The sequence below is a fragment of the Proteiniclasticum sp. genome (assembly GCF_032054185.1).
Classification (GTDB): domain Bacteria; phylum Bacillota; class Clostridia; order Clostridiales; family Clostridiaceae; genus Proteiniclasticum.
Window position 1 is genome coordinate 1 of sequence record NZ_DAMBTF010000011.1, and the last position, 57,671, is coordinate 57,671.

General features: G+C 44.2%; 56 protein-coding genes and 1 other annotated feature (1 of these 57 running past the window's edge). Of the genes, 17 read left to right on the forward strand and 39 right to left on the reverse strand.

Features of this window, described 5'->3' with window-relative positions; translation table 11 throughout:
• Window positions 1-233: 233 nt before the first annotated feature.
• Entirely contained in the window at window positions 234-479 is a 246-nt protein-coding gene (locus RTX25_RS07755) for a hypothetical protein (RefSeq protein ID WP_312652430.1), read from the forward strand.
• A 67-nt stretch (window positions 480-546) separates the two neighbouring features.
• Here RTX25_RS07755 and RTX25_RS07760 read toward each other — a convergent pair whose 3' ends face one another.
• Complete coding sequence (locus RTX25_RS07760) at window positions 547-2,292, reverse strand: phosphoenolpyruvate carboxykinase (protein WP_312652431.1); 1,746 nt, start codon at window positions 2,290-2,292, stop codon at window positions 547-549.
• A gap of 232 nt (window positions 2,293-2,524) precedes the next feature.
• Between RTX25_RS07760 and RTX25_RS07765 the strand changes: the two genes are divergently transcribed.
• On the forward strand, window positions 2,525-2,725 hold the full coding sequence (locus RTX25_RS07765; protein WP_312652433.1) for a PspC domain-containing protein: 201 nt from the start codon (window positions 2,525-2,527) through the stop codon (window positions 2,723-2,725).
• 168 nt (window positions 2,726-2,893) lie between these two features.
• Here the strand turns inward: RTX25_RS07765 and RTX25_RS07770 are convergent, their stop codons facing one another.
• From RTX25_RS07770 to mgsA, 3 genes are all read right to left on the reverse strand, one after another.
• A complete protein-coding gene (locus RTX25_RS07770; RefSeq protein WP_312652435.1) occupies window positions 2,894-4,552 on the reverse strand; it encodes a cobalamin-dependent protein in 1,659 nt (552 codons plus the stop codon).
• The gene (locus tag RTX25_RS07775; RefSeq protein ID WP_312652437.1) at window positions 4,549-5,655 is read right to left on the reverse strand and encodes an NAD/NADP octopine/nopaline dehydrogenase family protein; all 1,107 of its coding nucleotides are present in this window, start codon (window positions 5,653-5,655) and stop codon (window positions 4,549-4,551) included. The genes RTX25_RS07770 and RTX25_RS07775 overlap by 4 nt, the downstream gene beginning before the upstream one ends.
• A 316-nt stretch (window positions 5,656-5,971) precedes the next feature.
• Entirely contained in the window at window positions 5,972-6,382 is a 411-nt protein-coding gene (gene mgsA, locus RTX25_RS07780) for a methylglyoxal synthase (RefSeq protein ID WP_312652439.1), read from the reverse strand.
• Between the two features lie 201 nt (window positions 6,383-6,583).
• Between mgsA and RTX25_RS07785 the strand changes: the two genes are divergently transcribed.
• Complete coding sequence (locus RTX25_RS07785) at window positions 6,584-7,420, forward strand: aldo/keto reductase (RefSeq protein WP_312652441.1); 837 nt, start codon at window positions 6,584-6,586, stop codon at window positions 7,418-7,420.
• Window positions 7,421-7,514: 94 nt separating this feature from the next.
• On the opposite strand, the gene RTX25_RS07790 is transcribed toward RTX25_RS07785, so the two are convergent.
• Together RTX25_RS07790 and RTX25_RS07795 are read right to left on the reverse strand one after the other, a co-directional pair.
• On the reverse strand, window positions 7,515-7,904 hold the full coding sequence (locus RTX25_RS07790; protein ID WP_312652443.1) for a hypothetical protein: 390 nt from the start codon (window positions 7,902-7,904) through the stop codon (window positions 7,515-7,517).
• 60 nt (window positions 7,905-7,964) lie between these two features.
• Window positions 7,965-8,870, reverse strand: coding sequence for an ATP-binding protein (locus tag RTX25_RS07795; protein WP_312652445.1), 906 nt, complete (start codon window positions 8,868-8,870; stop codon window positions 7,965-7,967).
• A gap of 238 nt (window positions 8,871-9,108) precedes the next feature.
• On the opposite strand from RTX25_RS07795, the gene RTX25_RS07800 reads away from it, so the two are divergent.
• Complete coding sequence (locus RTX25_RS07800) at window positions 9,109-9,429, forward strand: heavy metal-binding domain-containing protein (RefSeq protein ID WP_312652447.1); 321 nt, start codon at window positions 9,109-9,111, stop codon at window positions 9,427-9,429.
• Window positions 9,430-9,567: 138 nt separating this feature from the next.
• On the opposite strand, the gene RTX25_RS07805 is transcribed toward RTX25_RS07800, so the two are convergent.
• Entirely contained in the window at window positions 9,568-10,515 is a 948-nt protein-coding gene (locus RTX25_RS07805; RefSeq protein ID WP_312652449.1) for a D-2-hydroxyacid dehydrogenase, read from the reverse strand.
• Between the two features lie 165 nt (window positions 10,516-10,680).
• Between RTX25_RS07805 and RTX25_RS07810 the strand changes: the two genes are divergently transcribed.
• The gene (locus RTX25_RS07810; protein WP_312652451.1) at window positions 10,681-11,610 is read left to right on the forward strand and encodes a DMT family transporter; all 930 of its coding nucleotides are present in this window, start codon (window positions 10,681-10,683) and stop codon (window positions 11,608-11,610) included.
• A 137-nt stretch (window positions 11,611-11,747) separates the two neighbouring features.
• Here the strand turns inward: RTX25_RS07810 and RTX25_RS07815 are convergent, their stop codons facing one another.
• The 5 genes from RTX25_RS07815 to RTX25_RS07835 form a co-directional block, all read right to left on the reverse strand.
• On the reverse strand, window positions 11,748-12,395 hold the full coding sequence (locus RTX25_RS07815; protein ID WP_312652453.1) for a class I SAM-dependent methyltransferase: 648 nt from the start codon (window positions 12,393-12,395) through the stop codon (window positions 11,748-11,750).
• A 232-nt stretch (window positions 12,396-12,627) separates the two neighbouring features.
• The gene (locus tag RTX25_RS07820) at window positions 12,628-13,581 is read right to left on the reverse strand and encodes a hypothetical protein (RefSeq protein ID WP_312652455.1); all 954 of its coding nucleotides are present in this window, start codon (window positions 13,579-13,581) and stop codon (window positions 12,628-12,630) included.
• Window positions 13,574-14,062: an RNA polymerase sigma factor gene (locus tag RTX25_RS07825; RefSeq protein WP_312652457.1), complete on the reverse strand. Its 489-nt coding sequence runs from the start codon at window positions 14,060-14,062 to the stop codon at window positions 13,574-13,576. The genes RTX25_RS07820 and RTX25_RS07825 overlap by 8 nt, the downstream gene beginning before the upstream one ends.
• Window positions 14,063-14,909: 847 nt before the next feature.
• Window positions 14,910-15,308 (reverse strand): hypothetical protein, encoded by a 399-nt coding sequence (locus tag RTX25_RS07830; RefSeq protein WP_312652459.1) that lies wholly within the window; start codon window positions 15,306-15,308, stop codon window positions 14,910-14,912.
• A gap of 570 nt (window positions 15,309-15,878) precedes the next feature.
• A complete protein-coding gene (locus RTX25_RS07835) occupies window positions 15,879-16,073 on the reverse strand; it encodes a hypothetical protein (RefSeq protein ID WP_312652461.1) in 195 nt (64 codons plus the stop codon).
• Between the two features lie 414 nt (window positions 16,074-16,487).
• Here RTX25_RS07835 and RTX25_RS07840 point away from each other — a divergent pair, with 414 nt between their 5' ends.
• The 4 genes from RTX25_RS07840 to RTX25_RS07855 all read left to right on the forward strand — a co-directional run bounded on the left by RTX25_RS07840 (window position 16,488) and on the right by RTX25_RS07855 (window position 18,850).
• Window positions 16,488-16,934 (forward strand): hypothetical protein, encoded by a 447-nt coding sequence (locus RTX25_RS07840; protein WP_312652462.1) that lies wholly within the window; start codon window positions 16,488-16,490, stop codon window positions 16,932-16,934.
• A gap of 252 nt (window positions 16,935-17,186) precedes the next feature.
• The gene (locus RTX25_RS07845) at window positions 17,187-17,549 is read left to right on the forward strand and encodes a metalloregulator ArsR/SmtB family transcription factor (protein WP_312652463.1); all 363 of its coding nucleotides are present in this window, start codon (window positions 17,187-17,189) and stop codon (window positions 17,547-17,549) included.
• Between the two features lie 19 nt (window positions 17,550-17,568).
• Complete coding sequence (locus RTX25_RS07850; RefSeq protein WP_312652465.1) at window positions 17,569-18,573, forward strand: permease; 1,005 nt, start codon at window positions 17,569-17,571, stop codon at window positions 18,571-18,573.
• 40 nt (window positions 18,574-18,613) lie between these two features.
• Window positions 18,614-18,850, forward strand: a complete 237-nt coding sequence (locus RTX25_RS07855; protein WP_312652467.1) for a thioredoxin family protein — start codon at window positions 18,614-18,616, stop codon at window positions 18,848-18,850.
• A 162-nt stretch (window positions 18,851-19,012) separates the two neighbouring features.
• Here the strand turns inward: RTX25_RS07855 and phoU are convergent, their stop codons facing one another.
• From phoU to RTX25_RS07880, 5 genes are all read right to left on the reverse strand, one after another.
• The gene (gene phoU / locus RTX25_RS07860) at window positions 19,013-19,666 is read right to left on the reverse strand and encodes a phosphate signaling complex protein PhoU (RefSeq protein WP_312652469.1); all 654 of its coding nucleotides are present in this window, start codon (window positions 19,664-19,666) and stop codon (window positions 19,013-19,015) included.
• A 13-nt stretch (window positions 19,667-19,679) separates the two neighbouring features.
• Entirely contained in the window at window positions 19,680-20,450 is a 771-nt protein-coding gene (gene pstB, locus RTX25_RS07865; protein ID WP_312652471.1) for a phosphate ABC transporter ATP-binding protein PstB, read from the reverse strand.
• A 15-nt stretch (window positions 20,451-20,465) separates the two neighbouring features.
• Window positions 20,466-21,398 carry a phosphate ABC transporter permease PstA gene (gene pstA / locus RTX25_RS07870; RefSeq protein ID WP_397428531.1) on the reverse strand — a complete coding sequence of 311 codons (933 nt, stop codon included), beginning with the start codon at window positions 21,396-21,398 and terminating at the stop codon, window positions 20,466-20,468.
• Complete coding sequence (gene pstC / locus RTX25_RS07875; protein WP_312652473.1) at window positions 21,398-22,321, reverse strand: phosphate ABC transporter permease subunit PstC; 924 nt, start codon at window positions 22,319-22,321, stop codon at window positions 21,398-21,400. Before pstC ends, pstA begins: the two co-directional genes overlap by 1 nt.
• Before the next feature lie 86 nt (window positions 22,322-22,407).
• Entirely contained in the window at window positions 22,408-23,415 is a 1,008-nt protein-coding gene (locus tag RTX25_RS07880; protein WP_312652474.1) for a PstS family phosphate ABC transporter substrate-binding protein, read from the reverse strand.
• Window positions 23,416-23,774: 359 nt separating this feature from the next.
• On the opposite strand from RTX25_RS07880, the gene RTX25_RS07885 reads away from it, so the two are divergent.
• Together RTX25_RS07885 and RTX25_RS07890 are read left to right on the forward strand one after the other, a co-directional pair.
• Window positions 23,775-24,257 (forward strand): lipocalin family protein, encoded by a 483-nt coding sequence (locus RTX25_RS07885; RefSeq protein WP_312652476.1) that lies wholly within the window; start codon window positions 23,775-23,777, stop codon window positions 24,255-24,257.
• Window positions 24,254-25,603, forward strand: a complete 1,350-nt coding sequence (locus RTX25_RS07890) for a hypothetical protein (protein ID WP_312652478.1) — start codon at window positions 24,254-24,256, stop codon at window positions 25,601-25,603. Before RTX25_RS07885 ends, RTX25_RS07890 begins: the two co-directional genes overlap by 4 nt.
• Before the next feature lie 55 nt (window positions 25,604-25,658).
• Here the strand turns inward: RTX25_RS07890 and RTX25_RS07895 are convergent, their stop codons facing one another.
• The 6 genes from RTX25_RS07895 to RTX25_RS07920 all read right to left on the reverse strand — a co-directional run bounded on the left by RTX25_RS07895 (window position 25,659) and on the right by RTX25_RS07920 (window position 33,988).
• Window positions 25,659-27,824, reverse strand: coding sequence for a catalase (locus RTX25_RS07895; RefSeq protein WP_312652479.1), 2,166 nt, complete (start codon window positions 27,822-27,824; stop codon window positions 25,659-25,661).
• A gap of 300 nt (window positions 27,825-28,124) precedes the next feature.
• Window positions 28,125-28,748, reverse strand: coding sequence for a dihydroxyacetone kinase subunit DhaL (gene dhaL / locus RTX25_RS07900; RefSeq protein ID WP_312652481.1), 624 nt, complete (start codon window positions 28,746-28,748; stop codon window positions 28,125-28,127).
• Window positions 28,749-28,773: 25 nt separating this feature from the next.
• Complete coding sequence (gene dhaK, locus RTX25_RS07905) at window positions 28,774-29,769, reverse strand: dihydroxyacetone kinase subunit DhaK (protein WP_312652483.1); 996 nt, start codon at window positions 29,767-29,769, stop codon at window positions 28,774-28,776.
• A 307-nt stretch (window positions 29,770-30,076) separates the two neighbouring features.
• Window positions 30,077-31,651 (reverse strand): DEAD/DEAH box helicase, encoded by a 1,575-nt coding sequence (locus tag RTX25_RS07910; protein WP_312652485.1) that lies wholly within the window; start codon window positions 31,649-31,651, stop codon window positions 30,077-30,079.
• Window positions 31,652-31,987: 336 nt separating this feature from the next.
• The gene (locus RTX25_RS07915) at window positions 31,988-32,506 is read right to left on the reverse strand and encodes a tryptophan transporter (RefSeq protein ID WP_312652487.1); all 519 of its coding nucleotides are present in this window, start codon (window positions 32,504-32,506) and stop codon (window positions 31,988-31,990) included.
• A gap of 119 nt (window positions 32,507-32,625) precedes the next feature.
• Window positions 32,626-32,873, reverse strand: a binding site (T-box leader).
• Between the two features lie 98 nt (window positions 32,874-32,971).
• Window positions 32,972-33,988, reverse strand: coding sequence for a polysaccharide deacetylase family protein (locus RTX25_RS07920; protein ID WP_312652489.1), 1,017 nt, complete (start codon window positions 33,986-33,988; stop codon window positions 32,972-32,974).
• Window positions 33,989-34,208: 220 nt separating this feature from the next.
• Between RTX25_RS07920 and RTX25_RS07925 the strand changes: the two genes are divergently transcribed.
• The gene (locus RTX25_RS07925) at window positions 34,209-35,213 is read left to right on the forward strand and encodes a lactonase family protein (protein ID WP_312652491.1); all 1,005 of its coding nucleotides are present in this window, start codon (window positions 34,209-34,211) and stop codon (window positions 35,211-35,213) included.
• Window positions 35,214-35,358: 145 nt separating this feature from the next.
• Here RTX25_RS07925 and RTX25_RS07930 read toward each other — a convergent pair whose 3' ends face one another.
• The 3 genes from RTX25_RS07930 to RTX25_RS07940 all read right to left on the reverse strand — a co-directional run bounded on the left by RTX25_RS07930 (window position 35,359) and on the right by RTX25_RS07940 (window position 39,008).
• Window positions 35,359-36,753 carry an NCS2 family permease gene (locus RTX25_RS07930; RefSeq protein WP_312652493.1) on the reverse strand — a complete coding sequence of 465 codons (1,395 nt, stop codon included), beginning with the start codon at window positions 36,751-36,753 and terminating at the stop codon, window positions 35,359-35,361.
• 401 nt (window positions 36,754-37,154) lie between these two features.
• Entirely contained in the window at window positions 37,155-38,603 is a 1,449-nt protein-coding gene (gene gnd, locus RTX25_RS07935) for a decarboxylating NADP(+)-dependent phosphogluconate dehydrogenase (protein ID WP_312652494.1), read from the reverse strand.
• A 201-nt stretch (window positions 38,604-38,804) separates the two neighbouring features.
• The gene (locus RTX25_RS07940) at window positions 38,805-39,008 is read right to left on the reverse strand and encodes a helix-turn-helix transcriptional regulator (protein WP_312652496.1); all 204 of its coding nucleotides are present in this window, start codon (window positions 39,006-39,008) and stop codon (window positions 38,805-38,807) included.
• A 165-nt stretch (window positions 39,009-39,173) separates the two neighbouring features.
• On the opposite strand from RTX25_RS07940, the gene RTX25_RS07945 reads away from it, so the two are divergent.
• Entirely contained in the window at window positions 39,174-39,512 is a 339-nt protein-coding gene (locus RTX25_RS07945) for a helix-turn-helix transcriptional regulator (protein WP_312652498.1), read from the forward strand.
• 116 nt (window positions 39,513-39,628) lie between these two features.
• On the opposite strand, the gene RTX25_RS07950 is transcribed toward RTX25_RS07945, so the two are convergent.
• The 11 genes from RTX25_RS07950 to hypB form a co-directional block, all read right to left on the reverse strand.
• Window positions 39,629-40,648, reverse strand: coding sequence for an aromatic acid exporter family protein (locus tag RTX25_RS07950; protein ID WP_312652500.1), 1,020 nt, complete (start codon window positions 40,646-40,648; stop codon window positions 39,629-39,631).
• A complete protein-coding gene (locus RTX25_RS07955; RefSeq protein WP_312652502.1) occupies window positions 40,645-41,097 on the reverse strand; it encodes a MarR family transcriptional regulator in 453 nt (150 codons plus the stop codon). The genes RTX25_RS07950 and RTX25_RS07955 overlap by 4 nt, the downstream gene beginning before the upstream one ends.
• Before the next feature lie 41 nt (window positions 41,098-41,138).
• Window positions 41,139-41,876 (reverse strand): dipeptide/oligopeptide/nickel ABC transporter ATP-binding protein, encoded by a 738-nt coding sequence (locus tag RTX25_RS07960; protein WP_312652504.1) that lies wholly within the window; start codon window positions 41,874-41,876, stop codon window positions 41,139-41,141.
• Complete coding sequence (locus tag RTX25_RS07965; protein WP_312652605.1) at window positions 41,873-42,841, reverse strand: ABC transporter ATP-binding protein; 969 nt, start codon at window positions 42,839-42,841, stop codon at window positions 41,873-41,875. The genes RTX25_RS07960 and RTX25_RS07965 overlap by 4 nt, the downstream gene beginning before the upstream one ends.
• 38 nt (window positions 42,842-42,879) lie before the next feature.
• Complete coding sequence (locus RTX25_RS07970) at window positions 42,880-44,439, reverse strand: ABC transporter substrate-binding protein (RefSeq protein WP_312652506.1); 1,560 nt, start codon at window positions 44,437-44,439, stop codon at window positions 42,880-42,882.
• Window positions 44,440-44,522: 83 nt separating this feature from the next.
• Window positions 44,523-45,443, reverse strand: a complete 921-nt coding sequence (locus RTX25_RS07975; protein ID WP_312652508.1) for an ABC transporter permease — start codon at window positions 45,441-45,443, stop codon at window positions 44,523-44,525.
• Window positions 45,421-46,431 carry an ABC transporter permease gene (locus tag RTX25_RS07980; protein WP_312652510.1) on the reverse strand — a complete coding sequence of 337 codons (1,011 nt, stop codon included), beginning with the start codon at window positions 46,429-46,431 and terminating at the stop codon, window positions 45,421-45,423. Before RTX25_RS07980 ends, RTX25_RS07975 begins: the two co-directional genes overlap by 23 nt.
• 128 nt (window positions 46,432-46,559) lie before the next feature.
• Entirely contained in the window at window positions 46,560-47,486 is a 927-nt protein-coding gene (locus tag RTX25_RS07985; RefSeq protein WP_312652512.1) for a DUF5692 family protein, read from the reverse strand.
• 16 nt (window positions 47,487-47,502) lie between these two features.
• On the reverse strand, window positions 47,503-47,844 hold the full coding sequence (locus tag RTX25_RS07990; RefSeq protein ID WP_312652514.1) for a hydrogenase maturation nickel metallochaperone HypA: 342 nt from the start codon (window positions 47,842-47,844) through the stop codon (window positions 47,503-47,505).
• Window positions 47,845-47,854: 10 nt separating this feature from the next.
• A complete protein-coding gene (locus RTX25_RS07995; RefSeq protein WP_312652516.1) occupies window positions 47,855-50,632 on the reverse strand; it encodes an FAD-dependent oxidoreductase in 2,778 nt (925 codons plus the stop codon).
• A complete protein-coding gene (gene hypB / locus RTX25_RS08000; RefSeq protein ID WP_312652518.1) occupies window positions 50,633-51,295 on the reverse strand; it encodes a hydrogenase nickel incorporation protein HypB in 663 nt (220 codons plus the stop codon). It lies immediately after the preceding gene.
• 261 nt (window positions 51,296-51,556) lie between these two features.
• On the opposite strand from hypB, the gene RTX25_RS08005 reads away from it, so the two are divergent.
• The 3 genes from RTX25_RS08005 to RTX25_RS08015 all read left to right on the forward strand — a co-directional run bounded on the left by RTX25_RS08005 (window position 51,557) and on the right by RTX25_RS08015 (window position 55,231).
• Entirely contained in the window at window positions 51,557-52,546 is a 990-nt protein-coding gene (locus RTX25_RS08005; protein WP_312652520.1) for a helix-turn-helix domain-containing protein, read from the forward strand.
• A gap of 11 nt (window positions 52,547-52,557) precedes the next feature.
• On the forward strand, window positions 52,558-53,757 hold the full coding sequence (locus RTX25_RS08010) for an FAD-dependent oxidoreductase (RefSeq protein ID WP_312652522.1): 1,200 nt from the start codon (window positions 52,558-52,560) through the stop codon (window positions 53,755-53,757).
• 358 nt (window positions 53,758-54,115) lie between these two features.
• Complete coding sequence (locus tag RTX25_RS08015) at window positions 54,116-55,231, forward strand: Fic family protein (protein WP_312652524.1); 1,116 nt, start codon at window positions 54,116-54,118, stop codon at window positions 55,229-55,231.
• 593 nt (window positions 55,232-55,824) lie between these two features.
• On the opposite strand, the gene RTX25_RS08020 is transcribed toward RTX25_RS08015, so the two are convergent.
• Together RTX25_RS08020 and RTX25_RS08025 are read right to left on the reverse strand one after the other, a co-directional pair.
• Window positions 55,825-56,091 carry a type II toxin-antitoxin system mRNA interferase toxin, RelE/StbE family gene (locus RTX25_RS08020; RefSeq protein ID WP_312652526.1) on the reverse strand — a complete coding sequence of 89 codons (267 nt, stop codon included), beginning with the start codon at window positions 56,089-56,091 and terminating at the stop codon, window positions 55,825-55,827.
• Window positions 56,081-56,353: an AbrB/MazE/SpoVT family DNA-binding domain-containing protein gene (locus tag RTX25_RS08025; protein WP_312652527.1), complete on the reverse strand. Its 273-nt coding sequence runs from the start codon at window positions 56,351-56,353 to the stop codon at window positions 56,081-56,083. The genes RTX25_RS08020 and RTX25_RS08025 overlap by 11 nt, the downstream gene beginning before the upstream one ends.
• Window positions 56,354-56,922: 569 nt before the next feature.
• Here RTX25_RS08025 and RTX25_RS08030 point away from each other — a divergent pair.
• Window positions 56,923-57,671: the 5' portion of a transporter substrate-binding domain-containing protein gene (locus RTX25_RS08030; RefSeq protein WP_312652529.1), read on the forward strand. 136 nt of this gene lie beyond the right edge of the window; the window shows 749 of its 885 coding nt (coding positions 1-749); it begins with the start codon at window positions 56,923-56,925; the stop codon falls past the right edge of the window.

A 57,671-nucleotide genomic window follows, 5' to 3' on the forward strand; every position in this document is an offset into this window, starting at 1 on the left:
ATATCATACGGGGTTCTATTCTCTTTTATTTTTCCTACAATAATTTTACACTAGCGTGAATTTCAGGGGAAAATAATGTATCCTGACTCCGTCATCCTCTCATTTATAGAGTTTGGAAGAGAGGAATACCATGATTTGGAACAATCCGTTAATCTCAATGAAAACCTATAGGAAAAACACTGAAGCTGTTGTATGATGATTATATATAAACGATTTCTCAAGGAGATGATGTCATGAAGGAAAAAGAAAAACAGTTCAAAGAAGGAAAATTTGACGACGCAGAATCCCATTTCGAAGCGGAAAACATGAACAAATACGACTGTCAGGACCTGAAGGATAAGAATCTTGTCATATCCGAGTTTGAAACAGAGTATGTCGATCCCATCGACGGTGAAGTGAAGAATGTAAGAAACCATCCTGATGTGGATATCGAAGAAGTGGAAAAACGCAATCCAGACAAGCTTCTACAGGACAAGTAAGAAAGAAATTTAAAAATAGAGGTATTTCCCGAAAGTCCGGGAAATACCTCTTCTGTTTTCTTCAGATTTATAGACTTGTAATTTCCTTGAAGAGCTCCATGGCAGCGTCCCTAGGACCGCTCTTTTCTTTGCCGTGGACACCCAGCTGGGTATAGATCTCTCCAACCTTAACATTTGACTGGAAAAGCGCCTTGAAGTAGATATCCAGAAGCTTGTCCGTATCCTCGCTCTTCTGAAGAGGTCCGAACGGATTTGCAAAATAGGATTCTACAAGTCCGCTTTCTGTGGTTGTACCCTTTGCCATTCTCTTTCCGGAACGGAAGACTTCCTTCGCTTCTTCGGCATCCTTGAAATATGTGACACCTGATTCGCCTTCCTCAAGCACTCTGTAGTTGTTGGCATAAAGGAAGAGATCCACTGCGTAGCCCTTGACGATTTCCTTATATGTGGCAACCGGCATAACGAGCCTTGCATTGGTCTTATCCGGATTCATGAAGATGGATCTGTCGATTTCCTTGAAGGCATATCCCTGATCCAGATCATCCAGTCTGACGAAGGCTCCGATTTCTGTACCGAATCCCATGACTTTGCCCTGCTCCAGAGTGAAGAAGCCCATATCGTCAAAGACGATGGTCATATCGCTGATATGGTCTTCGGAAAGACTTCTCAGCGCTTCAAGGGATTCCGACTTACCGGCACCTGAATCTCCGATGATGACGACATTTGCGGATTTTCCGTTCTTCATGTTGATGTTGACCATCGCTCCATGAAGCGGAAGATTTCCTCTCTTGATCATGATGAGGTTGTGCAGAGTCAGACTCATTTTCTTCATATAGCCGAAGTAGTCGATTTCTTCACTGTATGGTACAAATCCAAGCATAATGTCATTTTTCTTGTCGTCAAAGAAAACATTGCCCACATTCGGGTCACTGCTCTTGCCGCCGAAAATATAGACGATATCAGGCTTTCTTCCGACATACTCTTCTTCTCTTGCCATCTCGAAGAGGTTGGAAAGAGAGATGCCGTGAGCCATAAGATCTCTGTGGAAATAAAGGAACGCAACCAGCTTGCCGATCTTTGCGGGATAGCAGAAGAAGTGATCCTTGTTGATGTAAGCATCATCGATGGGATTGCTCTTTGCTTCCTGGAAGATTCCGTCTCTTGTATTCTTTTTAGGATAGGAAATAAACGGGGAATCCATGACGATGGAGGAAATGAACGGTACATCGCTTAAGATTTCGTAGCCTCTTGGAATCGGCCACACGGTTTCCTGAAGGATGACACCGGCATTGACACCAGCCGGAACCTGTCTGTAGACATTCGGTTCGATGCCTGATACGTTTCTCTCGATTTTTCTGTAGAGCTCGAGAATCAGATTGGTAAATTTATTGTTGGCTTCAATGAAGCTTGTCTGGGCAAGCCCTTCGGTGCTTCTTCTGTTCTGAATGACGGAATATCTTTCCATTCTACGCCAGTACGCATAGAAATCCTCAACGACAGCAGTAAACCAGTCAGGATCCTTAAGAAGACATTCATAGTCTTTACGGATCTTGATCACTTCTTCTCCGCTGAACAGTGTGAGAAGCTTCATCACTTCCACAAGCCTGTCCGTCAGTTCACTTATGGTGATTCCTTCATACAGGGCAATGAGCTTTTTGTAATTCTGTGTATTTCTTCTGGCTATGGATTCAAGATAAGTTACCGTGACTCTTCTGAATGAGTCGGACTCTAAGATCTTCTCAATAGTATCACAATACTTCGCCGAGAAATTTATCATGGCTTTACCATTACTGAGTGAAAATTCTTTCTTCATTGGATTCTCCTTTACCGTTACAGATTTTACATTTTTTAGGGTTTATTTTTGAATGTAGTAATTTATGCTATGTTATACAGTATACATCATTTAGGATAATATTTCGTTAGTTTTAAAGTGATATCACAAAAAAAAGCTCAATTTTTACCAGACTTTCATGCTCTTTTCATCGTTCTTTAATTTGCGTGAACTAGAATGAGAGCAAATCAGAAATTAGAAAGAGGTGCAGACATTGAATCAGAAAAAAGTATTGACCAAATCATCCACCAACAGATGGCTTTTCGGTGTTCTCGGCGGATTTGCCGAGTACTTCAACATTGACCCTACACTCCTTAGAGTCGGATTCCTCCTGTTCTCGCTGCTGCCTGGTCCTTCTGTGATCATCTACATCATCTGTGCTCTGATCATGCCAAGCGCGGATAACAGGCAATAACATGACCTGTCATGGCAATATTAACCCCCGATCATCCAACCTGTTATAAAACATCCTCCCATCTGTTCATCAGATGCGAGGATGTTTTTATATGCATTTTAAATTCCGAAATATCTTTAAAACGGTTTTTAAGCGAAACTCTTAAAGATGTTTATCCGACAGTTCCCGTCAGATGGTGGCCTTGCTTCTCTTTCTTGCCAGTTCACGGACTCTTCTGATCCGGTTCTCTTCATCGAGAATGGTTCCGTCATCATCTACAGTGACATGATAGCCCTCATGGATTTCTGTTCTGAAATTACCCTGTGCTACGCTGAAGCCCTTAAGACCTGGTGCATCCAGAAGTCCTTCTCTTATGGCAAGATAGACCACTTCAGGATCGGAAAGCGGATCTTCCACATCTTTAAGCTTTGCGATTTCATTCAGAAGATATCTTACTTCCGATTTCAGATATTCAAGTCTTGCTTTAAACTTCCTGTCTTCATGAAGATTTTCAAGAAGACCTCTTTCCGCAATTTCCATGGACTTGTTCACGATCCGGACGCTCTCAAGGATTTCCTTGCTGGTTGCCCTCATGACGGCTTCCGAATAGGAAACCACATGCACGATGTCGGGCTTCAGGAACGATCCGTAGAACATGGTGGAGGCAATGAGCCCCTTGGCCTTGTCCATATCTGCAGGGTAGGCAAGAAGTCCTGTCCGCACCATTCTGATGATGCTGAAGGTATCATCCTCAAGCTCGCCCATGAGATCGATCTTCGCTTGCATCTTGGCAAGATCCATCATCGGAGAGATGGATGGGGGATTCGCCAGCATGTACTGCATGACCATATCCTTTACACCGAGGCTCTTTGCAACCTTGGCTGTGATGTAGCTGATGGCGACTTCGATGACATCAGAGCAGTACCTTAGTGCCCACTGATGACTTTCATTCATCTCCACAGGAACACCCATTTCCGCATTATATTTTATGGCTTCCATATTTTCTTTTATCGCAGTCAGCAGTTCTCTTTCCGATCTTCTGTCGAGCTGGCTGTACCACGTCAGCGGTATGGCTGCCCAGGCATTGTTCACGGTATCCTTCAGGATCTTCGAGAACGGATAGACATCCCTTGTTCCGGAGTAGCATCTCATAAGAGGAAAGTTTCCGTATCTTGTTGCTTCATACATCATTCTCAGGTGATCTTCATTTCTTATGGGCACGCCGCCTGCTCCGTCTTCTCCCTTGGGCATTTCATCCTGATGGAAGTAGTACTCCTGGCAGTTCTGGTCCGGGGCAAGGGAGATGACATCAAGAAGTCTGCTCTCTGCAAGAACCTTGATGTCCCTGTAGGTATCTTCTATGGTTTCCAGTCCGATATGATGCCTGATGACAGGGAAAGGTTTCTTCCATTCGATTCTTTCTCTTAAGGTCTGTGGAGGCATGACATCTTCCACCACACCCTTTTCAATGTTTCTTAAATAGATGATGCTCTCGGCCTTCTCTTCACTTCCGTCAAACACTTTCTTGATGTAGTCGAATTTTCTCGCCGCCTTTGCCGTCTCTACCGTACCTCCGAAAATGAAGACGATGTCTTCAAAGCCGTTTTCCTTAATGATCCCTTCCAGCTCCTTCAGGAGATAGAAGGCTCCTTCTTCAGACAGTCTGTAGCTCAGTGCCACAATATGGGGTTCAAATTCGATGATCCCACCGACCAGTTCCTTCAGCGGAACGGCTGAACCCATGTACTCCACGTTATAGCCTTCACTTCTTGCCATAACGCTGAAATTATATATACCCGCTGCATGCACACAGTTTCCTATGGATGCAACTATCATCTTTCTGTTCAAAAAATCAGCTCCTCTTTCTTTGTGTTTTCTACCAGATCTTCTGCCGTAACGCCTTTCATCAGTTTCTTGTAGTCGAAATGGAGCTTTCCGGCCGTACGGCCTAAAGCTCTGAAATCCACATCAAGCAGAGCATTGGCAAGGTTGATGACAATTTCCGTATTCTTCATCTCAAGCCCCAGATCTTTACCCATGCTTTCCAGAGGAACAAGTCCGTAAGGAATATCCTCGAAGATATACCGATACTGAAGATTTGCCGGTGCAAAGATTTCTTCATAGGAAGCATTGGACTGGATGCAGTCATAAAGACTGTCGCAGGTGATATCGTAGGAGTGCTGAAGCCATTCTTTCGCGGAGATTACGGGATGATTGAGAAGCTTTGCGACTTCCTGTCTTTCCCTGTCAATCTTCTCGATGAAGTCTGCCACAGTTCTTGAGATGCCTTCCCGGTAGTACTTGAACTTATGGGGCGATTCCACCCACCCGGTATTCAGCAGCATCGGTGCGCAATGAAGAATCATTCCTACGTTGCCGATGGAGGTTTCCACCATGCTGTCTGTAATCTTATAGAACTTGTTCAGTTCATCCGGAATTCTCGACATGATCTCCTCGATGTCCTCTCCACTGAAAGTGGATATCAGCACATCTCTCTTCAGTGCAATGATATTGACCTTAGTCTGAGACAGTTTTCTGCAGGTGTAGATGATGGTCTGAGTTTCCAGGATGCTAACACTGGAGAGATTGCCGTTTCTTATGAGTTCATCCTTGAAATCCACTGCCCCGAAAGTTCTGCCCGGATTGAGAATGACGATATGTCTGTCGGTAAGGTATGGTGCCATAAGCTTAGCCAGTTCCTTATGGGACGTGGCAGGTGTCGTCACAAAAATGACCCTTGCACATTCGACTACTTCTCTCATGACGGAGGTGACCTGTTCAAGTCTGAATTCACCCACAAGTACGCCTATTGCTTCCACTTTTTTCGCTTTGATCAGATCTGTGATGTTGTCTTCGCTTCTATTCCAAAGATACACTTTGTTTCCTAAAAAGCTCAGATGAGCGGCCATGGCCAGCCCTGAATTTCCTGCTCCGATTATTCCTACTCTCATCATTCTACCTCCTTATTAATGCTCATTATTTTGGGTCAGTCAGAATATATATTCTGATTGGTAGAGGATATCCTCTTTTTATTACACTTTTATGTGTTCATATCCGAATTGTAATCGATATAATCTAATTATACTTGATTCTCCCTTGCAATTTGCTTAAAATTCACTCAGTTTACATATTTTTATTTTTAAACTTAATTATTTAACATAAATAAAAGAAAAACGCCTCTTTCCGCCTTTTTACGGTAGGAAAGAAGCGCTACAATTTCTCGTTATTCAAGTTTCATTCATACTATGTTCACTAAATAGAAATATTCTATTCACTTAACTCAACGTGCTCGGTGACTTTGCTTCCTGTGATGAGTCTCTCCAGATAATGGACGATGATTTCTGCAGAGGTGATGTTGGTGGCTATGGGAATCTTATGTACATCACAGAGCCGAAGGAGCGCCTGAACATCAGGTTCATGAGGCTGCGCGGTCAGGGGGTCTCTGAAGAAGATGACAAACATGATCTTTCCTTCTGCGATCAGTGCACCGATCTGCTGGTCACCACCAATAGGTCCGGACTGAAGCCTGTGGATATCAAGCCCTGTCTCATCGATGAGTCTTTTCCCCGTTGTACCTGTGGCATAGAGGTTGAACTTCTGAAGCAGCTTTTTATGCTTCAGGGTAAATAAAACCAGGTCATCTTTCATGTTGTCATGGGCAATCATCGCACCATTCATAATTTTCCCTCCAAAGTGTTATTCCCCAAAAAACAGGGTATATCTAATTGAATTATATCACATAGTCCGCCCTACGAAGTAAAGGGAAACCGTTACTGAGTATTGTGTTTCTCATACAGAATTTACATTTACTTCATTTTGTGTGTGATTTTTTGATTATAATAGAGATAGAGCAATTTCAACGTATTAAGGAGGTCTATCATGACAAATGTCCCAATATGGAAACTCAATAACGGTATAGAAATACCCAGTCTCGGATTCGGTGTCTTCAAGGTCAAGGAAGGCGATGAAGTCTTCAGATCGGTTCTTGAAGCACTTGAGGCAGGCTACAGGCTGATCGATACTGCAGCCATCTACGGAAATGAAGAGGGCGTAGGTCGCGCAATCAAGGCAAGCGGACTGAAAAGAGAAGAAATCTTCCTTACAACAAAATTATGGAATACCGACCAGGGCTATGACTCGGTTTTTGAAGCTTTTGAAACAAGCCTGAAGAAACTGGATACGGATTATGTGGACCTGTATCTTATTCACTGGCCTGGCAAGGACAAGTTTGTGGAGTCTTACAAGGCTCTGGAGAAGCTCTACAGTGATAAGAAAGTCAGAGCCATCGGAGTATGCAATTTCCACATCCATCATCTTGAAGAGCTCATGGCGGAGACAGAAATCGTTCCTGCCATGAATCAGATCGAGCTTCATCCTCTCATGAACCAGAGGGATATCCTGGACTTCTGCAAAGATAAGGGCATTCAGGTGGAAGCCTGGGGACCTCTTATGCAGGGTAAGGGAGATCTGGAAGCAGAGCTTTTCGTGAGCCTCGGCAATAAATACGGCAAGTCTCCTGCACAGATCATTCTGAGATGGCATCATCAGAACGGCGTCCTTGCGATTCCGAAGTCGGTAACCCCATCCAGAATTAAAGAAAACATCGATATCTTCGACTTTGAACTCACAGAAGAGGACATGAAGAAGATCGATGCCCATAACGAAAACAGAAGACTGAGCGCAGACCCTGATACGTTCATGAACGGTTTTGAATAGACATCACCGTATCTGAAAAATTAAAGTGGCTGGTCATTCAAAAAGAAGGTGCACCCATAACGGGCTGCACCTTCTTCTGCTTCAGATCATCATTTTAGGCGATGGTTTCCATGTAGAACTTCTTGATTTCTTCCTTCAGCTGATCCTTGGCTAGGCGATAAGCTTCTTCGCCCTTCCCTTTAGGATTTTCGATGAAGTCCCATTCAATGACCTTGTCTGCAAATACCAGAGGACATCCTCCCTCATCACAGCCGACAACCACTGCGTAGTTCATGTCGAAGTCCAGATCGAAAAGAGTTTTCAGCGTAAGATCATCCGTTTTAATTCCATCTTCTGCCAGAACCTTCTTCGCCATCTCGTCCTTTTCTTCCTCGATACTTCCTGCAGCCACAATCTCAGCGTCCTTGAAATATTCCCTTGCAATGGATGCTGCAAGCTGTGCACGAGTGCTGCTGCCGTTACAAACAAAAGCCATCTTCATCATGTATCTCTCCTCAAATTCTTATATTTTTACGATGGTTAGATTTTATCATATTTAGCGGTTCTACTCCATAGGAGTGTATTCATCTGTGTCAAACATCATTTCTTCGTCATCATAGAATTCAAGATAGGAGTGCTTTTCGCCTTTCTTGTCTCTCCATCCTACAACTGAATCCATCTGGATATTCTCCTGAGATCTGAAGATGCATTTATCCACATCTTTATTCTGGGTCTTCAGATTCTTGATCATTTCACGCACTTCATATCTCTTGTTCCCGATCTTCTTCGCAGACACCATGCAGGCACAGTTCAGTGGCCAGATTCCTGCTCCCTGAATCCAGTTCTTGATGTTGTCTTCCTCCACAAGATAAAGAGGTCTTATGATCTCCATGTTCTCGAAGTTCTGGGCTTTGAGCTTCGGAAGCATGGATTTGAAGGTTCCTCCGTAGATGACGTTAAGCATCACAGTCTCTATAACATCATTGAAGTGATGTCCTAAAGCAAGCTTGTTGCAGCCAAGGCTTTGAGCAAACTCGTAGAGAGAGCCTCTTCTCATCCTTGCACACATGTAGCAGGGATAATCCTTTGCGATTTTATCGATGACATTGAAGATGCCCGATTCATAGATCTTCACCGGAATCTCCAGGAATGCGCAGTTCTCTTCAAGAAGTTTTCTGATTTCCTTGTGGTAACCGGGATCCATGGCGATGAATTCCACTTCAAAGCTGTTCTTCTTATGCTTTTTCAGCTCCTGGAAAAGTTTGGCGAGAATCAGACTGTCCTTACCTCCTGATATAGCCACAGCAATTTTGTCGCCATCTTTGATCAGCTCATAATCGTTGATGGCCTTTATGAATTTACCCCATATATTTCTCTTGTATGTTGTGGTCAGGCTTCTTTCCACTTCCTCCAGTGTTTTTCTTTCACTGAAAGGTACGAGGATTTCACATCCTTCTCCTGCAATACTCATCTATATACACCTCTTTATTTTACTGATAACAGTTTTCATTTATTACATTTAATACAATTTTAGATTATAGCATAAAAATGTTCAGCCTTATAGCATTTGAATGAAAATCCTCCAGGGTGAAAACTTGCGGCAAAAGGCGATCTTTTCAAAAATCTCGTTAAAGTTCCATTAAAAATATGCATTTGTTAAATGATAGATTTATAATGAAATCAGATATTAATGTAGGAGGAATGTAATTATGGTTATTACAACAACCAATGCTGTAGAAGGAAAAAAAGTCATCGCCTATAAGGGAATTGTGTTCGGGGAAGTCATCTCGGGAATCAACTTCATCAAGGACTTCACAGCGGGAATCTCAGATTTCTTCGGCGGCAGAAGCAAGACTTACGAGAGTGAGCTCATCGAGGCAAGAATCAACGCCTTAAGAGAACTGGAAGAAAGAGCCTACGGCCTGGGTGCCAATGCAGTCATCGGCGTAAAGATCGATTATGAGACACTGGGTCAGAATAACGGAATGCTTATGGTCACCGCATCAGGAACAGCAGTCGTCGTCGAATAAAGACATCGGTTAATATTCTTCATTAATAAGGCTATGCTGAAAAGACAGAGGCACATGGATTGATTTCCATGTGCCTCTGTCTTTTCTAAGTCTATAGGATTCTTTCGGCCCGCTGCCCTATTTCCCTCATCCTTAAGCCTAGTATCCTAATGTGAGATCCACCTCATTGAGGAGTTCCTCTTTATTTTGAAAGCGCCTGATGTTTTCTGCGATGAGTTTAAGTGAGCGCTCATTGGAACCATCGCTGAATCCGCCCATGTGGGGTGTAAGGATCACATTATCCAGATCCCACAGTGGGCTTTCTTCAGGAAGAGGTTCTCTTGAAAACACATCAAGTCCAGCTCCACGGATTCTTCCTTCCTGAAGCGCAAGAATCAGCTCTTTTTCATCCACTAATGGCCCCCTTGCAAGATTCACGAGCACGGCATCCTTTTTCATTAAGGCCAGCTCCTCTTTTCCAATGAGTCCTCTTGTATCCTTTGTCAGAGGCGCAAGAATGACCACATAATCAGCTGATTTCATAGCCTCCCTAAGATCTTCAAGGGGAAGGACCTTATCAAAATATGGAAGCTCTTCAACCGTTCTTTTCAGTCCGATGACCTTCATATCAAAAGCATTGGCCTTCCTGGCCAGTACTTTTCCGATGCTTCCAGCTCCGACAATGAGCATTTCCTTGTCTGTGAGCTCACTCAGGGAGAAATCCACTGACCACTTCTTCTCTTTCTGCTCACGTATGCTTGGAATAAGCCCTCTTGAAAAAGCCAGGATCATGCCCATAATATGATCTGTCATCTGAGGCGCATGAACGCCGCTTGAATTGGTGAGAAGAATGTCTCTTTTCCTGATTTCCTCCAAAGGGTAGGTATTCACTCCGGCGCTGAACGCCTGAACCCATTTCAGGTTCTTCATGAGTGCAAGCTCTTCTGCCTTGAATCTCCATGGCGGAATGATGGCTTCTACCTCATCTAAAATATCCACATGGTCTTTGATGTTGTCCACATCTTTAATGTCTGCACCTGTGAGTTCCCGAAGCCTGTCCGCTTCTTCTCTGCTCAGGATCTCAACTGGCATACAGTTTAATATCATATATTTCACCTCTGTCTGTTATTATGCTTTCTACCATTTTAACATAACGAAAGAGAAACCTTCGTTCATCTTTTCAAGATTGACCATTTCTTCATAATCTTAACAATTGTCTATACGCTTTTGATATAATCAGTATAATGAACAAAACTGAAGGGGATGAAAGCAGTGAACGAAAAAACTTCCGCATACCTGGCCGCTGTGTCCATGGCAGTGATCATAGGTTTTTCTTTTCTTGCAAACAAGGTCACGCTGACGACCGCGTCCCCATGGGCAGTGCTTGCCCACAGATTCACCTTTTCTTTTCTTGCCCTCATCATCCTTAAAATGTTCGGATTCTTTAAATTCAGACTGAAGAAAGAGGAGATTCTCTCGATTCTCCCCTTATCGCTCTTCTACCCTCTGCTGTTTTTCTCTCTCCAGATTCTCGGACTTCAGAAAGTGTTTTCTTCCGAGGCTGCAATCATTCAGGCGACAACGCCTCTTCTGACCATGCTCCTTGCCGCAGTCATCCTGAAGGAGAAAACAAAATCCATGCAGAAGATCTTCATGCTGATTTCCCTATCAGGCGTCATCTATATCTCGGTCATGAAAGGCACGGACCTCTCCAGAGGAAGCCTTGCAGGATATGTTCTTCTTCTCCTGTCCAGTCTGTCCTCAGCAGCAAATATCGTGCTCATCAGGAAGAAGATAAGAGACCACAGCTTTCTCAAGCTCACCTCAGTGGCCATCACTGCAGGTTTCATCATTTTCAGCACCATCAATGTGATCATGCATCTTGCAGAAGGAAGAATAAATGATTATTTTACGCCTCTTATGACCCCTTCCTTTCTTATTGGCGTCATGTTTCTGGGTATCCTGTCGACACTTGGTACTTCTCTTCTTTCAAACTTTGCCCTGACAAGGCTGGAAGCTTCAAGGATGAGCATCTTCAATCACCTTGGCACGGTAATCTCCATTCTCGCGGGAGTTCTGATTCTAAAAGAGACTCTTGAAGGATTTAAGATCATCGGAGCCGTGCTCATCATCATCGGTGTCATCGGTACCAACTACTTTGCGAAGGCTCATCATAAAGCAGCCCAACAGCCACATGTCTAGAACAAGCAATCCTTTGCCTGAAGTATTCAATATGATCTATACGAATATAGTCCCATCAGGCAGAAAACTGCTCTGATGGGACTATTATTTTATCGGATGATTATATTTTGCACCAGGTAAGTCCTTTCTTTCAGTGCTCATTTTCTTCTGAAGGTTGTGTATCTCACAACATCACAGTAGATCAGATCAAGCTCCATGATTTCCGCAATCTTTTCCATGGTTTTTCTGGTATAGAAAGCGATGTGGGACCTGTCTCTCATATAGTGCCATTTCCTGAACTCATCCATATCTCTTGGATGAAACTGAGTCTGAATGGCCAGAATGCCATCATCTTTCAGTATATTTTTCAGTATTTCAAACTGAACCAGCGGTTCGGCCAGGTGTTCCACCACTTCTACGGAGGTCACAACATCATAGGTTTTCCCCTCATAAATCTTCAGAGGTGCATAGAACAGATCATAGATGTCCACCTTGAATCCGTAGTCTCTTTCCATGACCATCGATAGGACGGGCGTGGGACCGCTGCCGAAATCCAGCACCTTATTCTCTCCATTTTTGAACGGAAGTACTGCATGATCAAGGAAGCGCTTGAGATAGGATACATACCCCTCATTCTCAATGGAGTTCTCATGGGTTTCATAGATTTCAAATTCCGCTTCCTCTGAAACCAGGTCTCCTTCATCCTTGTAGATGAACTCGCAGCTCGGGCAGCTGTGATAGGTGACCCTGAAAATATCCTGAACAAAACTTTCCGTCTCCGCATTGCAGATTTTACATGTATTCATCCGGCTGACCCCCTCCATCGTCGACTCGTATCATTCTACTGAATGATATTTTCAGATTATAACATGAAATATTGAGTTTTCATTTCGGATCAGTCCACAGAATCTGCCTATCTCTGCGGACACCCGGATTATTCAGGTTCACAAAAAATATAAAAAGAAGACTGAATGAGCTCATAAACTCCGTATCACAGGGTTTAAGCATATGCTTCAGTCTTCTTTTTCATGATCTTTTCTATTTGCCTAAGTAGGTGTCCACGATACTCTGAAAATCAGATTCAAAATCCTCATCATCTCTCAGTTTCATTTCACCATAGTAGCCGAATCCTTCTACATCCATGGTCACTGTTTTTGCCTTTTCATTGACAAGGGAGACCCAGTGATCTGGGAAGAGGTACTGACCATCATTTGTGATTTCAATCTGAGATGTGAAAGGATAGAGAACGCTCAGTCTGCTTTCACGTGCTGTTGACCCTTCCACTTCTTCACCCTCTTGAGGAATATAGACTTCTCCTTCATTTTCATGAAGTGCCAGAATATACTGTCTGCCTGAACTGAGCTTCTCTACGCTGCTGGCAAGTGAAGTATAGGTATAGAGATCATTTTCAATAACAAGAGTCTCACCTTCTGTAATGGACCCATCGGAGTGATAGAGCTTGTCCACCATGACTTCATAGATGACGGATTGCCTTGTATCCTTAAGATCATCTTCTTCTCCTTCACCGGCTTTTATGACATACTGATACTCTTTGAATCTGACCGCTGTGACAGTTGCCTTTATAACAGCACTGCCTTCGCTGAGAATATCTTCTGTAAATGCGGCAATCTTACCTGTCATCCCATCGGTTTCTTCCGGTACGTTGACCTCTGAAATCTCAGCAAAGTCAAGACTGCTGTATAGGACAGCTGTATCTTCAGGCTTTTCGACAACTGCAGGTGGTGTTTCACCTTCTGCTATTGGACTTTTAGCGTCTCCTGTTCCCAGCATCTTAAATAGGGCAAAAGACGTTACGAGCAGCACCGCTGATGCCGCGACATACCTTGCTGTTCTGCGATCATATCTGCTGTTTTTTCCACTTCCGTTTTCCATCATTGTCCGCTCCTTCTGCATAAGCTTTCTCACTTTTTCTTTATGTTCTTCATTTCCATCGATTTTTTCAAATAATGACCTGTACTTCTCTTCAAACATTTTCTGCCTCCATTCCCATATATCCTTTCAGGAGTCTTCGTGCTCTTGTGAGATGCATTTTGACTGTGGACTCCTTAAGATCCATGAGCCTCGCGATGTCCAGGATCTTAAGATCTTCATAATAGAATAGATGGATGACCGTCCGATACTTCTTAGGGAGTTTATCAAGGTATTCATCCAGAATTTTCTCATCATCTGTCATACCGAGGGTGTTTTCGATATATGATGCACTCTTCCGTTTAGAGAAATCGGCAAAGAGATTGTTGCTGCAGTTGATGGTGACTCTTAAAAACCAGGCTTTTTCATGCACCTCATTTTCAAAGTCGGGGATCTTCCTGATGTACCTTAAGAATACTTCCTGAAGAACATCTTCCGCATCGTAACTGTTTCTGGTTCTTGCGTACGCCAGTTTATAGACCATATTGTAGTATTTATCGATGATCTCATCGATTTTCGAATCAGTACCCTTGGAATTCTGCATCTCTTCCCTCCTCCCTGTATAAGTAATACCCTGTGCCCTTCTAAAAAGACACAGGGATTGAATAAATATTTTTCTTTTCTGAAGCAATCTTCATGGAAACAGTAAATGCTGATCTCTCATTTAACTGAAATGCACTTTACAATGAGAAAGGGATAAGCTTTATTTCAAAATAGCCTAATAACAACAAAAATAGTACGCTGAAAACCATATTCAAACTAATGAATGTGTATATTAAAATCTTTTTATTTGTAAAACGCATTTTTAGATTACTAAAAATACTGGTGTGTAAAAATATGGACAAAAAAAAGAACATAAATCCTAACCATGATGCCCTGTTAGTCATCAATCCTGATATTAATATCCATTGAATTAACGAATAAATAACAACTTCGATGAAACTGTCTAGAATATCATTTTTAGATTTCATTCTTCAACTCCTGAAATTCTTTTAAATTAATCTTATCATAGATACTGACATTAAACCCCCGAACTTCTTCGGGATTCTAATCCTATTCTCAAAAAATTATTTACTGGAAATATACGTTAGAAGATTCACTGCTCAATTGTTGGTATATCTTCAAAGCACCATACTCTATATATGCTCTTATTTGGTTTATTAAGAGGTCTTAATCATCAGAAAAGGGGAACCCCTCTAATTGAATTACAATCCCCTTCAGGACCATGCACTGATATAAAGGCTCTGTATGAGAATAGTGTTGAAAATAAGCCATCAAATAAGGGATTAAATTTGAATCACTTTTTTGATGCTTCAATTGATTTATATAATATTATTTAATGATGTTTTTTCCAAATTGTTAATACAAAGAAAGTTCAACAAATAAACTTGTTACTTAAAATCAGACAACTCCAGTTGTAGTTTATCATTTAATTCTGTATTTACCCATTCTTTTGCTTCCGTAATATCAATCCTGTTAGAAGTGGCTGAGTCGCTTCCATCTGGATTATTACTGTAAATTACTTCAATCTCTTGAGAATAATCACTCTGAGAGATAGGAACATCAAACCAAATAATTTCACCATTATTGAAAGAACCATCTTCCTTGTAAGTGGAGAAATCACTGAAAGGTAACTCTTCCATATAAACCCTAATACTTACATATCGAATATTGTCAATCTCGCCAATTTCGACTGAAATTCCTTCACCATGTTTTTCAGCAGTCTTTTCTTTATTAGTGCATCCAAATAGCAATAATACGGCTAATAACATTACAATAATTTTTTTCACTAATACACCTCCTACATAATAATTTTGTTGGCTGAACCAGTGCTTATATATAAACTTGCCCCCTTCCTTTAAAATCTTTGATTCTGTGTATCGCTCATTCTTCCTTTACAAGTCAATTCAGTGATGATATTTCCCACTCTGTCTTTTGCACAGACAACACAAACAAGCTCAGAAGATATTCCTCGCTTCCTTTTGACTTTAGAGCTGTTTTTACCCTTTAGCCCACGCTTTCGGGATGTGCGTGGCATCTTTAACACCTTGCTCTTCTTATGATTTTCCATGAAAGATTCTCTGAAAAAGAGCTCATCTACTTCTACGACTCCACCTACGCTGCCTACACCCATAAAAGCACGAAGTGCATCCAGTATCTTATGTCTCCAGAAGAAGCAGTGATAGGATTGATTCCTACTTCATCTGCTGTCTGGCGGATGGAATATCCATTAATTATGCACTTTGCGAAATGCAACCATATATCTACATCATACCTGCTGTTATGCTTTGGGGACAAGGTAAATCCGTAAATGTTCCTGCAGGACTTGCAGATGTATCTTTGTTTGTTTTTGTATTTCCCTACCTGGAAACTTCTTCATGAGAACAATGCGGACAGACTTTCCCCTTGGAGAATCTGGACTCCTTGATATTGTTAGTGATTTCCTTTGAAACTGCACCAAAAGTAATTACTTCTTCCAGATAACTTAGTATCTCTTCTTTTTGTGCATAACCTAAAGAATGTATATCTTTCTTTATAGATTGAATGGTTGGCATAAGGATACCTTCGTACATGTTTATATACTTATATTATATTAAATTTTGCGATAGTATTCCATTTGCAGCACAGATTTCATACAGAGTCAATATAAAAAGACGTTCAGAAACGAAACCCGTTTCTTCATCAGTCCATAGGACATGTGACCTTTCTGCGTGTCTGATAATAGAATTGTATCTCCTCCTTCAGGGAGAAGATAGACTCTTGCTCATCATGATCTGAAATTTCATCCGAATTCCGATGAAGATCCTGATACTTCTCCTGAATGATCTGATCGTTAGTTTTCTTGATGATACAGGAGATTTTAGACATATTATCCTGTATAATAAAAAGTATATATACTATGTTAGATTTTTAAATTCAAAGCATATGGAAAAGAATAAAAAAACATCGAAATGAGGTTGAAGAAAATCATGAAAAAACCGCTGATCATAATTTCATCCATGACATTAATCCTGTTTGCAGCTGTACTGATGCTGATTTCCACATCCTCCGGGAAGGGTGCAGAAGAAACTGCTCTTAATCACTTTTACTCCGGTCAGGGCGATTCATGGCTTGCAACCTATTCCGTAACTAGGGCAAACTCGTCCATATACAGCACCCTGACTATTCAGTATCTGTTTGATCAAGACGAAATGCAAAATGAAGCAGAAAAAATCGGCCCCATAGAATATCAGCTGAAGTTAAGCGATATGAAGATTGAGAGCTCGTTCCCTCAGGAACTTCGGAGCTTAGGCAGTCTTCACATTGTAAGCAGAATGAACGCCGATTTCTTTAGTCCCACATCCGGTGATTCCGCTGAACTTACAGTCAGCTGGCAGGGCAAAACCGAAAAACTGCAGCTCGAAGCCATAAACTGACTCAATAGAATCAATTCACCTCTTTTAAAGAGATTCATTTGAATCTCTTTTTGTTTTTCCATAACTTATGGCGCCAAGCCCTTATCAGCATTTTCAGAAACTGTTCCTACGGTGTAATCTCTGATTCAGTCCAGATTAACGAACAGTAAGGTCTGTTATTTTTTATCAATCGTTGACAAGGTAAAACGGGAGGAGTAGTATTATCATATTCCCATATGAGAATATGTGCATATAAAGATTGGAAGTGAAAAAATGAATGAATTAATGAATATCTTCAAGACCCTCTCTGATGAAACAAGAGTGAGAATCATCATGCTGATCCATTTTGATGAGCTGTGCGTCTGCGAAATCAGCGGCATCCTCGATGTCACTCAGCCTACGGTATCAAAAGGGCTGTCTAAGCTGAGAGATCTAGGCCTTGTCACGGATACGAGGAGAGAGAAATATGTTTACTATAAACTTCGGGAAGATGATGAGGTACTGAAAAACATCGTATCCGATCTTGCTGAAAATCTTGAAAAGTATCCTGTACTCCTTAATGACTACAATAAAATTTCCACAAAATGGAAATACAGCAATACCCCAACAGCAATCGATGAAAATATTCTAGCTTAAAGCTTTCAAGGAGAATCTCATGTTTATATTTGAATTTATCAATAATCAGCTTTTAAAAATGCAGTGGCTCTATGATCTTGTGGAGAGCCTTGTGGTCAATGTATTTGGTCTCAGCATGAATGAGCGGCTTGGAGCCAGTGTCCACTTCTTCATCTATGATGTGGTGAAGATCTTTATCCTCCTCTCTGCACTCATCTTCATGATTTCCTATATTCAGAGTTTTTTCCCTCCAGAAAGAACCAGAAAGATCCTCGGAAATTTCAGCGGCATCACAGCAAATATCCTTGCAGCCCTCCTGGGCACTATAACCCCTTTCTGCTCCTGCTCTTCAATCCCTTTATTCATCGGATTCACAAGTGCAGGGCTTCCCATCGGAACGACCTTTTCCTTCCTCATATCCTCCCCGCTGGTGGATCTTGCGTCAGTCATTCTTCTTGCCAGTATTTTCAACTGGAAGGTTGCCCTTGCCTATGTTGTTGTTGGACTTGTCCTTGCCGTCATCGGCGGAACGATCATCGGCAAGCTGAAGCTTGAAGCCCATGTTGAATCCTTTGTCTTCGCAAACAACATGGAAGCGGCAGAAGAGGAATCTCTGACAAAACGAGAAAGAATCGAATTTGCAAAGGACCAGGTTCTGGACATCATAAAGAAAGTCTGGATATATGTCCTCATCGGAGTCGGAATCGGCGCTGCAATACACAACTATATCCCAGAAACATTCATCACTTCACTGCTTGGTGCCGATAACTGGTGGTCAGTTCTTGTGGCAACCGTTGTAGGTATTCCCATGTATGCCGACATCTTCGGAACACTCCCTATAGCAGAAGCCTTAATTACTAAGGGAGTCGGACTAGGAACCGCTCTGGCATTCATGATGGGTGTCACGGCACTGTCTCTTCCATCCCTCGTCATGCTCTCAAAAGTCATCAAGCCAAAGCTTCTAGCAATATTCTTTGCCATTGTGTCCATAGGAATCATCATCATCGGCTATGGTTTCAACGCCTTCAGCTACCTGTTCATTTAGTTAACCCAAATCATAATATATATTAAGGAGAGATCATCACATGAAAATCAAAGTATTAGGATCCGGTTGCAAGAACTGCGTAAACCTCACAGCAAATACCGAAGAGGCATTAAAGGAACTCGGTATTGAGGCTGAAATCATCAAAGTAACAGATTTTAAGGACATAGCATCCTACGGAATCATGTCAACTCCAGGACTTGTCATCGACGAACAGGTCGTATCCTACGGAAAAGTTCTTAAACCAGCTGCAATAAAGGAAATTCTCGAGAAGAGATAGTCCTTATGAAAAAGCACTGTGGATCGTAAAGATTCACAGTGCTCTTTTCATATTCTGAAATATTACAATGATATGATTTTAAGATGCTAACCTTAAATACCAGCTGGTTCACTTCTTTGAAGTGTCCTGTGTCAGTTCAGCTCTTTGAACTGCTGCACTAAGTCAATTAAGTTCCTTAAATTGCCCTGTAACGATATATATGGTCCATTCGCAGATGTTGGTGGCATGGTCCCCGTTACGCTCAAGATACTTGATGACAAACTGCAGATCCCCCGCAAGCTTAAGCAGGCTCGGATCATCACTTGCCTTGTCGAAGAGTTTCCTTATGATGTCCGCTGTCATCACATCAATCTCATCATCGAGCTTTGTAAGCTCAAGCGCAGAATCCTTGTCTTTTGCCACGAAGCTGTCCAGTGACTGGGCTATGAAGTCAAGAACCAGCTGTGTAAGTTTAAGAAGATCCTCATTGATGAGATCTTTATTGAGATCATGATTCTTTATGGTAAACTCAGCAATATCCTTGGCATGGTCGCCCATTCTTTCAAGATCGGTGACGATCTTGATTATGGTGAAGATATTTCTCAGATCCGATGCTACAGGACCCTGGGTTGCGATGAGTCTTATGGCATCATCCTCGATGCCTCTCATGAGATCGTTGATGTGGATATCTTCTCTTATGACCATCTCAGCAAGCTTCAGATCATTTTCCACAAGTGCCTTGATGGAGCGTCTGATCTGGGTTTCCACAAGAAATCCCATTCTCAGAAGATTGTTGTTCATGTGGCTGATTGTCAGTTCAATACTATTCAGTGTCATCTCATCTTCTCCTTTAGCCGAATCTTCCGGTGATGTAGTCTTCTGTACGCTTGTCCCTGGGGTTTGTAAAGAGCGACTTGGTGTCGCCGTATTCGATCATCTCCCCCATGAGGAAGAAGGCAGTTCTATCTGATATTCTTGCCGCCTGCTGCATGGAGTGGGTGACGATGGCAATGGTGTATTCATTCTTCAGGCTTTCCATGAGCTCTTCGATCTTCGCCGTTGCAATGGGATCCAGTGCCGATGTGGGTTCATCCATAAGGATGACATCAGGCTGAACAGCCAGAGCTCTCGCGATGCAGAGACGCTGCTGCTGCCCGCCCGAGAGTCCATAGGCATTATCATTTAACCTGTCCTTCACCTCATCCCATAGAGCTGCACTCTTGAGACTTGTTTCTGCAATCTCCATGAGAAGCGCCTTGTCCTTCAGTCCATGGATCTTTGGCGCATAAAGGACATTTTCCAGTATGGATTTAGGAAAGGGATTCGGCTTCTGGAACACCATCCCCACCTGAGTTCTCAGCTCCTCCACACGAAGCTCCTTCGTGAAGATATCGCTTCCGTGATAGAGAATCTCCCCTTCTGTGCGGACGATGGGGATATTTTCAACCATTCTGTTGAGTGTCTTGATGAAGGTGGATTTACCGCATCCGGAAGGACCGATGATTGCAGTGACTTCGTTCTTGTAGATATCCAGATTGATTTTCTTCAGGGCGGGTGCGCTACCATACCAGAGACTTAGATCTCTGACCTGAAATACCGCTTCTTTATTTTCGTTATTCATAGCGTCTCCTTTAAGTTAAAATTTCTTCTCGAATTTATTTCTGATGAATATCGCGACGGAGTTCAAAAGAAACAGCACGATAAGTAGAACGACGATTGTTGCTGCTGCAAGATTCGCATACTCTGGCGTGAGTACGGTATCAAGGGTCCAGTAGTAGATCTGTATGGGCATTGTGGTAAAGTCATCCATGACGCTCTGCGGAATCTTCATGATGAGTGTAGGAATACCAAGAACCACAAGAGGTGCTGTTTCGCCGATGGCTCTTGAAACGCCTAGAATGAATCCAGTCAGCATACCTGGCAGTGCAACCGGGATGACAACCTTACTCACCGTTGTCCATTTATCCGCACCGAGGGCATAGGAAGCTTCTCTTAGGAATCCGGGCACTGCTTTAAGCGATTCCTGCGCGGCCACCACAACTATGGGAAGGACAAGTAGTGACATGGTGAGGCCACCGGCCAGTATACTTCCCCCAAGACCAAGGAGCCTTGAAAACACTGCAAGTCCAAGAAGTCCGAATATGACTGAAGGGACGCTGGCAAGGTTACTCAGGTTGATGTTGATGAAATCTTTTAGTTTACCGGGCTTTGCATATTCCTCGAGATAGATGGCCGTTGAAACGCCTAGAATAAAGGTAACGGGGATAACGATGAGCATCATGTAGACTGTCCCCATGATTGCCCCGAAGATTCCCGCTTTTTCAGGGAATATGGAGAGATTTCCACGAAGAAAATCAAGATCCAGCCAGCCTATACTGTCCTTTACGATATCAAAAAGAAGAAACACAAGAACCAGAAGGGTGAGGAGAATCGATAAGGCAAACAGATTTTTGATCAGACTGCTGAGCTTCACTCTTCTTCCGATCTGTCTTCTGTCCGCTTTAAAAGACAGCTTGAAAGGACGGGACATCTCTTTTTCTTTTCTTATTTCCAGTTTATTCGCTTCCATCAATATGCCTCCCTGTACTTCTTAGAGATATAATGCGCAAACTGATTCATCAGCATAGTGAAGAGAAAGAGAATGAGTCCCACTGCATACAGGCTGTAGTATCCTGTGGTGCCGCTGGCGGCATCTCCGCTTGTGAACTCCACGATATAGCCTGTCATGGTCTGCATGGACTGTGTGATATCAAGCGTGAACGCTTTAGAGCTTCCGCTTGCTATGGTCACAATCATGGTCTCTCCGATGGCTCTTGAGATGCCAAGAACGATGGATGCCATGATTCCGGAAATCGCAGCCGGTATGACGACCTTAAGCGCCACCTCAAGTCTCGTTGAGCCAAGCCCGAGTGCGCCTTCCTTCATGATTTCCGGTACGGCGTTCATGGCATCCTCGGATAAAGACGCGACCATGGGTATGATCATGATACCCATGACAAGGCCAGGGCTCAGCGCATTTTTCGCCTCAAGTCCGGGAATGAGATTCATCAGCATCGGTGTGACAAACGAGTAGGCGAAGAATCCATAAACAATCGTAGGAATTCCGGCAAGGATTTCAAGCATAGGCTTAACGAGCTTTCTCACCTTGTCCGAGGCGAACTGGCTGAGATAGACTGCCGCGGCAAGTCCTACAGGCACAGCCACAAGCATTGCAATAAATGAAGTTGTAATGGTACCCACAAGAAGCGGAATGAATCCGAATCTCGGATTTTTATTAAGGGGTGCAAGATCCGTACTCAGTATTTCAGATACGGGTACCGCACTGAAGAACCTGACAGCATCAGTAATCAGGGTCAGGATGATCCCGAAGGTCGTGAATACGGATATCAGCGCCATGATGAGCAGAAATCCAGGGACGATTTTATCCATGATCCGCTTCTTTTCTTTTACTCTTTTTTGAATCATCTCTCTAACTTTTGTCTGATTCTCCATAGAAATCTCCTTTTTGATTCTTTACGCAAGCAAAGGATGAGAGAATACTCTCTCATCTTTAATGCCTTCAATCATCTTGTCGTTTATTACTTCAGATTTTCCAGTGTCTCCATATATTCTGCATGTTTCTCAGCAGGTAGTGGTGCAAATCCGTTCTCTCCCGCAAGCTTCTGTGCACCTTCTTCTGAAACTACAAACTTTGCATAGTCCAGTATCTGAGGAGCAGCCTTTGCCTTGTCAAGATCAAGGTAAGTATAGACAAGTCTTGTGAAGCCTGCATAGTCAAGATCCGATCCGATGGTGTCAAGTGTAGGTTCTACCCCACCGTTTCCAAAGTCCACCTTCACCGCTGTCAGCTTGTCTGTGTTGCTGGCATAATATCCATATCCGAAGAATGCGATGGCGTTCTTGTCTTTTGAAACAAGATCCACAAGGGTGGAGTATTCCTGCTGAAGATTGACCGTGGAAACCAGTTCCTGTTCATCCAGAATCACTTCATAGAAGAATTCGTAGGTTCCGTGATTTTCGTTCGGTCCGAAGAACCTGATCTCTTCGCTTGGCCACTCCGAACGGATGTCTGACCACAAGACTTTATCATCCGCTTTAAATTTTCCGGAAATATACATATCCACGATTTCTTCCTGTGTCATTTCTGCAGCCCATGTATTTTCCTTGTTGATGACCATGGTCAGGCCATCATAGGCCAGTTCTATTTCCATGATGTTCTCGCCCATTTTCTTTCCGGCAGCTTCAAGCTCAGCAACTTCTGTGTCCTTGATTTTTCTTGAAGCATCTGCAAAGTCCAACTCTCCAGCAATGAACTTCTTCAGTCCCGCGCTTGAACCTGCTCTACCTACCTGAACGCTGACACCTGATCCAGCTCCCGTCATGTAGTTCTCTGCGATGTTTGCCATGAGGGGATAAACTGTTCCGGATCCGTCTACAATGACAGAACCTTCAAGATCAGATGGAGCCTCTGAAGACGGTGTCTCCGGATTACCTGCGGGCGTCTCCTCGTTTGCGGAAGTACCGCAAGCTGCAAGCAGTGCCACCATAGCGATTGATGATATGATACCTGAAATTTTCTTATTCATTGATTTCCTCCTATAACTTATGATCATTACTTTCTTCTGCATGCACAATCTGTGCTCTACAATCTGAATTATAGATTCAGATTGTTTTGCCCAGATTGTCTTCAGGTTATATCCTTGTTAAGACATCTCCTCTCCCATTTATCCGCAGGAAACGTTTAACATCCTCAGTTACAACGCTTTTATCTCCTTCCACTGCACCTGTTCAAAGAATAAATATCAGGTAGTACACCTGTTTTTCATCGTCACAGTCTCTTAACAAACATCATCGAAGTGTTAAAATCCGCTTCATCAATCTGTGCTACATTAGGATTAGTGAATGGCCATCATTGTCACTCTGATGGCGAAAAAGAGGTGGAATCATGTCAAAGAAAGGAAACATCAATAAAAATATCCCCGTCTGCAATGTGGATCTTAAGAGATATTCAGGCATCTGGTTTGAGATCGCAAAGCTCCCCGCAAGAGGTCAGAATGGTCTTTCAAATGTTACGGCTACCTATACTCCCAAGAAAAACGGAAAAATCAGAGTCATCAACAAGGGCTACAGAGATGGCAGAAAAAAAGGGATAAAAGGATATGCCTGGCCAAGAGACAGGAGCTGCAGAGGCGGTCTCTATGTCCGGTTCTTCTGGCCGTTCAAAAGCGAGTACAATGTGATCAGGCTTGCATCTGATTACCGCTATGCCGTAGTTGCAGGAGAAGATAAGGATTCTCTTTGGATTCTTTCAAGAAAGCCGGAGATGAACATGCAGGATCTTGAGGATATTCTGTACTTTGTAAAGGCTGAAGGATTCAATGTGAGAAAGCTTGTGCATACCCCCCAGAGCGGGAAGAGAAGATTATGAGCATCCTTGCAGCACTTCTCGAGAAGTGGAAAATCGTAAGCCTCATCCTCATCCTCCTCATCGCAGCTCAGATGATCTTTATAAAGTCACGCTGGCAGTTCTATCCCATCTATGTTCTCACAGCACTTTTTCTGATCATCGCTCTGCTCAATCATAATTCAGTCATTGAGCCTGGCAGGCCAGCCAGCAGGTGGATTCTTGGTTTTTTCATTCTTCTACTTGTCCTGTCCACTTTAATCCTTCTGATTTTTCCCAAAGAGAAAATCCCTATGCCCACGGGAGAGTATGAGGTGGGTACAAGGATCTATGAGCTGGAAGATACAGAGAGAGAAGAGTACTACACAGAAGATCAGGCTGATCACAGAAGAATCAAATATCAGATCTGGTACCCTGCAGAAAGCACTGAAGGACATAAAAAAGCAAAATGGATTTCGGATGGAAAAACCCTTACAAGGCAGCTGGCAAAAAGCTTTCACCTTCCCTATTTTGTTCTTGATCACACAGCTCTCATAGATTCAAACTCATATCTTGATGCTCCGGTACTCCCCTATAAAGCTGAGTATCCCGTTGTCATCCTCTCACACGGCTGGCAGGGGTTCAGAGAACTTCATACGGATTTTGCCGAGGAGCTTGCATCTCACGGATTCATCGCTGTATCCATAGATCATACCTACGGTTCACAGGCTGTAACCTTTGCAGATGGCTCTAAGGCTTTTCTTAAACCGTCAGCTCTTCCTTCACAGGCAGATCGAGCAAGATTCGGAAGCTCCTCGGAGCTTCTTGTAAGAACTTATGGAGAAGACGTAGGCAGTGTTCTTAATGATCTTGAAAGAAAGAATGAAGAAGACAGCCTCCTTGGCGGTAAAATGGACCTTTCAGATATCGGGCTTATAGGCCACTCCACCGGAGGCGGCGGCAGCGTCTACATCTCCCTTAAGGATTCCCGGATTAAAGCACTTATGGGACTCGATGCATGGCTTGCTCCTGTCGAGAACGCTCTGCTTAGCCAAGGCCTTGATATGCCATCACTTTTCCTTCGAAGTGAACAGTGGAAGATCGGTCCCAATAACTATTCTCTGGATACGCTCATGAAAAACTCCATGGATTCTAAACTCGTCCAGATGAGAAGGACAACCCATATCGATTTCACCATGGCCTACATGTACTCTCCTCTGACAAAATATATCGGCTTTACAGGAAATGACGACAGAAGAATGTCTTCAGAAATCCAGAGGGCAGCAGCAGTTGCTTTTTTCGATCATCATCTGAAATCAGGTGCCGAAGAATCCGGAGATTATCTTGAGGAAATCTCTGAAAAATATGAGGACTTTGTTCCAGTCAATTGATAAACAGGGAAAGAGAAAAGTCTTCGGAAAATCCGGAGCCTTTTCTCTTTCCTATTTATGTGATACTTGTATTTCTGTCCCAGTGTCTGTGCTGAGCAACTGTTTCGAGGAATTTATCCGGAGCAATCTTCATACGGTCCTCTGTGAGCACACCCGGCTGATTTTTCATGTCCGGTTTCAGCAGTTCAGCACCTCTTGCTGTAACTGCCATAGGTTTAAAGTGCATAAATGTCTCCTCTATGTACTTCATGGTTTCCTTCTTCACCTTATCGCTGGCACCCTTTCCGATATCCACATAGATTCCGTCAAGCAGTACCGCATGGGTTGTTGTGAAGGTCTCCTTAGGTTCGATCTGACCTCCCGACTGATCCTTAACCGGTGAAAGACTTTCGCTGATGACAGTGCACTGAACTTTCGCGTTTTTCAGCGTATTCATGGTATCATCCAGTGCCTTTCTATCGTATCCTTCTCCGACAATGAATCCGATCTTCAAGGTATCCGGTTTCCTGATGGTGCTTTCCTGACTCAGTGCAGGAGAGACTTTATCGTACTTCACCTGTTCGCCAGTCGGCGGATCCACTCCGATGTTCTTTGCCACCTCAGTCATCATGTCGATATTGACATGTCCGAACATTTCCACAACCTGCTGGCGGATATCCTTGTTTGAGACTTTTCCCAGCTCAAAGGAGAACGCCTCAATAATATGCTTCTTCTCGATGTCACTCATACTGTTGTAGAACATGGCCGTCTGGGAGAAATGATCCTTGAAGCTGTCGCTTCTTGCACGGATCTTTCTGGCTTCTATCTTTTCCATGTACGGCTCGAAACCGCCCTCTTCAGGACTGGTCACATCGGGCTTATTGCCTGCTATGCTGTTGTTGTGATAGGCGACTCGACCTTTATTGATGGTCGTTCTATGATAGCCGTCCCGCTGATTGTTGGTAAACGGCACGATGGGTCTATTGATCGGAATTTCATGGAAATTCGGTCCACCAAGTCTGATGAGCTGGGTATCTGTATAGGAGAAAAGTCTTCCCTGAAGAAGCGGATCGTTTGTGAAGTCTATTCCTGGAACGATATGTCCTGGATGGAATGCTGCCTGCTCCACTTCAGCAAAGAAATTATCCACATTCCTGTTTAGTGTGATCTTACCGAAGAACCTGATCGGGAAATCCTCTTCCGGCCAGAGCTTTGTGGGATCCAGGATATCGAAGTCGAACCTGTCTTCTTCTCCCTCAGGAATCATCTGAACACCAAAGTCGTATTCCGGGAAGTCTCCGCGCTGAATGGCTTCCTGAAGGTCTTTTCTGTTGAAGTCGGGATCCTTTCCGGCAATCTTCTGCGTCTCATCCCATACCAGTGAATGGATGCCAAGCTTCGGTTTTAGATGGAACTTCACAAAGGTCGACTTTCCTTCCGCATTGATGAATCTGAAGGTATGAACGCCAAAGCCTTCCATCATGGCATAGCTTCTTGGAAGAGCTCTGTCGGACATGGCCCAGATGACTGTGTGGGCAGATTCCTGATTGTTCGCCACAAAATCCCAGAAGGTATCATGCGCTGCCGATGCCTGGGGTACCTCGTTGTGCGGTTCTGGCTTGATGGCGTGCACAAGATCCGGGAACTTTATTGCATCCTGAATGAAGAATACCGGCATATTGTTTCCGACGATGTCGTAGTTTCCTTCCTGAGTATAGAACTTCATCGCGATCCCACGCACATCTCTTATGGTATCTGCGGAACCTCTAAAACCGACAACGGTTGAAAATCTCACAAACATCGGTGTTTTCGTTCCAGGCTCCTGAAGAAAATGCGCTTTGGTAAACTCCTTCATGGACTCTGTCAGTTCAAATACACCATGTACGCCCGTTCCTCTTGCATGAACGATTCTCTCAGGTATACGTTCATGATCGAAATGGGTCAGTTTCTCTCTGAAATGAAAATCCTCCATGAGGGTCGGACCTCTTTCTCCTGCTTTCAGGGAGAACTCGTCCTCAGCCATTTTCAGTCCCTGATTTGTGGTGAGGCTTCCTTCCTTGTCATCTACAGTAAACTGCTCAAGCTGCTCGTCCTTCTTTGTCTTCTCCACAGGCTTTTCGCTATTGGGCGGCTTATCCTGCGCCATCTTCTTTTCCTCTTCGCTCATCTTATCCATGTTTTCTCCTGCAATGGGCGATCTTATGGGGTCTTTTCTCATTTCCTTGTCATGTTTGTTATCCATTCTTATCTCCTTTCTCATGACTCCTGATTCCTTATGGAGCCTTCAGATTCTTCCGTCTGAAACAGTGTCTTTTTCTCTTTGACGTTCATTCGTCAGCTAACTTTATCCTAATCAAAAAATGTCATCATAACGTGACAACGGTGTTAACGTTTCCTTAATTGATCAATAGCCTATTCTCTTCAGCCTGAATGGTTCTTTAATGCAGACTGATCTGTCATTTCAGATTCCGGGCAAAAAAAATACAGACGGTCGCATAAGTGATCGTCTGTATTGATACTTGTTCAGTTATTAAGGTCCATACTAGAATTTTTCTGCTATGGTCTTCAAGATGACATAAGATGACATGGCACCTGGGTCTTCATGACCGATGCTTCTCTCACCTAAGTAGGATGCGCGGCCTTTCTTCGCAATGATTGTTTTTGTGTAGGCTACGCCTTCTTCAGCTGCTTTAACCGCCAGGTCCATAGCTTCTCTTGTGGAGGCTCCTTCTGCAACGGCTTTTTTGAGTGCTTCCAGTGCGGGTTCAATGGCATCCACCATGGTTTTTTCTCCTACAACTGCCTTTCCTCTGCTCTTCACGCCTTCAAGAGCCGCTTCGAGCATGTTCATAAAGTCGCTAAGGTCAAGATCGGTTTTTCCTGCTACGATCTTTGAAGCATTAAGAAATGCTGTGCCGTATAAGGGTCCTGCTGCCCCGCCCACTTTTGAAATGAGTGCCATACCTACAGCTTTCAGGATATCTGCAGGGGTTTCAAGTGTAGCAGTTTCCAGCTTTTCCTTCGCAGCCTGAAATCCTTTATTCATGTTCAGACCATGGTCGCCGTCCCCGATGGCAGCATCCAGTTGTGTCAGGTATAGTTTCTTTTCAGCGATCACCTCTGCTATGGCAAGGATAACCTCTTTAACTTTTTCTGTGTTCGCCATGCTTTAAGTCCTCCTTATGTAGTTTCTACAGGCATTTAAGTGCTGGTGTATCCGCTTCTGCATCAAACAGTTCTTTCAGCTCATCATCCAGTTTAAGCAGTGTGACGGAGAAACCTGCCATTTCAAGGGAAGTCATATATTCTCCAACCATTGATCTGTAGACTTTTATGCCCTTCTCTTCCAGTATCTCATGAACTCTCTTGTTCACGATGTAGAGTTCCATAAGTGGTGTGGATGCAAGTCCATTGACCATAACCACAACTTCGCTTCCGCTGTAGTCGATGTCGGCTAAAATCTTACCTACAAGATGGTCTACCATCTCATCAGCTGTCTTCAGTGTTTCTCTGTGTGTTCCTGGTTCTCCATGAATACCCATACCGACTTCGATCTCATTTTCACCTAGGGTGAAGTTAGGCTCGCCTGCTGCCGGAACGATACATGGTGTAAGTGCAAGACCCATGGATCTTACATTTTCGATGACCTTCTCTGCCACTCTCTTGACTTCGTCAAGCTCAGCGCCTGTTTCGGCTTTTGCACCAGTGATCTTATGCACAAGAACTGTTCCTGCAATTCCTCTTCTACCTGTTGTCCAGGTGGAATTCTCAACAGCAACGTCGTCGTTTACGACTACATAGTCAACCTTGATGTCGTCAGCCTCTGCCATTTCCTTTGCCATTTCAAAGTTCATGATGTCTCCTGTGTAGTTCTTTACAATCAGAAGTGCACCCTTTGGTCCGGCTGTTGCCTTGATCGCTTCGTAAACCTGGTCCGGTGTTGGGGATGTGAATACTGCACCTGCAACAGCGCCGTCAAGCATACCCTTACCTACAAAACCTCCATGGGATGGTTCATGTCCTGAACCTCCTCCGCTGACAAGGGCTACCTTACCCTCCACCGGAGAATTCTTTCTTACAAGAACCTCAAATCCATCGAGTTTCCTCACGTGGTCCGGATGAGCATACACCATACCCATCAAGAGTTCGTCTACTACATTGTTCGGATCATTGATAACTTTTTTCATGTTGACCTCCTTGGATTGTTTTTTTGAAAACCTTTACGAATAGATGATAATAAAAACCAGACGACAAGAACATCAGTCCGGTGTTTAACCTTCATATTAATTTTCTAACTAAAGCATAGTAATGTCAATTGAGAATAGGTAAATAATTAATTAATAATTAAGATAATTAACATCATGGCAAAGATTATTCTCAATTATCATGAAATCTTTAAAACTTTCTGCTCGCCATCATATCTACGGGCATAAAAAAATCAGCGAAGACGCGTAAGCATCCTTGCTGATTTGGTTTTTGCCCATCAGGGCTTTATTATCTTCTTCTTCTTGCAGCGGCTACTTCAAACTTGGCTTTTCTGCCTGACAGTTTAAGACCGTTACATCCGTCCATGATCTCATCCTCAGTTCCACTGATGACATCAACAAAGCTGAACTTTGTAAGAATGTCTATGGTTCCGATACTTTCAGCTTTCAGCTTGGTATTGGTGAGAATGAAGTCGATGAGCTTTCTTGGTGTGAGTTTGTCCATGGAGCCTACAGTGATGAACAGTCTGACGAACTTCTTAGGAGTTTCCAGAACATTGACCTTATAGTCAAAGCTCAGTTCTTCCTTATAAAGCATCTGCATCAGGGCTGCCGCCACATCTTCCACATTGAAAGTCTCTTTTATTTCTTCAATGACCGGATAGAACTTCTTGTAATTCTCTGTTGAAAGTTCCTTTACGATCTTGTCCTTGAAAGTTTCGTTCTTTGTCTTGAAGATATCTTCAAGAGTTGGAATTTCTTTCTTTGTGATCTTGCTCTTTGTGACCTTCTCGATCTGCTTAAGGAATCCGAATTCTCTCGAATTGACCAGTGAGTAGGCGATACCTTCACGGTTTGCTCTTCCTGTTCTACCGATTCTGTGTACATAAGACTCGATATCCTGTGGGAGGTCATAGTTCACCACATGTGACAGGTTGTCAATGTCGATTCCTCTTGCTGCAACGTCAGTTGCTACAAGGAACTTGAGCTTTCTGTCCTTGAACTTCTTAAGTGTTGAGATTCTGATGTTCTGGCTCATATCACCATGCATACCGGCAGCGTTGTATCCTCTGTCGGATAGACTGCTGACCAGTTCATCAACATTTCTCTTGGTTCTGCAGAAGATCAGTACTGATTCCATATCTTCAGAATCCATGATTCTGCATAGGGTCTCGAAACGGAACTGTTCTCTCACTTCGTAGAAGTACTGGGATATTGTGGACACAGTCATAGACTTTACAGCCACTTTGATGTGCACACGGTCTTCTCTCATGTACTTCTTTGAGAGTCTCTTATATTCTTCAGGCATTGTTGCGGAGAAAAGCATGGTCTGCTTATCGCTGCTGGTTCCTGCCATGATGGTTTCGATATCTTCAACAAATCCCATGTTCAGCATTTCATCCGCTTCATCAAGAACTAAAAAGTCCACATGATCAAGTTTCAGAATTCTTCTTTCCATGAGGTCGATGACTCTACCAGGAGTTCCGACAACGATATCCACGCCTCTTCTTAATGCACGAATCTGCGTGTCAATGCTGGAACCGCCATAAACCGCCAATAGCTTTACGCCAGTATGTTTCGCGATTCTTTCCACTTCTTCACTGACCTGAATGGCCAGTTCTCTTGTTGGTGCCAATATAATGGCACTGACTGTCCCCTTCTTTTCGAGCATACTCAGCATTGGTGCTGCAAAAGCTAAAGTTTTACCTGTTCCGGTCTGCGCCTGACCGATGACATCTTTGCCTTCCAGGATGACGGGAATGACTTCTCCCTGAATTCCTGAAGGTGTTTCGTAACCCATGGCGCTAATCCCTTTAAGTACACTTTCGCTTAGCCCTAGGTCAATAAATTTCATTTCTTCCATATTTACCTCTTTTTTTGTATTTTTGCGTTTTAGAATTTTCCATAAAAAAACCTCGCAGTTTGTGTGCTGCAAGGTGTTGATAAATCATATCTACTAAAATTATGTAATATCCTAAACCACTGATGTATTATACCATTAATGTTTTAGAAAGGCAATGCCTTTTACAAACTCTATTTTTATCCTCTTTTCTTCAATCGCAGTGAATCTTCTTATTATATGTTTTTTCTTGTGCAATCTTTGTGATGACCACACCGTCATTTTTTTGGATATGCACTTTTAATACAGCTGTAGCTGTCATTACTGCGACGTCCAATTGGTATCCTGATCCACTTCACTTTATGCTTTCTTCAGTAATTTGTAGCCGGCTCTTTCCATGATTTTTTCCATGAACAAAGCCAGAACCATATTCAGTACAGATGTTGGAAGTACGATGGCAATAAAAAGATCTAGGAAGGATATCGGTGCTCCGCTGACTTGAAGTCCTACAGACAGGAAGATTCCTCCGCTTACGATTGTTCCAAGAAGTGCTATTACAGAGACTTTTATTGTCTTTGGCAGACTCTTTGCAACATTGTTGTATACGAAATATACAAGGCTTCCTGTAATCAGTTTATCGACCAGATTCGCAATCTGTCCACCTGGAAAGGTTGTGGTCATTGCAGATATGATTCCGCAGACCATCGCAACAGCAAGAACTTCACGATAAGTATCCATCATAAAGATGGAGAAGAACATCATAACCAGGAGGAAATCCATTTTCATACCCCCTAGAAACGGGATACCCGGAACAATCTGGTGAAGGATGTAACCTACAGCCATGAGTATTGCAGAAAGAGTCATTTTTCTTGTATTCATTTTATTCATTCCTTTCCTATCAGAAGTGTACGTACATCTTTTTTCTTTATTCTCACTCTTTCACCACATGCTGCATCCCTCCTTACATTTTATTCACCACGACAAAAAGACTCCGCCCCTTACAGGGCGAAGTCACTCGCATTGCCACCTGATTTTACGTATTTCAAAAACACGCATCTCATTTTCGGATACTGACATATCCTATCCCTTATTACGGCGGGCTCCCGTCGGATACTACTCCCCTTATCAGGTTTCGCTCCACCTCTCGAAGGTCCATTCAACAAAAACTGTTTTATGGAAGTCTCACCACTCTTCCACTCTCTTTGAAAACATGTTTAAGTTTACTCTTCCTTGTCCATGAGTTTTGATATTCTCACTATTATACTTCAATATATAATCAAGTTCAATACGGAAGCTTAACATAATATGAGTTAAGCTGTTCAATCTTTCCATCCAAAGTTCTATCTATTCCAGAATTCCAAAGGTATATCCTGCTTCAATGAACTGATCGATGACCTTATCCAGGTATTCGATGGTGATGCCCTTGAAGTCATGCATGAGGACTACTGCGACATCCTGAACCGCCTGATCAGAAAGTGTCTCCATGACATAGTCCGCCATAGCGGATGGTCCATCCGGTCTTCTGCTTGAAGGCTCGGAATCACCCGACATGGAGTTCCAGTCGATATCATAAGCCCCAAGTCTACCTAATGCCTCCTGTGCTGCCGGAATGTTCTTCCAGCTTCCGGCACCGCCGGGGAATCGGAAAACCTTCGTATCGAAGTCTGTCCCTAATGTTTCCCTCATGAGCCCAAGGGTTCTTTCATATTCTTCTACTATGGTTTCAGCATCCGCTGTTTTTCCGGGATAAAGCAGGGCATAATCATGACTGTAGCTGTGAACGGCAATCCCATGTCCTTCTTCAATATACCGGTGAAGCACTTCCTTATTCTTATGGTCCTCAAGTGTCTTTCCTGGGATGAAGAACGTGCCGGGTACACCTCTTCTTTTGAGAATATCCATAACCTTATAAGTGTTTTCCACCGGACCGTCATCAAAGGTGAGAAAAGCGATCTTTTCTCCCGCATAGGGTACTCTCCCCTTTATCCAGTCCTTCACGTCCTTTGTGTCATAAGCATATTCAGAAGCGGAAATGGAATGATTTGTGCCAGGCTTCAGCATATTCATCTTGATCTGTCCCGGACGGGTGAAAGGCAGCTTCAGGGTCTGGTCTCTTCCCCTTTGAAAATTCGGCACAAGAGACATCTCATCATTCTCCTGCTTAACATCCGCATCTTTAGTGATCATCTCTTTGTGCCCATTATCTCCGAAGAACACATATCTCATACCAAGGCCAAAGAAGAGCAGAGTTATGACCAGCCCCCCTCCTGCCAACAGTCTTCTTTTCCTGTAAATCCGTTTTTCATATGCCCTGCGGCTATTCATTTTTCTCTTCTCTTCTCCATCTATACGGTTATTCATCGTCTACCCTCACTATCCCTTCATATTCAGAAAACCCCCGGTTTTCATATCTTTTATCTTAAGTATCAGATTTATGTTCAAATCTTACCTTCTAAGTATAAAGGAGGTGAATCTCGATAGATTGACACTACGGTTAATAAAGGTTAACAATTCGGTTACTTTAGGCTTCTCCTTTTTTTGGTATGATAAACTTAGTATAAATAAGGAGGTTAAGAAAGCAATGAAAGACTATACCGGTTTTATCGGTTCATACACCCGCAAAGAAAGCAGGGGCATAAGAAAATTCAGTTTCAATGACGAAGAGTTTAACATAGAGGATTTTTACGAGGTCGACGATCCTACCTATCTTGCTATGGACAGACATAAAAAAATCCTATACGCCTCCATGAGACACAAGAACGAACATGGCGTACTCTCCATGAATCTTGACCGAGAAATCGTGGATAAGGTACTGTTCGAAAACGAAAACACACCCTGTCATGTCTCCGTATATGAGGATCATCTCCTGGCTGCAAACTATCATGACGGTAATCTGGATCTCTACCAGCTGGAAGACGGCATGGTGAAGAGAAGACTGGAAACCGTGACCCATGACGGGCGTGGTCCAGTGGAAAAAAGACAGGATGGATCTCATCTTCATTTTGCCATGAAGAACCCCTTTAACGAGGATATCCTGGCCTGTGACCTGGGTACAGATAAAGTCTATATCTATACCTATGAGGACAATCTGGTGAAGAAGGATGAGCTCCTGCTTCCGCCTGGAAGCGGACCAAGACATCTGATCTTCCCATCCAAAGCAAAGTTTGTGTATATCTTCACCGAGCTTTCCGCTGAGGTGTTTGTCTATGATTTCCGAGATGGGCATTATGTGCTGAAGCAGGTGCTTAAGACACTTCCAGAAGACTTTACAGAAGAAAATACAGGTGCAGCCATAAGGCTGACTCCTGACGGAAAGTTTCTCTACGTTACAAACAGAGGCCATAACAGCATCACCGGTTTCAAGGTGAAGGACAATCATCATCTGGAAGTCATCGAGACCGTTTCCTGTGAGGGAGACCATCCAAGAGACTTCAACATCTCACCCGATGGCGAGTTTCTCCTTGCCGCAAATATGATCACAAACAATCTGAGCTTATTTAAGATTGACCGGGATGAAGGAAAACTGAAGCTTCTAAGAAAAGACATTAAAACCCCGGAACCCGTATCCATTGTATTTATGTCATAGATTTCCAGAGAGAGAGAGAGAGAGACTAGATGCGGACCATTTCATATTTCTGATCTTGACGACTGAAAAGGAGCATCCGGAAAACCGGATGCTCCTTTAACCTCTAAAATGATATCGGGACAGTCATCAGAAAGTATGGGGTGCTTTAGACGACTGCTGTGAGTATGAAGGATAGGATAAACAGTACAGTGATGACATAAAGAATCGGATGAACTTCCTTTCCCTTACCTTCTACAATCTTGGCGATGGCATAGAACAGGAATCCGAACGCGATACCATTTGTGATGGATGCGGAGAAGCCCATGAATGCGATAACCATGAATGCCGGTACTGCTATGGTCAGGTTGTCCCATTCGATGTTCTTCAGGCCTTCAGCCATGAAGATACCGACAACGATGAGTGCAGGTGCAGTAGCTGCGCCTGGAACCATCAGTGCGATCGGTGCAAGGAACAGGGAGATCAGGAACAGTACGCCGGTTGTTACTGAAGCAAGTCCGGTCTTTGCGCCCTGAGCGATACCCGCAGCACTTTCCACGTAAGTGGTGGTGTTTGAAGTACCAAGAAGAGCTCCGATGGAAGTTGCAGTTGCATCAGCAAAAAGCGCTCTTTCCATCTTTGTGTTCATACCCTTTGAATCTTCTACTGAGTTTGCATCTTCTTCTGTGAAGATACCTGACTTTCTACCTGCACCAAGGAATGTTCCGATGGTGTCGAAGGTGTCTGTCAGAGAGAATGCGAAGACTGTCGTCAGGGTGATGAGCAGTTTATCTACGGCAAATATGCCTCTGAAATCAAGTTTCAGGAATGTTGGTGAAAGACTTGGAATCGCGAACATGTCTGCTGACAGTTCAGGAACATGAGTCACACCGAAGAAAATACCGATAATTGTCGTGGATACGATACCGATAAGAATTGCGCTTGGAACCTTCTTCAGCAGAAGTACGATGGTGATCAGAAGACCGATCAGCGCCACCTGAGCTGTAGGGTTTGTAAAATCGGTAAGTGCAGGAATGATATCTTTGAAAATTCCGCTTCCGTCACCGTTGTCTGTGAGTCTTGAAGCTGTTTCAGCTGTGAAAGTCAGGAAACCAGCCTGCTTGATGCCAAGGTAAGCGATAAACAGTCCGATACCACCACTGATTGCATACTGCAGTGATTCAGGGATGGCCTTGACGATCATCTTTCTGATTTTCGTGACGGTAATGAATACGTTGATGAGTCCGCATATGAATACAAGTGCAAGGGCCTGCTGCCAGGTATATCCAAGGATGAATACAACTGTGAAAGTAAAGAATGCATTAAGTCCCATTCCCGGTGCCACAGCAAAAGGTACGTTTGCAACGAAAGCCATGATGAATGTACCGATGGCAGCTGCGATGATTGTCGCTGTAAATACTGCTCCAGGATTCATTCCGGTCAGTGCCAGAATCTGGGGATTAACAAAAATGATATAAGCCATAGTCAGGAATGTAGTGGTTCCACCAAGGATTTCGGTCTTGACGTCAGTACCATGTTCCTTCAACTTGAAGAGTTTTTCCATTTTCCACCTCGTATGATTTATTATGATTACTCTTTTATTTTATACGAATGATATTATTATTGCAAGGCTTTTTGTTCGCAATAACGGATTCTTATCTATTCGGTGATTGTAAACGTCAATCAGCCCATGTTTTTGTCATTTTCATATTCTTTTCCTCAAATATCCGTACTTATCCCGATAATTATCCACACCCCGTCAGTCATCATTCGTATTATCACCCAAATTATCCCGAACAATTTGTCGTGAGTTTTTCCACCTCTTTATAGATACTTTCCATATATTTCGTCTTTAAGTTTTCTTATTATTCGTTACATCTCTCTTAAAGACAAAAAGAAGAGACAGACAGTTAAGCTTTTAAGCTCTACTGCTGTCTCCTGTTCATATTACCCTCTGTTATATATCTACACCTTATATACGGTTGATGCGGTGTTACCGCCTTCTCCGCTCCAGTCGTGATGGAAGAACTCTCCTCTTTCCCTGTCCGTTCTTTCGAACATATGGGCGCCGAAGTAGTCTCTCTGGGCCTGAAGAAGATTTGCGGGTAGGTTTTCTGTATGGTACCCGTCATAATAGGCAAGAGCAGAGCTCATTGCCGGCATGGCGATTCCGTTTCTCACACCCGTGACCATGATCTCTCTTAATCCCTCCACAGCCTTTTCAAGTTCATGGTGGAAGTAGTCATCCACCATGAGATTGTAAAGCTTCGGATTCTTATCGTAGGCTTTTCTTATCTCATCAAGGAATGCAGATCTTATGATGCAGCCGCCTCTCCAGATGGATGCGATCTCCCCAAGATTAAGCGACCACTCGTATTTATCCGATGCGGCCTTAAGTAGTGAGAACCCCTGAGCATAGGAAACCATCTTGGCAGCATAGAGCGCCATTTCTAGATGCTTTATGGTCTCTTCCCTGTCCGCCTTGTAGACCGGTCTTCTGACAAGCTTTGAAGCTTCCATTCTTTCATCCTTCATGGAGGAGAGAATTCTCGCATATACCGCTTCGGTGATCAGCGATACAGGCTGTCCTTCTTCCAGCGCGGAAATGACCGTCCATTTTCCTGTACCCTTCTGCATAGCCTTATCCAGAATATGGTTCACAAGATACTCGCCTTTCTCATCCTTCTCACCCAGAATATCTGCCGTGATCTCCACAAGGTAGCTTTCAAGAACACCCTTGTTCCATCTTTCGAACACCTCAGCCATTTCATCATTGGATAGTCCGAGCACATCTCTAAGGACCGCATAGGTTTCTGAAATGAGCTGCATGTCGCCATACTCGATTCCGTTATGGATGGTTTTGACATAATGTCCGGAGCCTCCGGCACCGATCCATGTCGTACACGCCTCATCGCCGTTTTTTCCGGCTTTTGCCGAGATATCGACGAAGATGTCTCTGATTCCTTCCCAGGCTTCCTTGGCGCCTCCAGGCATAATGGATGGACCATAAAGTGCACCAAGCTCACCGCCTGAAACACCTGACCCTACAAAATAGATGCCCTGCTCATACAGATCCTTCACGCGTCTTTCGGTATCCTCATAATTGGAGTTACCTCCATCTATGATGGTGTCTCCCTTTTCAAGAAGCGGCAGAAGGCTTTCGATCATGGCATCCACCACAACACCCGCTTTGATCATGAGCATGATCTTTCTCGGTTTTTTGAGTGAGCCTACAAATTCTTCCAGTGTGGAGGATGGAATGAAGTTTTTCCCTTTTCCTTTTCCTTCCATGAAGTCCTCAATGACTTCCGATGTTCTGTTCCCGATGGAAACAGTGTATCCTTTGGATTCGATGTTACGTGCAAGGTTCTCACCCATTACTCTGAATCCGTATATTCCGATATCTCCCAGCATAATAAAACCTCCTCAGACAGAATCATCCCATCTGCACATCAAATTTGATGCGTTTTAATTTCTTTCATCTTATTATCACGTTATTCTCGAACTTTTTCAAGCCGTAGAAACCTACTTCATGATTTCTTAACACTAGGTAAGTAACGAAATATCTGCACATTGAAAAAAGCAGGGCACCTGCCTTGCTCTTTTTTGATAGGCCTATTCCGTGTCCTCAAGAAGCAGGATGTAGCTGATTTCCATAGCCTTCGCGAGCTTCTTCAGCGTCTTGATGGATGGATTGGTTCTGTTGTTCTCGATATCCGAAAGATATGTATTGAATAATTCTAAAAGTTCACCAAGCTGTTTCTGTGTAAGATTCTTCTTCCTGCGATATTTACGTATATTGTCACCGATACTGGTCAAACTTTCACCCCCCGTACCTATATTATACGTTACAGACGGAATACTTCAATTATTTTACGTTTATATCGTAATAAGGTGTTCTTCATCCCCTCCTCTGTTCTTTTATCCGGTAATACTTGATAAACTGATGTATATACGGTTATATACGGACTCAAGGAGATGCAGATGAATATAGGAGAAATACTCAGAAAAGCAAGGCTAAAGAATAAACTCAGACTGAAGGATGTCGCCGACAGGACTAACCTCTCCGTTTCCTACATCAGCGACATAGAGCATGGGAAAAGCACCCCTCCTGTGGATACGCTGCAGAGTCTTTGCAATGCACTGGATGTGTCCATCTATTCCTTTTTCCATGAGGATGAGCCCATGCTCATGATGGAGAAGAACATCAGCGAAGAGCTCTATGAACTCATCAGAGATTTCGAAGAGTGGGATGTCCGGGACAAGGAAGAGCTCCTCAGCTATCTCAGAGTGAAGAAGACATCCCGTGAGAGCAGAAAATAAGACAGGAGAGAATTTTAAGTTATGTCACTTCGCTTTATGTTCCTTCCGAGAAATCATTACTGCAAATCACAAACAAAACAGAAATGAATATCCAATGAAAAAAAGATGAAGCCGGGTCATTTATGATCCGCTTCATCTTTCTGATTCCAGAAGGTTTTTCTGTCATACTCCGACAGGTCATCTGCAAATTCTTTTTTGATCTCAAGTAGGGTCTGAAGTTCCCTTACATACTGATACAGTGAGGATCGGTTTTCAAATTCCTCTCTGGTCTTAGGCAGTTCCTGTTCCCTGAAAATCTCAAGATAGCCGTTGAGATCGTTTATGAGCTCCTCCGCAGTATTGAGCTCATTGAACTGGAAGGACACAAGCTCGGTAAGGGCTGAAACCAGTCTGTTCTGCTCATAATACCGGTTCACTCTCCCTAGATGCTCTCTCATCTGCCTAAGGATTTCATACTGCTTGATTCTCATCTCCATATACCTCACGTAGTAGACAAAGCCTTCAGAGAGATAATTAAGGGACAGCCTCTGGGAACGCTCGAAGCCGTATTTCAGAACCTGGTCCAGTTCAGTGAAGAGCTTTTCTTCATTTAGGTCTACAGTCTGTGTGAGGATATCATTGGAAAAACTTTTCAAGATCCCCTTAAAGAGCCTTTCAACATTCTGCTGAGCTTCTCTGATGTCTTTTTCCACACTGGGCATATAGATATTCAGAATGAGGGCAACCCCAGCACCGATTACAAGGATCCAGTACTCGTTGAGAATCCAGTAAAGAGATGTGGACTCTTCAATGAGCAGATGCGTCACAAGCACCGTACTTGGCACGATACCGTCATGCAGATTAAACGCTGCCGCTACCGGAATGAAGAAGAGAAGGTAGACACCAAAGGTCACAGCGGAGTAGCCCAGAAGATTGAACACGAGCACTGCAACAAGAAGCGCAAGGGTTGTAGACCCCAATCTTCTGAAGGCAATCTCAATGGATTTTCTCTTGGTGCTCTGCACGCTGAGTACGGTGATGACACCTGCAGAAACAGCATAGGATAGCCCTACGTATTCTGCAATGATGATGGCAATGGCTGCACCGATTGCAGTCTTTAATGTCCGATATCCCACATATCGCCTCAGCCACTTCATGGCAGAAGCCCCTGCATCTTACGAAGAAGCGTGATGAGCTCAAGCTTCTCTTCATGACTTAGCTTACTTACCGCTTCATTTATGGTTTCAAGATGACGCGGAAAGATCTCCTCGATGACAGCTTCACCTTTTTCCGTCAGGCTAAGACTGTAGGATCTCCTGTCGCCCGGGGTGCTTTTTCTTTCGATATATTCTTCCTTGAGAAGATTTGAGATGACCACAGTCATATTCCCGCCAGTAGACAGTATTTTTTCTGTAATATCACAGACTCTCATCTCTCCTTTGTGATATAAGACTTCCAGAACCATAAACTGGGAGGGAGTAAGGCCGTATTCCTTGATATTCCTCATGGTATCTCTATTGATCTCTGACAGCCCTCTGCTTAAGGATATGAGGAGCTTCAGATTGATGTCGTTTTCTTCGCCGTAGCTGATTCTATTCTTATTCATACTACTACTATAATATGAATTCCCTTTAATTTCAATTGTACTCAATTTATTTTCCGGGTTTCTTCACTATCCTTTATCCTGCTCTCCGGATTTTCGCAGATCCGTCCGTTTTTATCCATGACAATGATCCTGTCGCAGAAAAACCGGACCAGCTCTTCATCATGACTGATGAAGAGAATGGCCATCCCTGTATCCACTGCGATTTTCTTCAGAAGATTGATGATCTGGGCCTGGATGGAAGCATCGAGAGATGCTACGGGTTCATCGCAGATGAGAAGCTCAGGTGAGGCGATCAGCGCCCGCCCGATGTTCGCTCTTTGTCTCTGGCCGCCTGAGCATTCTCCGGGCAGCTTCCCGGCGGTTTCAGGATCAAGCCCCACCATCTTGCAGATTTCCCTGACTTTCTCCGCCCTTTTCTCCCTGCCTCCTGCTCCACTTAAAATGAGCGGCTCTTCCATGGACTGGAAGAGGGTCATCCCGGGATTGAAGGAGCCCTTTGAATCCTGAAACACCATCTGGATGCATCCCTGCCTCTTTTTTCTCCAGCCTCGTGTATTCATGTCCTCTCCCCTGTACTTTGCAATACCCCTGAAGGAGCAGTTCATACCCATCACCCCTCTTGCAAGAGTGGATTTCCCGGAGCCTGAGGCACCAACAAGACCTAGTATTTCCCCTTCTTCCACCTGAAGAGATACCCCTTTGACCGCTTCAAAATCCTCTTCTCCCGGTATGCTGTAAAAGCAGCTGAAGTTCTGAAGTTTAAGCAGTGTCTTCTTCATATCGAAATCCTTTCGGCACGCTCTCTGTGCCTTTCGTAGCGCTCATCAAGGAGCCAGCTTGCTGCATAGTGGGTATCCGTAACTTTCATAAGCGGAGGCTCTTCCAGATGATCTATGACCAGAGCATCGGGGTTTCTTTCAGCGAAGGGATCACCACGGAAGGCGTCCCCTGGCGAGGGAATCATGCCTTGAAGCTGAAAAAGATTTCCCTCCTTGTCAGGGACAAGCCTAGAAGCTTTCAGAAGGGCTATGGTGTAGGGATGCACCGGACGCCTTAGAACCTCCTCGCGCCTGCCCACTTCAACGATCTTTCCCGCATACATGACGGCTATCCTGTCTGCAGCAGTCTCCGCCACCTTTACGCTGTGGGTGATGAGAATGGTGGTCATCCTCCTTTTCCTCGTCATGTCCATGATCAGGCTGATGATCTTTTCTTCACTGTCTTTATCCAGTGCACTTGTCGGCTCATCCAGAAGAAGGAGTCTCGGTTTTCCTGCAAGCTCGACTGCCATCACCGCTCTTTGCGCAAGTCCCCCAGAGAGCTCATGGACATACTGCCCGAACCTTTTTTCGGGGTCATCCATGGACACCTCATGGAGAATCTCAAGCGCCAGAGCCTTCCTGTATTTTCTCTTTACTCCGCCATATTTGAGGCTTTCCATGATCTGACTGCCGATAGTCATGGTAGGATCCAGCAGTTTTCCGGGATCCTGCAGAATGAGGGACATGGATCTTCCTTCATAATCGCAAAGGATCTCGCCTTCAGTCTTTTTCACCTCATCAGGCAGAATCCCCATGAGGGCTTTGACAAGGAGAGATTTTCCTGCACCCGACTCGCCGAGAATCACAAGAAGCTCACCCTCATGGACAGACAGGCTGACCTGCCGGAGGGGGTTCTGTATCCCTTCCGGAGTCCGGACAGACAGCGATAATCCTTTTATGGCAACTGTTTCTTTATTCTTCATCACTCTCTTGCCTCCTTCATCCCCATGAAATCACAGGTTCATTCGCCTGTACTCAGACTCCATTCCTCAGCATTTCTGAACAGCCCTACCCCATGATGACCCAGAACCGTTTCAAGATCCATGCCTGAGATTTTCTTCGACACCACATAGGGTGCGTCAATATAGGCGATGAAGCTGTAGGACATATCCTTTGTCAGCTCCTCCTGGAAGGTATCGTAATAGTGCTTTCTTTCATCCTCGTCTGCTGTTTCTCTTGCCTTTGTCAGCGCCTCATCCACCTTCGGGTTGCTGTATCCGCTGTAGTTGCTTCCCTTCCCGGTTCCGAACACCTTGTAGGTATGGTCGTCCGGATCATAAGGACTTCCCCAGCCGACGAGAAACGCCTCCTGATTTTCCCAGTCGATGCTCGCTGCAATATTGACCACCATCTCCACGCCTAAGCCTTTCAGCTGCTGCGAAGCTGCCAGGGCCATATTGACTCTCATCTCATCTCCTTCCATGCAGTTTATGGTGAAGGAGAGCCTGTCTTCTCCCTTAACATAGATTCCGTCCTCGCCCTTTACCCAGCCGTTCATCTCCAGTTCTCTTACAACGCGCTCCGGGTCATAGCTGAACTTTTCCATATCCCTCTTCACATATGCGCTTCTCTGAAGCGGAGAATATGCCGCCTCTCCATGCCCCAGAAGGACCGACTCCACTATGGCTTCCCGATGGATGCCATAGCTTAGAATGTTCGGAAGCTCTCTATGTTTTCCAAAGAAGCCGCTGCCGAAATTATAGAGAATCCCTCTGTAGTCTGCGGTGGACATCATGACCACCTCATATCCGTCATCCTTCCCTAAAAGAAGAGCATCTTCAGGCGCAACAAGGGCCAGGTCAAGCTCACCTGCTTTCAGCTGCAGTGCTCTGGTTTTGGAATCGGAGACGAATTTGAACACAATCTCTCCGATTTCCGGTTCTCCTCTAAAATAATCCTCATTGGCTGTGAGGGTCACCGATTTTCCGAAGGAGAAGTCTGACACGGCATAAGGTCCCGTACCAACAGGTTTATGGTTGAACTCATCCGTTGAAAGATTTCTTCCTTTCAGGATATGTTCCGGAACGATGCCGATGGTGAGATAATCAAGCATCGCCGCATTGGGAGAGGACAGCATAATCCTCACATGATGATCGTCGACTGCCGTAATCATTTCGATTTCTTCGTAGTTCGAGGCGATCTCGGAACCGTTCTCCTCCTCCATGATCGCTTCCAGGGTGAATTTCACATCGTCTGCGGTAAAGTCTTCTCCGTCATGCCAGAGGACACCCTTGCGGAGATAGAAATCATACACCAGATCATCCTCACTTATGGTGAAGGTTTCCGCAAGATGAGCCTCGGGAACATTTCCCTTACCATATTTCATAAGGCCTCCAAAAATCAGCCCGTTGATTTCCCCATGCTCATACAGCACAGGATTGATGCTTGTGATTTCTCCGCTGCCATAGACGAGAGTATCCTGTCTCTCCTGATCCGAGACCTTATCTTCTGCACATGCGGTGAAGCTCATAAGAAGGATTGACGCCCCTATGACTCCTGCCAGTTTTTTCATATTCATCATTAAACTCTCCTCGAAATATATTTAACAGTTACGCAGAACCGACTGAAAGATGTTTGATTTCCTGTCTTTTTCCTGAGCTTTCTCTAAAGATGCTTTGCGGTCCCGTATTTCCTTCTCATGATTTCGCCTGTTTCCATAAGCGCCGACACCGAAGTCACAAGAAAGATTCCAGGGATGATGATCACCCACCAGGATTTCGTCATGAGGGCCTGTCCGGATAAATTGAGCAGACCTCCCCACGTGACCGTGCCGACAGGAAAACCTATCCCTAGAAAACTCAATGTGGCCTCAGCCAGAACGGCATGGCCGAATCCGGAGAAAGCCATGCAGAAGAGCACCGGAACAACAGACGGCAGATAATGCCTCCTCATCATATAGAAGTATCCCCCACCGAGATATCGTGCAAGTCGGACATACTCCTCATTTCTGATTTCAAGAATCCGCACATGCATCATTTTCGCCAGGGTCATCCAGCTGGACAGACCTATGGAAAGGGAGATGGAGACAACCGGATTCCCCTTCATGACCGACTGAATGAAGATCATAAGAAGGATAGAGGGAACGGACAGAAAAAGCTCAGTAACCCTTGCTGCCATTTTCCCGAAAAACTCCGGAAGGAGTGCAGACAAAGAACCCACCATAAGTCCCATTCCGGTGGAGATGAGTGTCGAGAGAAGTCCCACAAGAAGAGATATCCTGCCCCCGTGGATCACCATCCCGAAGATGTCCCTTCCCAGAGCATCGGTACCAAACCAGAACCTTCTGCCTGGAGCAATATTTTTCTCGGAAAGCGCCATATAGGCGGGATCTCCCGGAAAAATCAGCTCTGCAGAAAGCGTAAATATCACAAAAAGTATGAGGATGACGTACTGGGGATGGATCTTTCTTACGCGGGAGGTCTCGGTCTCCTTCGCAAGAGTCTCCACCGGGAGGCTTTTAAGTATCCCCTTCAGCCTTTCCTGTCCGATCTCATCCACATGACTAAAGAGCTCTTTCTCTTCCATGGTTTCTCCTTTCTCCGGCCATGGCCGGACTGATGAGCACACAGAGTGTCTCCAGAAGCATATTCATGACAATCACAAACGTTCCTGTGATCATGGCGATGACAAGAAGAAGATTATAGTCATGATATTTTGCGCTTTCAAAAGCCAGGCGTCCAATACCCGGAAAGGCGAAAACCTCCTCTATGACATAGGTGGCACCTATAAGATGCGGAAGGGAATTGGTCATGAGGGTGAGATACGCCGGAAAGATATTCCGTGTACCATGCTTCAGGAGGATTTTCCCTCTTTTCATCCCTCTTATCCTGTGCATCAGCATATACTCCTTTTCCATTTCCCCAAGGTAAAGGTTTCTTGCGAGATATCCGAAGTACCAGAGGTGGCTGATAAGGAGCGCAAATATGGGCAGAACAAGATACGGGATGCGTGCCATAAAAGAAGGGTTCGCGCCATGGGGAGCATCTCCGCCCGCCGGAAGAACCCCGAGAAAGACGCTGAAGACGAGAATGAGCACGAGGGAGGACCAGAATACGGGTATGCTCCCGGCAATGACTCCGGATTTCAGGATGATCCTGTCCAGAAGGGAGCCTTCCTTCATCGCGCATGCCGCGCCAAGGGGAAGTGCAGTGAAAAAGATCAGAAGAAACCCCAGGCCGCCAAGATACAGGGAACCGGGCAGCGCAAAGGAGATCACCTCCGTCACGGGAATCTTGTATTTGTAGGAGATCCCCAGATCCCCCCTAAGGGCATTACCCGCCCACAGTCCGTACTGAACGTAGACAGGATCATCCAGTCCAAGCCTTTCTCTTGCCTTCTCCTTCTCCATGGTGCTCATCCGTTCGGTACCCATGCCATAGTAAGCGACAAGGGGATCCCCCTTGGCCAGTCTCGACATGCCAAAGACCATGACAGAGAGCACAAAAAGAGTGAAGACAAGCTCCAGCAGCTTTTGTGCAGTATGATTCAAACGGGATATTTTTCTCCTCTTCACTTTTCTTCTCCTTCCTTGGGACCCACCCGGGGCACGTGTGTGTCTATCCGTAAATACGGATCCCTGCAAAAAGCCCGGAATAAAGGCAAGGAATATATGCTATCCTTGCCTTTTAGTCACACTTATTCTTATAGGCTGTTGGCGGTCAGTGTTTTCTTGTAGGATGTGGTATGGACATAGATTTCCTGCGTGACAGGATTCACTTTCTTCTTGTACATGGTGTAGAGCATATAGGCGAATACCCCTACATTGAAGACAAATGAAACTGCGCTTAAGGTCATGAGTCCGCCTTCGGTGTAGGTCGGCAGAACCTTGAAGTAGGATGCCGTCTGGAAATCCACCGACAGGGAGAACATGGCATAAAGGGACAGGATCTGTGCTCTATGCTGAAGCCATGCTCCGCGCTTGAAGGCATACTCGGCGATGACCGCCGCAATGAGAATACCGAAGCCCGCATAAAGGGATCTTGTGGAAATGCAGTTGTAGACATAGGCGTAGTTCCAGAGGGTGTACCCGATGACATACATCCAGGTCATGTCCGGCCAGATCATATCCCTTGACTTGTCCTTTGATACTCTGATGCCCACAAAGCCCGTGAGGGTCAGAATGGTGAGGATACCTGCAATGGCGTTTAAGATATTCCAGGTTCCGCCCATGACCGTGATGCCTCCGGCATCCACTGTGAGAGTCTTGTAGGTGGCGAAAACCTGAAGCTCTCTGTAGACCGCTTCAGCGATGTTGATGGAAAGAATCGCTGCAGGGAAATAGGCTGCAAACTTCTTCTCTCCAAGCTTTGTGAAACGGATGAGCATGAATCCGTATACCCCGATAAGGGCGGATACGACCTTCACCCAGCCGAACCAGGTTCTTCCTGTCGGCGAGCCGAGAGGTCCGAAAAAGATCCCTACGACAAGAACGAGCGGGAGCACACAGAACATGATGATCGATACGATCTTTGACCGTCTTGTGATTTCGTTCAGAAACAGAAATGCGGCGATGAATGCGATGAGCGCAAAAAAGCTTGAGGCATTCAGTCCTTCATATAAAAAACCCATAATATTATCCCCTTTCCTAATAAGCTACAATTTCTTTGATACTGAATTCCTGGCCGGAGATCAGATGATAGTCATCCGATCCGCAGGATGGGCAGATTCTTCTGTGCTCCACAATGTTGTACACCGTTTTGCATTTATTGCAGGCGCCTTCTGCAGGGAGTGTTACAATTTCAAGCTTCGTGTCCTCATAGTCCGTTTCGCTGACAGCCGCCGGATAGCACTCCTCGATGAATCTTGGAATGGCCTGGGAGAGCTGCCCGATTTCAAGAACGATCTTATCCACCTTGGTCAGGCGGTTTTCCAAAGCGAAGCTGTCCACAACCCTGATCACTTCATAGACAATGCCAAGTTCATGCATACTTTCACCCCTATCTTGTTTCGCTGAACGGATTGATTCTGTTCAGTGTGATCTTCGCCTTACGGGTAATCGCATTCTTCATGACGGTCTTGGGCAGCTTGTCCAGTTCAAAACCTATGACATCATGCACTCTCTCAAGCTTTATGGCACCGAATCTGCATCTGAGGGTACAGGCACCGCAGCCTACGCAGAGATACTCGTCCACCTTGCTCGCTCCGCAGCCAAGGCATCTTGCGGTCTCCTTTTTGATCTGTTCCTCCGTGAGGACACCTCTCAGGTCCTTGAAGGTGGATTTTGAAATCCTGCCGTCCACATGCATGGTTCTCTGACGGACCGTGCCGTCATAGTCCACGATCTCCATGAGCGCATCTTTATCCAGCATCAGATAGGACTGGGTATCTCTTCCGAATACCAGTGACTGCCCTTTCTGAACAAATCTGTGGATGGATACTGCAGCTTCCTTTCCTGCCGCAATGGCATCTATGGCAAGCTTTGGTCCGCTGGCGACGTCTCCGCCGGCAAAAATATCGGACTTTGATGACTGAAGCGTCACGCGGTCGACCTTAACGGTGTTTCTTGGAGTAAGCTCCACACCCTCGCCCTTGAAGAGATCACCGTAGTCGAATGTCTGTCCTACAGAGAGAAGAACATAGTCGCATGGCACAACCTTTCTGTCGTTCTCGTCAAACTGCGGACTGAATCTTCCTTCTGCATCGAAGGTGGAGATGCATCTCTTAAACTCCACACCGGAAACTTTTCCGTTTTCATGAAGGATCCTTACCGGTCCCCAGGAGTTGTTTACGGCAATGTCTTCAGACAGAGCTTCGGAAACTTCTTCTTCATGGGCAGGCATGGTCTCCCTCGACTCCAGGCAGTAGAGATCCACTTTGTTTACACCCTCGAGTCTTATGGAGCTTCTGGCCACATCGATGGCTACGTTTCCTCCACCGATGACAACGACTTTCCCACTGACACCTGTGTTTTCCTGAAGGTTCGTCTTCTTCAGGAAGTCCACGCCATGCATGACCTCAGATGCATTTTCTCCTTCAATCCCAAGTCCGCGGCCGCTGCTTGCACCGATGGCCACATAGAAGGCATTGAATCCTTTTCTTCTTAAATCTTCCAGGCTGACATCCTTACCGATTTCAACGCCGGTTTCAAACTTCACGCCCATTTCACGGATCACATCGATTTCGGCATCCAGCACATTCTTTTCCAGACGGTAGGAAGGAATACCAAGAGTCAGCATACCGCCGAGCCTTTTCTCCTTCTCAAAGACGGTAACATTGTATCCATCAAGTGCAAGATCATATGCGCAGGTGAGCCCCGAAGGACCTGATCCGATGATGGCGATTTTCTTGTCGCTGTAGTCATGCCTTTTCGTCGGAATGAACCGGGTTTCCGACGCCATATCCTTTTCCGCAATGAACTTCTTGATGTCGTCCACCGCAACAGCTTCATCATAGCCTCCGCGGGTACAGTCCTCTTCGCAGAGCCTTGGACAGATTCTGCCGCAGACGGCAGGAAGCGGATTGTGCTTTTTGATGAGCTCCAGAGCTTCGGTGTACTTGCCCTGGGATGCAAGCTTGATGTAGCCCTGCACCGGAATATGGGCAGGACACTTGGTGATGCATGGCGCTGTTCCTGAATCCAGAGTATTTTTACGGTTTACTCTGTAGTCGCTGTTCCATTTGTCCTCTTTCCACTCGGTGTTTCTAGGTGTCACTTTAGTCAGCGTCTCATCGATGGGAGACTTCGAGCAGAGCTTCTGGCCAAGTCTTATGGCATTTGTGGGACAGACATCCACACATTCTCCGCAGGCAACGCACTTGCTCTCATCCACGACGGATCTGTAGTTCGATCTTACGATGTCGTTATTGAGGTATTCGTTGGCCAGTCTCATGGCATAGCATCCGCATCCGCAGCAGTTGCAGATGGCATGGGTATGACCTGGTGTATCCAGGTTCGGGATAGAGTGCATAAGACCGTTGTCTTCAGCCTTTCTGATGATCTCAAAGGCTTCTTCTCTTGTGATTTCTCTTCCTCTTCCTGTCTTGATGTAGTACTCGGCAGCATGGCCAAGCTGAACACACATCTCTTCTTTGAGGTGTCCGCAGCCTTCACCCATGGACTCACGGGAGGTTCTGCAGGAACAGTCCGATACGGAGAAGATATGGGATTCATTGAGGTGCTTCGTGACTTCTTCATAACTTGCCTTCTTCGAGTTTCCGTCGATGGCACGCTCGATGGGCAGAACCCTCATGGGCCCTCCGCCTATGGGCATAATCCCTGCAGCCATGGGTCCTTTCTTGCTGCCGAAGTAGTAGAAGGCTTCCGCCACTTCAGGATGCATTTCAACCAGTTCCCTGTTGTTATTGATCATCTCAAGATGCCCGGGCACGAAGATGTCATGCCAGTAGACATCCACACCGTCAACGGTGTTCCAGAAGGTGATCCCGGTCCATGCAAGGTGCTTCAGAGCTTCCTTGACCTCATCAAGAGGTTCTCCGCAGGCCGCCGCTATCTCCGTTGCATTTCTTTTCTTTCGAAACTCCACATGAAGGGCAACCTTTGCCTGAAAAGGCGTAACCAGTGACTCAAGGGCATAGTACTCCGGACCGAATGGAATCGCCTCACGGCTGGAACCGGCTTTTGTTCTTCCGATCTTGTTGGCAAGATCAAGAACCTCCTGTCTGTAGGCTCTTCCGTCAACATCTGCCCAGTTCAGCGCAAAGTTGAAGTTCTTCGATCTGTTGAAACTTGTCTTTTCCAGTTTTTTAGTCATCATTTAACCCCTTCCCATTTCTTTCTTTATCCAAGCTGTCCATACATCCATGCCTTCCCCGGTCTTTGCAGAGATGGGGAAGATCTTAATATCGCTATTGAGCTTTCTCACTCTTTCCTCCAAGAGACTCATATTGAAGTCGAAATACGGCATGACATCGATCTTGCTGATGAGGAGTGCATCCACCTTCGCAAAGATCATGGGATACTTCAAAGGCTTGTCGTCCCCTTCGGGTACGCTGAGGATCGCAATGTTCTTCATGGCACCTGTGTCATAGCCTACCGGGCAGATGAGATTGCCGATGTTCTCCAGAAATACAAGATCCACATCCGACACTTCAAGCTCGTCGATGCCTGTCCTTGCCATGGTGGCATCGATGTGACACAGTCCTCCCGTATGCATCTGCACCGCCTTTGCACCCGCTTCCTGAACGGTTCTTGCATCCACATCGGAATCCACATCCGCCTCAATCACACCGATATTCATCTCGCTTTTCAGCGCATGGATGGTGCTCACAAGGGTCGTGGTCTTTCCGCTGCCTGGCGAGGACATCACATTGATCATGAACGCATTTTTTTCTCTCAGTTCCACTCTTGTTTCGTCCGCAGTCTTCTTGTTGTCTTCATGTATGTTTTTCTTTATGGAAAACACTTTAAGTTCATTCATCTTAATCCACCTCAATCATTGATTTGCCTTGATTATAGCAATGAGGCACCGGGTCAACAATAGAGGGGATTTGCCTTGATTCCGCAATTATTTACTTTACCCAGGTGTTTACAGGTGAGTAAAAGACTCAGGGATTGTTATTTTTTTATTAAAGTGTAAACACATAAGCAAAGTAAAATTTTCTTCTATCCGTTGTATATAAATGAGATCTATGTTAAAGTTTTGTTAATCTTTGAAATTTATTGGGATGGAGGGAGACTGATGATGGACAGACAGGCAAAGCTTACAATTATTTCAGAAGGTCAGAAATACGGCGTCACGAGAACATGCGAGAAGCATGACATTTCAAGAACGCTTTATTACCGCTGGCTGAAGAAGTATGAGAGCCTTGGCATGGAAGGTCTTGATTCAGGTCGCCGTACTTCTGTTCCGGTCAACAGAGCCCCTGATGAAGTGACCGAGCGAGTGGTCACCCTCATCAGAAGCTATCCCTCCTTCGGCCCAAGAGAAATCAAATACCTGCTGGAGGAAATCGGACACGACATCAGCGAGTCCTGTGTCTACAACATCATGAAAAGACTCGATCTTTCCACAAAGGAGAAGAGGGTGAAGTTTTCCAGAAAGAAGCTTCCCAGTCCTTTAGGAGATACTCCGGACTTTCAGACTTCAGGATGCGGCGAATGCTGGTTCTTCTGGATCACGGTCTATGGCGGACTCAAGGAATCAGAAAAGACCTACGCTTATACCATCTTCGACTATAAGAGCAGAGTCGCCTGTTCAAGAATCTATGAGGAGCTTTCCATGGACTGCTTTGAGGATCTTCTGACGGCAGCCGCTCTTCCCGTTGCGCAAAGCCTCGGATTCAACACGAGGTATCTCTGCTTTCTTGAAGATGGCAGCCTGCCCTGCAGAAACAGAAGCGCATTTCTAGGCAGCGTACATAAGATTCTTCAATCCAGCGGTTTTGACCCTATGGTGTATTTTCTGAAAAGCGAGGAGCTGAGCACAGAAATCGATCAGCTGAAAAAAGAGTATGCACTTCATGCTCTCGCCTGTATCATTCCCCATCTCCATAAGGAGCTTCCTTTCAGCGAAATCAGGCTTATTCTCCAGAGAAGCATAAGAAGCTACAACTTAAGACACAGAACATACTATGGAGAGATTCTCGCATCACCTCTTGAGTATCACAGCAAGGCTACGGGAAGCAGCATGATTCTGCCTCTATGGGCCTATATCGACCGAGAATATTAAGGAGTGACAATATGCACGTTGCCATAATCGGTGCCGGTTTTTCCGGCATGCTTTCCGCCTATCTTCTGAAGAAAAAAGGAATAGAGGTCACTGTCTACGAGAAGGAAGCAGTCCTTGGCGGACACTGCAGGACGCTTCTAAACAGAGACCTTGTTGTTGAGCTTGGAACGGTCATCTGCTTCAGTCAGCACATCAAGGAGCTTTTACTGGAGCTTGATATTTCCTATTCTGAGCGCTTCACCTACAGAAACTTTCTGGATGAAGACTTCAGAAAGGTTGAGCATCTTTCCCATGAGGAGATCCTGAGCCTCATGGAGGAGCTGCCAAGGCTTGAAGGGCTCATCAAGGCTTACTCCTGTACGGAAAAGAGCCATAATTACGGTAAAATCACAGATCTTATGATTCCGCTCAGCGAGTTCCTTATGAAGCACAACCTGAATACCATCGGTCAGGTCATCGCGCCGCATCTGTCTTCCTACGGGTTCGGTTCCATTGACGAGATTCAGGCATACTACGCTCTGAATGTCTTCGACGTTAAGACCATCTACTCGTTCATCAAAGGAGACAAGCTCCTTTTTGTCGATGAGGGCATGTCGGAGATCATCAGAAAGCTGAGCAGAAACATCTCCGACATCCGGTATTCCGTTGTCGTGAGAAACATCGAGTCTCAAGGGGAAAAGGTAAGAATCGATACGGACTTTGACTCATCAGTCTATGACAAGGTGCTGATCACAACAAAGCTTCCAAATGATGTCATTAAAGACAGTCTCTATAACGAGCTCATGAAAAAGATTGATACCAACCCTTATATCACCTGCGCCTACGAGGTGGAGAACAGAAATATCGTGACCACCTACTACAAGGCAAACCTTGGAAAAAAAGAATGCATCCAGTTCTTCCATACCTACAAGGAGAAAGATAAAACCATTCTTGTCGCCTATGCCTACGGGACAGGAGATGCACCTTTAGTCAACCAGATCACTGAGGACATAAGAAAGTCAGGCATCAGCGTTAAGCACCTTATCACAGCGAGGCAGTGGTATATATTCCCTCATCTGAAGTCCGGTAATCTTACGGAGGATTTCTACTGGGCACTCACTGAGCACCAGAAAGAAAGCAGCATCTGCCTGATCGGTTCTCTTGTTTCCAAGCCTTCCATTTCCCACCTTTACGTTGCAGTGAAAGAATTCATCGGGACTACTTTCCCTTGATTCGCTCAGGTAAATAAGAATCACATTGGATTTTATTGAGCATAAAAAAATCACACCTATTGAAAGGCACCTAGGCTTTTCAATAGGTGTTCGTTTTTGATATAACTTAAGTATCTGTATTTCTTAGATTTGTCGGTACTCTTTGCTGTTCTTTAAAACGAATAATTCAACGCTATCAGTTTCAATATTCATCATGACATTTAGACCGCTCATCACTTTACTTATGTGAGCAAGCAGCAATTTAGTTTTAAGAAACACTCGAATAAGGAACTAAATAGCGAACTAATAAGGAACTAATAAGTATGAATTAAGGAACAGGTATGGTACAATTACTTCACATCATACTGGGAGGTGAAGTATGTTTGAACCTATATTTAAATACACTAATGATATAGTTATTGATTTAGTTAATATTGAAAGATACAGAACAAAACTGGAATATCTGTACTTACCCACAAGGACCAGACAGGAGATGCTGTACAAAGCCAAAATGAAAAAAACACATTTTTCTACGAGTATTGAGGGTAATGTTCTATCTTATGATCAGGTCGAGCGGGTAATTACCGAAAAAGGAAAAAAAACGAAAATAGATGCCGAAAGAGAAGTCATCAACTACTGGGATGCGTTATCCTTTCTTGAGAAATGCAGAGCAGAAAACCGGCCGATTAATATTCAATTTGTTTTAGAACTACATGGAATTATCGAACGTAAAGACATGAGAAAGAAAATAATAGGGTTCAGACAGGAAACTCATCCTGGTGTACTCATTGCAGTCTATGACAGTGTAACAAGGACTACTGAATATATCCCCCCGGAAGCAGCAGATATTAAGCCTCTTTTGGATGAGCTGGTCGCATGGTACAGCTGGGAGAATGATTTGCCTGTACCAATAAAAGCCGCGATTACCGCTTATCAGCTTGTAACCATTCACCCTTTCGAAGACGGGAATGGAAGAACATGCAGAGCATTAGCCACATATGTGCTGATGCTGGGTGGTTATGATTTTAAAGGTTTTAATTCAATGGAAGAATTTTATGCAAGCAATCTGGATGGGTACTATAAGAATCTGCAGATGGGGCTTCCCGTACTTTACTATGATGGAAGAAATAATCCGCCTCATCTGGAAAACTGGATAGAGTACTTTATTCGAATCATGAGGCTTAATGCAGAAAATATCACGACTCAGGCAGAAGAGGCAACGAAAAATGAAGAAAATAAGCTCGAGTTAAGCCACTTAAATAAAAAGGATAAAAAGATGATGAGATATGTGCTTGAAAAGAAGCTCGATAGAATTCAAACCAAGGATCTTGCGTCAATTTTCGATGTCACACCAAGAGCGATTACAAAGTGGTGCAGCAGTTGGGTAGATCGGGGTATTTTATCTCCAAATTATGTAAATGTCCGTATTACGTCATATTCACTGACGGAAAAATATAAAAATCTGACACCGACAGATATTGGTTTTACAGATTAATCATTCAGGAGACCACTTCAGTCATACAACTAATGCCATAAGAACTACGTGAGCATACCTCCTGTGGATCAATCCAGGAATTCCTTAAAGAACACCATGAAAAGCATCAGCTTTCTATGGTGTTCTGTTTTCTGATATTGATATAATATCTATATTTACTAATATCTGGCACTCTTTCCTGTTCCTTAAAAGAGATTATTCAATGCGATCAGTGTCAGTGCTGTCACGAAAATTTGACTACCCAGCACTATTCTTCCGTGAACAATCATTAATAGTTTGCAGCAATAACCAAATACGGAACTAAATAACGAACGAATAAGGAACAGGAATTGTACAATTATTTCATATTATACTGGGAGGTGAATTATGTTGAACCAAAATTTAAATGCACAAATGATACTATTATTGATTTAGTTAGTATTGAAAGATACAGAACAAAGCTTGAAATCTGTACTTACCCACTAGGAATCAATCTCATCTTCAAGAATCTTGAATTGTCATCATTTATTAAATCACTTAACTTAGGCATGTAAATTGGCATTGCTTAAAACACTTTCGATGACAAGGTCTTTCCTTACAAACGGACTTAAAAATCATAATTTATCCACAATAGAATGATGTCCAATATCTAATGCTATTATTATATCCGCTCCTTCATACTTCCAAAGTATCCTTATATCCATATTTACGCTACACTCAAATAAATCTTGAAATCCTTTAATTTTCTTAGTTCGTAAAGAAGGGTAGTGTGGATTTACTTGTAACAATTTCAATGTAGATGCCACTTGTTTTTGTTCTATTTTAGTTAGTTTTTTTAAACTTTTTACAAATGTTTTTGTGAGAACAATTTTAAACTTCATCTAGGTTGATTCCCATATCCATAAACATTTTATCTACGTCATCATAGGATTTTAATCCACCACTTTTATACTCAACATCTGTTTCCTTAATAAGTTTAGCAATACGGACTATTTCCTTTTTAGGATAAACCACTACTGGACATAAAAATATACCTCCATCCTTCTCAATTACTTCAAACTTATCTCCTTCTTTTATTCCAAGATTTTTAACTATCTCAGAAGGGATAGTTATTTGTGATCTTCCACGCATTTCAATTAACATAGCAATCCTCCTTTCAGATTTTCTTACTTTCTGATTATATTATAGACTATTTTATATTTGAATACAATTTTATATCAGCGGTAAATCCAGTTTCATTCTTCACTACTGCAGGAGTAATATTTTCATCACAAAACCCACTTTGTTTCTTATGCTTTATTAGTTAATCCAGGATCGTTCTTTCTTTAAAAAATGGATTTTCGACACCACAACTATCCATAATAACATGCATATTTCTTGAACAAATCTTCTTTTCCTTAATATCTTACCGATTCCGGTAACAGATTCCAAATAAATGCTTCAAACAGTAATTAATTTCTCAAACAAATGAATATTTATGCATCATTAAGCATGCATACTAACAGCTATTCACGATTATCATAATTTTATATTCATCATAATGTTACAAAACTCTTATTAAAACCGTGTATTCATGGGCTATTATATGATGTAAACGAATTAAACTCAGATAATCTCCCCACAAATATGGATTAATTCTGAATTAAGCTATTGCATATTTATGTAACTTCTTGTATTATTATGAAATATTAACCGATTGGGAGGAAACACAAATGAAAAAAACAGGATTAAAGAAAGCACTCATACTGACCATGGCACTTACCTCACTTCTGTCCTTTGCCGCCTGCGCATCCAAAGAAGCCGCATCAGAAGGTTCACCGGAAGCTGTCGCTTCAGCACCTCTGGCTGCGCCTGAGGTAAAGGAGCAGACACCACTTGAGAAAATCAAGGAAAAAGGTACGCTGGTTCTTGGTACCAGTGCCGATTACCCGCCTTATGAATTCCATGCATCAATCAATGGAAAAGATGAGATTGTGGGTTTCGACATTGAGATCGGAAAAGAAATTGCAAAAGATCTGGGCGTAGAGCTTGTGATCAAGGACATGAAATTTGACGGACTCCTTGCAGCGCTTGACCAGGGAAACATCGACATCGTCATCGCAGGAATGTCCCCTACACCTGAGAGAGCGGAGAACGTGGACTTCTCACAGATCTACTACCAGTCCCTCCAGACAGTGGTCGTAAGAGCTGAGGACAAGGATGTGCTTACTTCTGCTGACAGCCTTAAGGGCAAGAAGATCGGCGTACAGAAGGGTGCCATCCAGGAAACCATCGCAAGCGAACAGTTTCCAGGTGCCTCACCAGTAGCCCTTGGTAAGATCACAGATCTTATCCTGTCCCTTAACAGTGGAAGAATCGACTCCGCCATCATCGAGTATCCTGTAGCCAAGAGCGGTGTTGTTGCAAATCCAGGGCTCTTCATCACAGAGATTCCTATAGAGATGGAAGACAATGGAACAGC

Bases quoted from the DNA above. Each gene is read 5' to 3' on its own strand.
- RTX25_RS07755 (WP_312652430.1), top strand. From the start codon at position 234: ATGAAGGAAAAAGAAAAACAGTTCAAAGAAGGAAAATTTGACGACGCA.
- RTX25_RS07760 (WP_312652431.1), bottom strand. From the start codon at position 2,292: ATGAAGAAAGAATTTTCACTCAGTAATGGTAAAGCCATGATAAATTTC.
- RTX25_RS07775 (WP_312652437.1), bottom strand. From the start codon at position 5,655: ATGAGAGTAGGAATAATCGGAGCAGGAAATTCAGGGCTGGCCATGGCC.
- mgsA (WP_312652439.1), bottom strand. From the start codon at position 6,382: ATGAATGGTGCGATGATTGCCCATGACAACATGAAAGATGACCTGGTT.
- RTX25_RS07785 (WP_312652441.1), top strand. From the start codon at position 6,584: ATGACAAATGTCCCAATATGGAAACTCAATAACGGTATAGAAATACCC.
- RTX25_RS07790 (WP_312652443.1), bottom strand. From the start codon at position 7,904: ATGATGAAGATGGCTTTTGTTTGTAACGGCAGCAGCACTCGTGCACAG.
- RTX25_RS07795 (WP_312652445.1), bottom strand. From the start codon at position 8,870: ATGAGTATTGCAGGAGAAGGATGTGAAATCCTCGTACCTTTCAGTGAA.
- RTX25_RS07800 (WP_312652447.1), top strand. From the start codon at position 9,109: ATGGTTATTACAACAACCAATGCTGTAGAAGGAAAAAAAGTCATCGCC.
- RTX25_RS07805 (WP_312652449.1), bottom strand. From the start codon at position 10,515: ATGATATTAAACTGTATGCCAGTTGAGATCCTGAGCAGAGAAGAAGCG.
- RTX25_RS07815 (WP_312652453.1), bottom strand. From the start codon at position 12,395: ATGAATACATGTAAAATCTGCAATGCGGAGACGGAAAGTTTTGTTCAG.
- RTX25_RS07820 (WP_312652455.1), bottom strand. From the start codon at position 13,581: ATGTTTGAAGAGAAGTACAGGTCATTATTTGAAAAAATCGATGGAAAT.
- RTX25_RS07825 (WP_312652457.1), bottom strand. From the start codon at position 14,062: ATGCAGAATTCCAAGGGTACTGATTCGAAAATCGATGAGATCATCGAT.
- RTX25_RS07835 (WP_312652461.1), bottom strand. From the start codon at position 16,073: ATGCCAACCATTCAATCTATAAAGAAAGATATACATTCTTTAGGTTAT.
- RTX25_RS07840 (WP_312652462.1), top strand. From the start codon at position 16,488: ATGAAAAAACCGCTGATCATAATTTCATCCATGACATTAATCCTGTTT.
- RTX25_RS07845 (WP_312652463.1), top strand. From the start codon at position 17,187: ATGAATGAATTAATGAATATCTTCAAGACCCTCTCTGATGAAACAAGA.
- RTX25_RS07850 (WP_312652465.1), top strand. From the start codon at position 17,569: ATGTTTATATTTGAATTTATCAATAATCAGCTTTTAAAAATGCAGTGG.
- RTX25_RS07855 (WP_312652467.1), top strand. From the start codon at position 18,614: ATGAAAATCAAAGTATTAGGATCCGGTTGCAAGAACTGCGTAAACCTC.
- phoU (WP_312652469.1), bottom strand. From the start codon at position 19,666: ATGACACTGAATAGTATTGAACTGACAATCAGCCACATGAACAACAAT.
- pstB (WP_312652471.1), bottom strand. From the start codon at position 20,450: ATGAATAACGAAAATAAAGAAGCGGTATTTCAGGTCAGAGATCTAAGT.
- pstA (WP_397428531.1), bottom strand. From the start codon at position 21,398: ATGGAAGCGAATAAACTGGAAATAAGAAAAGAAAAAGAGATGTCCCGT.
- pstC (WP_312652473.1), bottom strand. From the start codon at position 22,321: ATGGAGAATCAGACAAAAGTTAGAGAGATGATTCAAAAAAGAGTAAAA.
- RTX25_RS07880 (WP_312652474.1), bottom strand. From the start codon at position 23,415: ATGAATAAGAAAATTTCAGGTATCATATCATCAATCGCTATGGTGGCA.
- RTX25_RS07885 (WP_312652476.1), top strand. From the start codon at position 23,775: ATGTCAAAGAAAGGAAACATCAATAAAAATATCCCCGTCTGCAATGTG.
- RTX25_RS07890 (WP_312652478.1), top strand. From the start codon at position 24,254: ATGAGCATCCTTGCAGCACTTCTCGAGAAGTGGAAAATCGTAAGCCTC.
- RTX25_RS07895 (WP_312652479.1), bottom strand. From the start codon at position 27,824: ATGGATAACAAACATGACAAGGAAATGAGAAAAGACCCCATAAGATCG.
- dhaL (WP_312652481.1), bottom strand. From the start codon at position 28,748: ATGGCGAACACAGAAAAAGTTAAAGAGGTTATCCTTGCCATAGCAGAG.
- dhaK (WP_312652483.1), bottom strand. From the start codon at position 29,769: ATGAAAAAAGTTATCAATGATCCGAACAATGTAGTAGACGAACTCTTG.
- RTX25_RS07910 (WP_312652485.1), bottom strand. From the start codon at position 31,651: ATGGAAGAAATGAAATTTATTGACCTAGGGCTAAGCGAAAGTGTACTT.
- RTX25_RS07915 (WP_312652487.1), bottom strand. From the start codon at position 32,506: ATGAATACAAGAAAAATGACTCTTTCTGCAATACTCATGGCTGTAGGT.
- RTX25_RS07920 (WP_312652489.1), bottom strand. From the start codon at position 33,988: ATGAATAACCGTATAGATGGAGAAGAGAAGAGAAAAATGAATAGCCGC.
- RTX25_RS07925 (WP_312652491.1), top strand. From the start codon at position 34,209: ATGAAAGACTATACCGGTTTTATCGGTTCATACACCCGCAAAGAAAGC.
- RTX25_RS07930 (WP_312652493.1), bottom strand. From the start codon at position 36,753: ATGGAAAAACTCTTCAAGTTGAAGGAACATGGTACTGACGTCAAGACC.
- gnd (WP_312652494.1), bottom strand. From the start codon at position 38,603: ATGCTGGGAGATATCGGAATATACGGATTCAGAGTAATGGGTGAGAAC.
- RTX25_RS07945 (WP_312652498.1), top strand. From the start codon at position 39,174: ATGAATATAGGAGAAATACTCAGAAAAGCAAGGCTAAAGAATAAACTC.
- RTX25_RS07950 (WP_312652500.1), bottom strand. From the start codon at position 40,648: ATGAAGTGGCTGAGGCGATATGTGGGATATCGGACATTAAAGACTGCA.
- RTX25_RS07955 (WP_312652502.1), bottom strand. From the start codon at position 41,097: ATGAATAAGAATAGAATCAGCTACGGCGAAGAAAACGACATCAATCTG.
- RTX25_RS07960 (WP_312652504.1), bottom strand. From the start codon at position 41,876: ATGAAGAAGACACTGCTTAAACTTCAGAACTTCAGCTGCTTTTACAGC.
- RTX25_RS07965 (WP_312652605.1), bottom strand. From the start codon at position 42,841: ATGAAGAATAAAGAAACAGTTGCCATAAAAGGATTATCGCTGTCTGTC.
- RTX25_RS07970 (WP_312652506.1), bottom strand. From the start codon at position 44,439: ATGATGAATATGAAAAAACTGGCAGGAGTCATAGGGGCGTCAATCCTT.
- RTX25_RS07975 (WP_312652508.1), bottom strand. From the start codon at position 45,443: ATGGAAGAGAAAGAGCTCTTTAGTCATGTGGATGAGATCGGACAGGAA.
- RTX25_RS07985 (WP_312652512.1), bottom strand. From the start codon at position 47,486: ATGGGTTTTTTATATGAAGGACTGAATGCCTCAAGCTTTTTTGCGCTC.
- RTX25_RS07990 (WP_312652514.1), bottom strand. From the start codon at position 47,844: ATGCATGAACTTGGCATTGTCTATGAAGTGATCAGGGTTGTGGACAGC.
- RTX25_RS07995 (WP_312652516.1), bottom strand. From the start codon at position 50,632: ATGATGACTAAAAAACTGGAAAAGACAAGTTTCAACAGATCGAAGAAC.
- hypB (WP_312652518.1), bottom strand. From the start codon at position 51,295: ATGAATGAACTTAAAGTGTTTTCCATAAAGAAAAACATACATGAAGAC.
- RTX25_RS08005 (WP_312652520.1), top strand. From the start codon at position 51,557: ATGATGGACAGACAGGCAAAGCTTACAATTATTTCAGAAGGTCAGAAA.
- RTX25_RS08010 (WP_312652522.1), top strand. From the start codon at position 52,558: ATGCACGTTGCCATAATCGGTGCCGGTTTTTCCGGCATGCTTTCCGCC.
- RTX25_RS08015 (WP_312652524.1), top strand. From the start codon at position 54,116: ATGTTTGAACCTATATTTAAATACACTAATGATATAGTTATTGATTTA.
- RTX25_RS08020 (WP_312652526.1), bottom strand. From the start codon at position 56,091: ATGAAGTTTAAAATTGTTCTCACAAAAACATTTGTAAAAAGTTTAAAA.
- RTX25_RS08025 (WP_312652527.1), bottom strand. From the start codon at position 56,353: ATGTTAATTGAAATGCGTGGAAGATCACAAATAACTATCCCTTCTGAG.